The sequence below is a fragment of the Salmonella sp. 741265073_HBA genome (assembly GCF_046569105.1).
Classification (GTDB): Bacteria; Pseudomonadota; Gammaproteobacteria; order Enterobacterales; family Enterobacteriaceae; genus Salmonella; species Salmonella enterica.
The window spans coordinates 56,358-112,491 of sequence record NZ_JBKFRY010000006.1 but is presented as its reverse complement, the minus strand read 5'-3'; the positions used below and the strand labels follow the sequence as shown (position 1 = coordinate 112,491).

58 protein-coding genes, 1 tRNA gene and 1 pseudogene (2 of these 60 only partly in view) are annotated in these 56,134 nt (G+C 53.4%); 44 read left to right on the top strand and 16 right to left on the bottom strand.

The genetic code is table 11. From position 1 onward, the window contains the following. Positions 1-126, bottom strand: partial view of a small ribosomal subunit biogenesis GTPase RsgA gene (gene rsgA, locus ACLD3P_RS10790; protein WP_000041945.1) — the 5' portion only. 927 nt of this gene lie to the left of the window's left edge; 126 of the gene's 1,053 nt are visible here — the first part of the coding sequence; its start codon is at positions 124-126; the stop codon falls past the left edge of the window. Between the two features lie 106 nt (positions 127-232). Here rsgA and orn point away from each other — a divergent pair, with 106 nt between their 5' ends. Next, positions 233-778, top strand: coding sequence for an oligoribonuclease (orn, locus tag ACLD3P_RS10785; protein ID WP_023207253.1), 546 nt, complete (start codon positions 233-235; stop codon positions 776-778). A 61-nt stretch (positions 779-839) separates the two neighbouring features. Here orn and ACLD3P_RS10780 read toward each other — a convergent pair whose 3' ends face one another. Further along, positions 840-1,580 carry an arginine ABC transporter substrate-binding protein gene (locus ACLD3P_RS10780; RefSeq protein ID WP_000727892.1) on the bottom strand — a complete coding sequence of 247 codons (741 nt, stop codon included), beginning with the start codon at positions 1,578-1,580 and terminating at the stop codon, positions 840-842. A 275-nt stretch (positions 1,581-1,855) separates the two neighbouring features. Here ACLD3P_RS10780 and ACLD3P_RS10775 point away from each other — a divergent pair. Further along, positions 1,856-1,931 (top strand) — tRNA-Gly (locus ACLD3P_RS10775). A gap of 269 nt (positions 1,932-2,200) precedes the next feature. On the opposite strand, the gene queG is transcribed toward ACLD3P_RS10775, so the two are convergent. After that, positions 2,201-3,340, bottom strand: coding sequence for a tRNA epoxyqueuosine(34) reductase QueG (queG, locus tag ACLD3P_RS10770; RefSeq protein ID WP_001615111.1), 1,140 nt, complete (start codon positions 3,338-3,340; stop codon positions 2,201-2,203). Here queG and nnr point away from each other — a divergent pair. The 22 genes and pseudogenes from nnr to ACLD3P_RS10660 all read left to right on the top strand — a co-directional run bounded on the left by nnr (position 3,339) and on the right by ACLD3P_RS10660 (position 25,390). Beyond that, on the top strand, positions 3,339-4,886 hold the full coding sequence (gene nnr / locus ACLD3P_RS10765; RefSeq protein WP_000968675.1) for a bifunctional ADP-dependent NAD(P)H-hydrate dehydratase/NAD(P)H-hydrate epimerase: 1,548 nt from the start codon (positions 3,339-3,341) through the stop codon (positions 4,884-4,886). The genes queG and nnr overlap by 2 nt on opposite strands. After that, on the top strand, positions 4,858-5,319 hold the full coding sequence (tsaE, locus tag ACLD3P_RS10760; protein WP_024797373.1) for a tRNA (adenosine(37)-N6)-threonylcarbamoyltransferase complex ATPase subunit type 1 TsaE: 462 nt from the start codon (positions 4,858-4,860) through the stop codon (positions 5,317-5,319). Before nnr ends, tsaE begins: the two co-directional genes overlap by 29 nt. Before the next feature lie 16 nt (positions 5,320-5,335). Beyond that, positions 5,336-6,658 carry an N-acetylmuramoyl-L-alanine amidase AmiB gene (gene amiB / locus ACLD3P_RS10755; protein ID WP_000640354.1) on the top strand — a complete coding sequence of 441 codons (1,323 nt, stop codon included), beginning with the start codon at positions 5,336-5,338 and terminating at the stop codon, positions 6,656-6,658. Positions 6,659-6,667: 9 nt separating this feature from the next. Beyond that, on the top strand, positions 6,668-8,524 hold the full coding sequence (gene mutL, locus ACLD3P_RS10750) for a DNA mismatch repair endonuclease MutL (protein ID WP_001647235.1): 1,857 nt from the start codon (positions 6,668-6,670) through the stop codon (positions 8,522-8,524). Next, entirely contained in the window at positions 8,517-9,467 is a 951-nt protein-coding gene (gene miaA / locus ACLD3P_RS10745; RefSeq protein WP_001000734.1) for a tRNA (adenosine(37)-N6)-dimethylallyltransferase MiaA, read from the top strand. The genes mutL and miaA overlap by 8 nt, the downstream gene beginning before the upstream one ends. An 82-nt stretch (positions 9,468-9,549) precedes the next feature. Beyond that, positions 9,550-9,858 carry an RNA chaperone Hfq gene (hfq, locus tag ACLD3P_RS10740; protein ID WP_001051875.1) on the top strand — a complete coding sequence of 103 codons (309 nt, stop codon included), beginning with the start codon at positions 9,550-9,552 and terminating at the stop codon, positions 9,856-9,858. A gap of 71 nt (positions 9,859-9,929) precedes the next feature. Then, the gene (gene hflX, locus ACLD3P_RS10735) at positions 9,930-11,210 is read left to right on the top strand and encodes a ribosome rescue GTPase HflX (protein ID WP_131046681.1); all 1,281 of its coding nucleotides are present in this window, start codon (positions 9,930-9,932) and stop codon (positions 11,208-11,210) included. 214 nt (positions 11,211-11,424) lie between these two features. Beyond that, on the top strand, positions 11,425-12,684 hold the full coding sequence (gene hflK, locus ACLD3P_RS10730) for an FtsH protease activity modulator HflK (protein ID WP_000312505.1): 1,260 nt from the start codon (positions 11,425-11,427) through the stop codon (positions 12,682-12,684). A 2-nt stretch (positions 12,685-12,686) separates the two neighbouring features. Further along, positions 12,687-13,691 (top strand): protease modulator HflC, encoded by a 1,005-nt coding sequence (gene hflC / locus ACLD3P_RS10725; protein WP_001232417.1) that lies wholly within the window; start codon positions 12,687-12,689, stop codon positions 13,689-13,691. 78 nt (positions 13,692-13,769) lie between these two features. Beyond that, positions 13,770-13,967, top strand: a complete 198-nt coding sequence (locus ACLD3P_RS10720) for a DUF2065 domain-containing protein (RefSeq protein ID WP_001089290.1) — start codon at positions 13,770-13,772, stop codon at positions 13,965-13,967. A gap of 102 nt (positions 13,968-14,069) precedes the next feature. Then, positions 14,070-15,368: an adenylosuccinate synthase gene (purA, locus tag ACLD3P_RS10715; RefSeq protein WP_000527976.1), complete on the top strand. Its 1,299-nt coding sequence runs from the start codon at positions 14,070-14,072 to the stop codon at positions 15,366-15,368. Positions 15,369-15,588: 220 nt separating this feature from the next. Further along, the gene (nsrR, locus tag ACLD3P_RS10710; protein WP_001177632.1) at positions 15,589-16,014 is read left to right on the top strand and encodes a nitric oxide-sensing transcriptional repressor NsrR; all 426 of its coding nucleotides are present in this window, start codon (positions 15,589-15,591) and stop codon (positions 16,012-16,014) included. A 37-nt stretch (positions 16,015-16,051) separates the two neighbouring features. After that, positions 16,052-18,490, top strand: a complete 2,439-nt coding sequence (gene rnr / locus ACLD3P_RS10705; RefSeq protein ID WP_131046680.1) for a ribonuclease R — start codon at positions 16,052-16,054, stop codon at positions 18,488-18,490. 90 nt (positions 18,491-18,580) lie between these two features. After that, positions 18,581-19,312: a 23S rRNA (guanosine(2251)-2'-O)-methyltransferase RlmB gene (gene rlmB / locus ACLD3P_RS10700; RefSeq protein WP_001293274.1), complete on the top strand. Its 732-nt coding sequence runs from the start codon at positions 18,581-18,583 to the stop codon at positions 19,310-19,312. A 131-nt stretch (positions 19,313-19,443) separates the two neighbouring features. After that, positions 19,444-19,848 (top strand): YjfI family protein, encoded by a 405-nt coding sequence (locus ACLD3P_RS10695; RefSeq protein ID WP_131046679.1) that lies wholly within the window; start codon positions 19,444-19,446, stop codon positions 19,846-19,848. A gap of 14 nt (positions 19,849-19,862) precedes the next feature. Further along, the gene (locus tag ACLD3P_RS10690; RefSeq protein WP_076727905.1) at positions 19,863-20,561 is read left to right on the top strand and encodes a PspA/IM30 family protein; all 699 of its coding nucleotides are present in this window, start codon (positions 19,863-19,865) and stop codon (positions 20,559-20,561) included. Next, positions 20,561-20,648, top strand: a pseudogene (locus ACLD3P_RS10685) (hypothetical protein); the annotation flags it as partial. The gene ACLD3P_RS10690 and the pseudogene ACLD3P_RS10685, both read left to right, overlap by 1 nt. 121 nt (positions 20,649-20,769) lie before the next feature. After that, positions 20,770-21,453 carry a YjfK family protein gene (locus ACLD3P_RS10680; protein WP_131046678.1) on the top strand — a complete coding sequence of 228 codons (684 nt, stop codon included), beginning with the start codon at positions 20,770-20,772 and terminating at the stop codon, positions 21,451-21,453. 17 nt (positions 21,454-21,470) lie between these two features. Then, positions 21,471-21,869: a DUF350 domain-containing protein gene (locus ACLD3P_RS10675; RefSeq protein ID WP_000547736.1), complete on the top strand. Its 399-nt coding sequence runs from the start codon at positions 21,471-21,473 to the stop codon at positions 21,867-21,869. Between the two features lie 9 nt (positions 21,870-21,878). Continuing rightward, a complete protein-coding gene (locus ACLD3P_RS10670; protein ID WP_024797780.1) occupies positions 21,879-22,517 on the top strand; it encodes a DUF1190 domain-containing protein in 639 nt (212 codons plus the stop codon). Between the two features lie 2 nt (positions 22,518-22,519). Further along, entirely contained in the window at positions 22,520-23,683 is a 1,164-nt protein-coding gene (locus ACLD3P_RS10665) for a glutathionylspermidine synthase family protein (protein WP_131046677.1), read from the top strand. A gap of 84 nt (positions 23,684-23,767) precedes the next feature. Continuing rightward, positions 23,768-25,390, top strand: a complete 1,623-nt coding sequence (locus ACLD3P_RS10660) for an isovaleryl-CoA dehydrogenase (RefSeq protein ID WP_411006521.1) — start codon at positions 23,768-23,770, stop codon at positions 25,388-25,390. Positions 25,391-25,434: 44 nt separating this feature from the next. On the opposite strand, the gene yjfN is transcribed toward ACLD3P_RS10660, so the two are convergent. Both yjfN and bsmA read right to left on the bottom strand, forming a co-directional pair. Next, positions 25,435-25,710 (bottom strand): DUF1471 family protease activator YjfN, encoded by a 276-nt coding sequence (gene yjfN, locus ACLD3P_RS10655; RefSeq protein WP_001518964.1) that lies wholly within the window; start codon positions 25,708-25,710, stop codon positions 25,435-25,437. Positions 25,711-25,840: 130 nt separating this feature from the next. Beyond that, positions 25,841-26,170: a biofilm peroxide resistance protein BsmA gene (gene bsmA, locus ACLD3P_RS10650; RefSeq protein WP_000586836.1), complete on the bottom strand. Its 330-nt coding sequence runs from the start codon at positions 26,168-26,170 to the stop codon at positions 25,841-25,843. A 183-nt stretch (positions 26,171-26,353) separates the two neighbouring features. On the opposite strand from bsmA, the gene yjfP reads away from it, so the two are divergent. Continuing rightward, positions 26,354-27,103, top strand: coding sequence for an esterase (gene yjfP, locus ACLD3P_RS10645; protein ID WP_411006520.1), 750 nt, complete (start codon positions 26,354-26,356; stop codon positions 27,101-27,103). Here yjfP and ulaR read toward each other — a convergent pair. Next, positions 27,100-27,855, bottom strand: a complete 756-nt coding sequence (gene ulaR / locus ACLD3P_RS10640) for an HTH-type transcriptional regulator UlaR (protein WP_000133618.1) — start codon at positions 27,853-27,855, stop codon at positions 27,100-27,102. The two genes, yjfP and ulaR, sit on opposite strands and share 4 nt — an antisense overlap. Positions 27,856-27,959: 104 nt before the next feature. Next, positions 27,960-29,024, bottom strand: coding sequence for an L-ascorbate 6-phosphate lactonase (ulaG, locus tag ACLD3P_RS10635; RefSeq protein WP_000049161.1), 1,065 nt, complete (start codon positions 29,022-29,024; stop codon positions 27,960-27,962). Between the two features lie 362 nt (positions 29,025-29,386). Between ulaG and ulaA the strand changes: the two genes are divergently transcribed. The 7 genes from ulaA to ACLD3P_RS10600 all read left to right on the top strand — a co-directional run bounded on the left by ulaA (position 29,387) and on the right by ACLD3P_RS10600 (position 34,438). Next, positions 29,387-30,784, top strand: coding sequence for a PTS ascorbate transporter subunit IIC (gene ulaA, locus ACLD3P_RS10630; RefSeq protein WP_000404876.1), 1,398 nt, complete (start codon positions 29,387-29,389; stop codon positions 30,782-30,784). A 15-nt stretch (positions 30,785-30,799) separates the two neighbouring features. Then, entirely contained in the window at positions 30,800-31,105 is a 306-nt protein-coding gene (gene ulaB, locus ACLD3P_RS10625; protein WP_000218358.1) for a PTS ascorbate transporter subunit IIB, read from the top strand. A gap of 9 nt (positions 31,106-31,114) precedes the next feature. Beyond that, the gene (gene ulaC, locus ACLD3P_RS10620) at positions 31,115-31,579 is read left to right on the top strand and encodes a PTS ascorbate transporter subunit IIA (RefSeq protein ID WP_411006519.1); all 465 of its coding nucleotides are present in this window, start codon (positions 31,115-31,117) and stop codon (positions 31,577-31,579) included. Positions 31,580-31,592: 13 nt separating this feature from the next. Beyond that, a complete protein-coding gene (gene ulaD / locus ACLD3P_RS10615) occupies positions 31,593-32,243 on the top strand; it encodes a 3-keto-L-gulonate-6-phosphate decarboxylase UlaD (protein WP_023216462.1) in 651 nt (216 codons plus the stop codon). A gap of 9 nt (positions 32,244-32,252) precedes the next feature. Beyond that, positions 32,253-33,107, top strand: a complete 855-nt coding sequence (gene ulaE / locus ACLD3P_RS10610) for an L-ribulose-5-phosphate 3-epimerase UlaE (protein ID WP_000949550.1) — start codon at positions 32,253-32,255, stop codon at positions 33,105-33,107. Continuing rightward, positions 33,107-33,793 carry an L-ribulose-5-phosphate 4-epimerase gene (locus ACLD3P_RS10605; protein ID WP_001170769.1) on the top strand — a complete coding sequence of 229 codons (687 nt, stop codon included), beginning with the start codon at positions 33,107-33,109 and terminating at the stop codon, positions 33,791-33,793. Before ulaE ends, ACLD3P_RS10605 begins: the two co-directional genes overlap by 1 nt. A gap of 87 nt (positions 33,794-33,880) precedes the next feature. Then, positions 33,881-34,438 (top strand): YagU family protein, encoded by a 558-nt coding sequence (locus tag ACLD3P_RS10600; protein ID WP_108638564.1) that lies wholly within the window; start codon positions 33,881-33,883, stop codon positions 34,436-34,438. 52 nt (positions 34,439-34,490) lie between these two features. Here the strand turns inward: ACLD3P_RS10600 and yjfY are convergent, their stop codons facing one another. Then, a complete protein-coding gene (gene yjfY / locus ACLD3P_RS10595) occupies positions 34,491-34,766 on the bottom strand; it encodes a DUF1471 family protein YjfY (RefSeq protein ID WP_000466074.1) in 276 nt (91 codons plus the stop codon). Between the two features lie 386 nt (positions 34,767-35,152). On the opposite strand from yjfY, the gene rpsF reads away from it, so the two are divergent. The 5 genes from rpsF to ACLD3P_RS10570 all read left to right on the top strand — a co-directional run bounded on the left by rpsF (position 35,153) and on the right by ACLD3P_RS10570 (position 37,666). Beyond that, entirely contained in the window at positions 35,153-35,548 is a 396-nt protein-coding gene (rpsF, locus tag ACLD3P_RS10590) for a 30S ribosomal protein S6 (protein ID WP_001216673.1), read from the top strand. Between the two features lie 6 nt (positions 35,549-35,554). Further along, complete coding sequence (priB, locus tag ACLD3P_RS10585; protein WP_411006518.1) at positions 35,555-35,869, top strand: primosomal replication protein N; 315 nt, start codon at positions 35,555-35,557, stop codon at positions 35,867-35,869. 4 nt (positions 35,870-35,873) lie between these two features. Then, on the top strand, positions 35,874-36,101 hold the full coding sequence (gene rpsR / locus ACLD3P_RS10580; RefSeq protein ID WP_000135199.1) for a 30S ribosomal protein S18: 228 nt from the start codon (positions 35,874-35,876) through the stop codon (positions 36,099-36,101). A 41-nt stretch (positions 36,102-36,142) separates the two neighbouring features. Continuing rightward, positions 36,143-36,592, top strand: a complete 450-nt coding sequence (gene rplI, locus ACLD3P_RS10575) for a 50S ribosomal protein L9 (RefSeq protein ID WP_001196065.1) — start codon at positions 36,143-36,145, stop codon at positions 36,590-36,592. Positions 36,593-36,739: 147 nt separating this feature from the next. Further along, positions 36,740-37,666, top strand: a complete 927-nt coding sequence (locus ACLD3P_RS10570) for a DMT family transporter (RefSeq protein WP_024797775.1) — start codon at positions 36,740-36,742, stop codon at positions 37,664-37,666. Between the two features lie 49 nt (positions 37,667-37,715). Here the strand turns inward: ACLD3P_RS10570 and ACLD3P_RS10565 are convergent, their stop codons facing one another. Beyond that, complete coding sequence (locus ACLD3P_RS10565; RefSeq protein ID WP_001119446.1) at positions 37,716-38,351, bottom strand: OapA family protein; 636 nt, start codon at positions 38,349-38,351, stop codon at positions 37,716-37,718. Between the two features lie 219 nt (positions 38,352-38,570). On the opposite strand from ACLD3P_RS10565, the gene fklB reads away from it, so the two are divergent. Both fklB and cycA read left to right on the top strand, forming a co-directional pair. Further along, on the top strand, positions 38,571-39,191 hold the full coding sequence (gene fklB, locus ACLD3P_RS10560; protein ID WP_411006517.1) for an FKBP-type peptidyl-prolyl cis-trans isomerase: 621 nt from the start codon (positions 38,571-38,573) through the stop codon (positions 39,189-39,191). 295 nt (positions 39,192-39,486) lie between these two features. Next, complete coding sequence (gene cycA, locus ACLD3P_RS10555; RefSeq protein WP_000228323.1) at positions 39,487-40,896, top strand: D-serine/D-alanine/glycine transporter; 1,410 nt, start codon at positions 39,487-39,489, stop codon at positions 40,894-40,896. Between the two features lie 111 nt (positions 40,897-41,007). Here cycA and ytfE read toward each other — a convergent pair whose 3' ends face one another. The 3 genes from ytfE to ACLD3P_RS10540 form a co-directional block, all read right to left on the bottom strand. Next, entirely contained in the window at positions 41,008-41,670 is a 663-nt protein-coding gene (gene ytfE, locus ACLD3P_RS10550) for an iron-sulfur cluster repair protein YtfE (protein ID WP_000331471.1), read from the bottom strand. 102 nt (positions 41,671-41,772) lie between these two features. Beyond that, positions 41,773-42,738, bottom strand: a complete 966-nt coding sequence (locus ACLD3P_RS10545; RefSeq protein ID WP_080094982.1) for a DMT family transporter — start codon at positions 42,736-42,738, stop codon at positions 41,773-41,775. 80 nt (positions 42,739-42,818) lie between these two features. Next, positions 42,819-43,667, bottom strand: a complete 849-nt coding sequence (locus ACLD3P_RS10540) for an SDR family oxidoreductase (RefSeq protein ID WP_411006516.1) — start codon at positions 43,665-43,667, stop codon at positions 42,819-42,821. Positions 43,668-43,754: 87 nt separating this feature from the next. Between ACLD3P_RS10540 and ACLD3P_RS10535 the strand changes: the two genes are divergently transcribed. Further along, a complete protein-coding gene (locus tag ACLD3P_RS10535) occupies positions 43,755-44,141 on the top strand; it encodes a winged helix-turn-helix transcriptional regulator (protein ID WP_001201295.1) in 387 nt (128 codons plus the stop codon). Positions 44,142-44,198: 57 nt separating this feature from the next. On the opposite strand, the gene ACLD3P_RS10530 is transcribed toward ACLD3P_RS10535, so the two are convergent. Then, positions 44,199-46,142, bottom strand: coding sequence for a 2',3'-cyclic-nucleotide 2'-phosphodiesterase/3'-nucleotidase (locus ACLD3P_RS10530; RefSeq protein WP_411006515.1), 1,944 nt, complete (start codon positions 46,140-46,142; stop codon positions 44,199-44,201). 267 nt (positions 46,143-46,409) lie between these two features. Here ACLD3P_RS10530 and cysQ point away from each other — a divergent pair, with 267 nt between their 5' ends. Then, positions 46,410-47,150 carry a 3'(2'),5'-bisphosphate nucleotidase CysQ gene (gene cysQ, locus ACLD3P_RS10525; RefSeq protein ID WP_000893398.1) on the top strand — a complete coding sequence of 247 codons (741 nt, stop codon included), beginning with the start codon at positions 46,410-46,412 and terminating at the stop codon, positions 47,148-47,150. Here the strand turns inward: cysQ and ACLD3P_RS10520 are convergent. Beyond that, positions 47,140-47,697, bottom strand: a complete 558-nt coding sequence (locus ACLD3P_RS10520; RefSeq protein ID WP_411006514.1) for a YtfJ family protein — start codon at positions 47,695-47,697, stop codon at positions 47,140-47,142. The two genes, cysQ and ACLD3P_RS10520, sit on opposite strands and share 11 nt — an antisense overlap. 326 nt (positions 47,698-48,023) lie before the next feature. Here ACLD3P_RS10520 and ACLD3P_RS10515 point away from each other — a divergent pair, with 326 nt between their 5' ends. Further along, entirely contained in the window at positions 48,024-48,230 is a 207-nt protein-coding gene (locus ACLD3P_RS10515; protein WP_000689229.1) for a DUF1107 domain-containing protein, read from the top strand. A gap of 84 nt (positions 48,231-48,314) precedes the next feature. Here ACLD3P_RS10515 and ACLD3P_RS10510 read toward each other — a convergent pair whose 3' ends face one another. Both ACLD3P_RS10510 and msrA read right to left on the bottom strand, forming a co-directional pair. Further along, positions 48,315-49,658, bottom strand: a complete 1,344-nt coding sequence (locus ACLD3P_RS10510; RefSeq protein WP_000934970.1) for a hemolysin family protein — start codon at positions 49,656-49,658, stop codon at positions 48,315-48,317. 182 nt (positions 49,659-49,840) lie between these two features. Continuing rightward, complete coding sequence (msrA, locus tag ACLD3P_RS10505; protein WP_058214793.1) at positions 49,841-50,479, bottom strand: peptide-methionine (S)-S-oxide reductase MsrA; 639 nt, start codon at positions 50,477-50,479, stop codon at positions 49,841-49,843. A 212-nt stretch (positions 50,480-50,691) separates the two neighbouring features. Between msrA and tamA the strand changes: the two genes are divergently transcribed. Beyond that, entirely contained in the window at positions 50,692-52,425 is a 1,734-nt protein-coding gene (gene tamA / locus ACLD3P_RS10500; RefSeq protein WP_001120237.1) for an autotransporter assembly complex protein TamA, read from the top strand. After that, positions 52,422-56,134 carry the 5' portion of an autotransporter assembly complex protein TamB gene (gene tamB, locus ACLD3P_RS10495; RefSeq protein ID WP_411006513.1) on the top strand. It continues 67 nt past the right edge of the window, so only the first 3,713 of its 3,780 coding nucleotides appear in the window; its start codon is at positions 52,422-52,424; its stop codon lies off the right edge, out of view. Before tamA ends, tamB begins: the two co-directional genes overlap by 4 nt.

Sequence of the window (56,134 nt, the reverse complement as noted above, 5' to 3'; positions counted from 1 at the left end):
ACCTTCTGCAGGCTCGCCAAACAGGTTGTCATCGTAGTCGGCTTTCTCCGCGGACGTTTTTAAACGACGCTGGTGATTGGCGTTCACACGGCGCTGCTGGCCTTTGGAGAGTTTATTTTTGCTCAATCGTACTGGCTCCTGGTCGCCCATAGTGGGCAAAACATCTATGATACACGCAATTGTAGATGAATATAGTCACAGTGAATGTGACCTCTGAAGGGTGGAAAATAGCATGAGTGCCGATGAAAACAACCTGATTTGGATCGATCTGGAGATGACAGGTCTGGACCCCGAGCGCGATCGCATTATTGAGATAGCCACGCTGGTGACGGATGCCAGCCTGAACATTCTGGCGGAAGGGCCGACGATTGCGGTACATCAATCCGATGCGCAACTGGCGTTAATGGATGACTGGAACGTGCGCACCCATACCGGCAGCGGTCTGGTGGATCGCGTTAAGGCAAGTACGATGGGCGAACGAGACGCTGAACTGGCGACGATTGAATTTCTGAAAACGTGGGTGCCTGCGGGTAAGTCGCCGATTTGCGGTAACAGCATCGGTCAGGATCGTCGTTTTCTGTTTAAATATATGCCGGAACTGGAGGCCTACTTCCACTATCGCTATCTGGATGTCAGTACGCTCAAGGAACTGGCGCGCCGCTGGAAGCCGGAGATTCTAACCGGCTTTACCAAGCAGGGCACGCACCAGGCGATGGATGATATTCGCGAGTCGGTGGCGGAGCTGGCTTACTACCGCGAGCATTTCATTAAGCTGTGAGGCGTAACATGCCGGATGGCAACGCCACAGCGTCTCATCCGGCAGCTCTCCCGCCATTGAATTACTGCGTAAACCATTTCTCCTGCATTTGCGCATATTCCGGCGATGCTTTCACCTTGTCGAGCGCGGCATTAATTTCTTGCAATAGCGCGTCGTTGCCTTTGCGTACCGCAATGCCTAACCCTTTTCCGTAGTAGTCAGGATCGCTGGCGCGTTCATCCATGATGGCGTAATCCGGATTGTTTTTTAGCCACTTACCAATCGCGGCGACATCGCCAAACACGCCCTCAAGACGGTTATTTTTCAGATCGGTAAAGGCGTTTAGATAGCTGTCATAGGCGACAGGCGTGATGGCTTGTTGTTTATCCTGCAAATAGCGCTGATGCGTTGTACCGTTTTCCAGACCGACTTTTTTGCCTTTCAGATCGGCAAAAGTGTGATAAGCCCCTTTACGCGTGACGACTACCGCCGACAAACCTTCGTAATAGGGTTGGCTAAAGGAGACCTGCTGTTCACGTTTGGGCGTCATATCCATACCGGCGATCACCGCATCAAACTTTTTGAAGCGTAGGCCGGGGATCAGACTATCAAAGCTCTGGTTAGTGAATGAGCACTCCGCTTGCATCTCTTTGCAGACCGCGTTGGCGACATCAATATCGAAACCAACAATTTTATTATCGGCATCGACAAACTCATAGGGCGCATAGGTGGCGGAGGTGCCAAAATGTAATGTTCTGGCGGAAACGGAAGCGGCGTGAACGGAGAGGCTGGCTAACAGCATGACAATAAGTTTTTTTTTCATCTTGATCCCTGATATCAATTGGATGTTGTGGTCACCGTGCTGTTCTTTTTTTGGCGCAGGGTGCTATTCTGATTCTGTGCCTTTAGGCGTGGCGTGAAAAGTTTTTTGTTGCATAGCGCACGCTTTGCTCGTTTTTTGTCTTGTTTGGTGATTTAATCAGCATTCAAACAAAAATCGCGAAAAAATGCGTTCAGGGGCTTGCAGCTAAATGGATTTCTCGTATAATGCGCCTCCCGTAACGACGCAGAAATGCGAATTACGACAGCAACAAATTTGCGGGAATAGCTCAGTTGGTAGAGCACGACCTTGCCAAGGTCGGGGTCGCGAGTTCGAGTCTCGTTTCCCGCTCCAATTCTTATCTACAGTAAAATTATCCACAACGAATATCGCGTTGGGGCACGTTTTGTTTCGCTTTCTTCGGATCCTTGTAAACAGACTTATCCACAGGGCGGTCCATTACTCCTGGAATGCAAAAAATTATACCTGACGCGTAGAATTTCTATAATCTACTGAAAAATATAGAAAAAATAAGATTTCAAAACGTTAGCGTTATTGACTGTTCCTTTTTTCCCTCTTGAATCGCAATGTGTTTTTATTTTTATACACAGCCTGTGAATAATTCAGGCATCGCGCACCAGCCCTTTTTCAATCACCCTGACCAGACGCTGTTTTTTCGGTAGCTGCACTTCAATGATGCAGGCGTTGCGCTTTTCAATTTGTTGCGCAATCGCCCATTCGATATGCTCATCGAGAAGTGGATGCTCACCCTTGCGGCTTTCCAGCGCCGTAATGACGGCATTACTCCACGGCGCATTCCCCAGCGCGACGGCAACATTGCGCAGCCAGCGTAAATGACCAATGCGCCGAATCGCAGAACCTTCAGTGACTTTCAGAAACTGCGCTTCGCTCCAGCTAAACAACTCAACCAAATCTGGGTTATGCAGCGCCTTGCGTGGGCTAAAATCTGCTTCGTCGGTCAACTGAGAGTAACGATTCCACGGACAGATAAGCTGGCAGTCATCGCAGCCGTAAATACGGTTGCCTATCAGTGGGCGAAATGCTTCCGGAATAGCGCCTTCCAGCTCAATGGTGAGATAAGAAATACAGCGCCGCGCGTCCACCGTATACGGTTCGACAATCGCCCCGGTCGGGCAAATGGTCATACAGGCGACGCATTTGCCGCAACCTTCCTCGACCGGCTGGTCGACTGGCAGCGGTAAATCAATCAACAATTCCCCCAGGAAAAAGAATGAGCCTGCCTCCCGATTAAGGATAAGTGAGTGCTTACCCGTCCAGCCAAGTCCGGCTTTTTCCGCTAATGGGCGTTCAAGAATAGGCGCAGAGTCGACAAACGGTCTAAAATTCAGCGAACCGCAGTACTGCTGGATCTGCTCGCCCAGTTTTTTAAGGCGGCTGCGTAATAGCTTGTGATAATCACGCCCCAGCGCATATCGGCTAACGTAGCCCAGCGTGGGATCCTTCAACGTACTGGCAAACGCGGCGTTGGCGGGCAGATAGTTCATGCGCACGCTGATGACACGTAGCGTACCGGGTAAGAGTTCATGAGGCCGGGCGCGCATCATACCGTGGCGCGCCATCCATGCCATCTCGCCGTGGTATTGTTTGTCCAGCCACGCCTGCAGCGCAGGTTCGGATGCGCGCAGATCGGTATCAGTAATACCGACCTGCTGAAAGCCCAGCTCCAGCCCCCACTGCTTAATATTTTGCGCTAACTGATTGAGATCGAGGGGCTTTGACATGATGGACCATAACATGAAGAAAAACCCTGTAAGTATACCACACTCCATTTGGCCCGCCGATGACATCAAACGGCTGGAACGCGATGCGGCGGATGCCTTCGGACTCACACTCTATGAATTGATGCTGCGCGCTGGCGACGCGGCATTTCGGGTAGCCCGTGACAGTTATCCTGACACCCGACACTGGCTGGTGTTGTGTGGTCATGGCAACAACGGCGGCGATGGTTACGTCGTGGCGCGACTAGCGCAAGCGGCGGGCATTAGCGTAACGTTGCTGGCGCAGGAGAGCGACAAACCGTTGCCTGAAGAAGCGGCGCAGGCGCGCGATGCCTGGCTGAATGCCGGCGGCATTATCCATGCTGCCGATATTATCTGGCCGGAAGCGACGGATCTAATTATCGACGCGCTGCTTGGCACCGGTATAGCCCAGGCGCCGCGCGACCCGGTAGCCGGTCTGATTGAACAGGCGAACGCCCATCCTGCGCCGGTTGTCGCCGTCGATATCCCGTCAGGCCTGCTGGCGCAAACGGGCGCCACGCCTGGCGCGGTGATAAGCGCCGCGCATACGGTCACGTTTATCGCCCTGAAACCAGGCCTGCTGACCGGCAAAGCGCGTGACGTTACTGGCATACTGCATTATGACGCGTTGGGACTGGAAGGCTGGCTGGCAAGCCAGACGCCGCCGCTCCGGCGTTTTGACGCGACGCAGTTGGGGCAATGGCTAACGCCGCGTCGACCGACCTCGCATAAGGGCGATCATGGTCGTCTGGCGATTATCGGCGGCGACCAGGGAACAGCGGGCGCGATTCGGATGGCTGGCGAGGCGGCGCTGCGTACGGGGGCTGGGTTGGTCAGAGTACTGACCCGCGGTGAAAACATCGCGCCGTTGCTGACGGCCCGCCCGGAACTGATGGTACATGAACTCACGCCTCAGTCGCTGGAAGAGAGCCTGACCTGGGCTGACGTTGTGGTGATCGGCCCGGGGCTTGGGCAGCAGGAATGGGGCAAAAAAGCCTTACAGAAAGTAGAAAACGTCCGTAAACCTATGCTGTGGGATGCGGATGCGTTGAACCTACTGGCAATCAATCCTGATAAACGTCACAATCGCGTGATTACGCCGCATCCGGGAGAGGCGGCCCGCCTGTTAGGATGTTCTGTGGCAGAAATTGAAAGTGATCGCTTACTTTCAGCACAGCGTCTGGTAAAACGGTACGGAGGCGTGGTCGTGTTAAAAGGCGCAGGAACGATTATCGCCGCTGAACACCACCCTCTGGCTATCATTGACGCTGGTAATGCGGGGATGGCGAGCGGCGGGATGGGCGATGTCCTGTCCGGCATCATCGGCGCATTGCTCGGACAGAAGTTTACCCCGTATGATGCGGCATGTGTGGGATGTGTGGCTCACGGCGCGGCGGCGGACTTACTGGCAGCGCGTTATGGCGCTCGCGGCATGTTGGCGACCGATCTTTTTACTACGCTGCGGCGTATTGTTAACCCTGATGTGATTGACGTAAACCATGATGAATCGAGTAATTCCGCTACCTGACGAACAGGCGACGCTAGACCTGGGGCAACGGGTAGCCAACGCCTGCGATGGCGCGACCGTTATTTATCTGTATGGCGATTTAGGTGCCGGTAAAACGACGTTTAGCCGGGGATTTTTACAGGCGTTAGGCCATAACGGTAATGTAAAAAGCCCCACCTATACGCTGGTAGAGCCTTATGCGCTTGATAACATGATGGTATATCACTTCGACTTATACCGTCTTGCGGACCCGGAGGAGCTGGAGTTTATGGGCATTCGCGATTATTTCGCCAACGACGCCATTTGTCTGGTGGAGTGGCCGCAACAAGGTAAAGGCGTTCTCCCCGACCCGGACGTCGAAATCCATATTGATTACCAGGTGCAGGGGCGTGAGGCTCGCGTAAGCGCGGTATCCTCATCGGGTCATTCGTTACTGGCGCGTTTAGCCGATTAGCTATAAAGGTGGCGGGATGATTTATCGCATCAAAAATGCCGTAATAGCAGCCTTAATCCTGCTGTGCGCGCAGGCGGGCGCCGCCAGTCTCTCTGATATTCAGGTGTCCAACGGCGAGCAGCAGGCGCGCATTACGCTGAGTTTTATCGGCGAGCCGGAATATGCTTACTCACAGGACGGTAAACGTACCGTGGCGCTGGATATCAGGCAGACCGGCGTGATTCAGGGGCTGCCGCTTCAGTTTAGCGGTAACAATCTGGTGAAAACGATCCGTGCCGGAACGCCGAAAGATGCGCAATCTTTACGGTTGCTTGTCGATCTGACGGAAAATGGTAAAACCGAGGCGGTGAAGCGGCAAAACGGCGGCAACTATACGGTCATTTTCACCATTAATGCCGATGTTCCGCCACCACCACCACCGCCTGTCGTCGCGAAACGGGTTGAAAGCGCGCCCCGTCCGACGGAGCCTGCCCGTAATCCGTTTAAATCTTCTGATGATCGCCTGACCGGCGTAACCAGCAGCAATACCGTTACGCGGCCTGCGGCGCGCGCGTCGGCAGGCGCTGGCGATAAAGTGGTGATTGCTATTGATGCCGGACATGGAGGCCAGGACCCCGGTGCGATAGGCCCGGGCGGTACGCGCGAGAAAAATGTCACCATCGCTATCGCGCGTAAGTTACGCACATTACTGAATAACGATCCGATGTTTAAAGGCGTGCTGACGCGTGACGGCGACTATTTTATTTCGGTGATGGGGCGGTCCGACGTGGCGCGTAAGCAAAACGCCAACTTCCTTGTCTCTATTCATGCGGATGCCGCGCCAAATCGCGACGCCACCGGCGCCTCCGTCTGGGTATTGTCCAATCGTCGCGCGAACAGCGAAATGGCAAACTGGCTTGAGCAGCATGAGAAGCAATCCGAACTGTTAGGCGGCGCTGGCGATGTGCTGGCGAACAGTCAGTCAGACCCTTACCTGAGCCAGGCGGTACTGGATTTGCAATTCGGTCATTCGCAGCGGGTAGGGTATGATGTGGCGACGAACGTGCTAAGCCAACTGGATGGTGTGGGGTCGCTGCATAAACGTCGCCCGGAACACGCGAGCCTGGGCGTGTTGCGTTCGCCGGATATCCCGTCCATTTTGGTGGAGACGGGCTTTATCAGTAATCACGGCGAAGAGCGATTGCTGGCGAGCGACCGCTATCAGCAGCAGATTGCTGACGCTATATACCGGGGGTTGCGTAAGTACTTTGCAGCGCATCCGATCCAGTCTGCGCCGCAGGGCGGCCCAGGCCAGACGGCCAGTACCAACCAGCCTGGCGCCATAACCGCCGCGAATTAAGGAGATTTCATGCCGATTCAGGTTCTGCCGCCGCAGCTTGCGAACCAAATCGCCGCTGGCGAAGTGGTGGAACGCCCTGCGTCGGTTGTTAAAGAGCTGGTAGAGAATAGTCTGGATGCAGGTGCCACCCGCGTTGATATCGACATCGAGCGTGGCGGCGCGAAGCTTATTCGTATTCGCGACAATGGCTGCGGCATTAAAAAAGAGGAACTGGCGCTGGCGCTGGCCCGTCATGCCACCAGTAAGATCGCCTCGCTTGACGATCTGGAAGCGATTATCAGTCTGGGATTTCGCGGCGAAGCGCTGGCCAGTATCAGTTCGGTCTCGCGTTTGACGCTAACGTCGCGCACGGCGGAGCAGGCGGAAGCCTGGCAGGCGTATGCGGAAGGGCGCGACATGGACGTGACGGTAAAACCCGCCGCGCACCCGGTCGGCACCACCCTGGAAGTTCTGGATCTCTTTTATAATACGCCCGCCCGGCGCAAATTCATGCGTACCGAAAAAACGGAATTTAATCACATCGATGAGATCATCCGTCGTATTGCATTGGCCCGTTTTGACGTCACGCTTAACCTGTCGCACAACGGCAAATTGGTACGGCAGTATCGCGCTGTCGCAAAGGACGGGCAAAAAGAGCGCCGGTTAGGCGCCATCTGCGGGACGCCGTTTCTCGAACAGGCACTGGCGATCGAGTGGCAGCATGGCGATCTGACCCTGCGCGGCTGGGTCGCCGATCCGAATCACACCACCACGGCGTTAACGGAGATCCAGTACTGCTATGTGAATGGCCGCATGATGCGCGACCGCTTGATCAACCATGCCATTCGCCAGGCCTGTGAAGATAAACTGGGCGCGGACCAACAGCCTGCGTTTGTGTTGTATCTGGAGATTGACCCGCATCAGGTGGATGTCAATGTTCATCCCGCCAAGCACGAAGTGCGTTTTCATCAATCCCGGCTGGTGCACGACTTCATCTATCAAGGGGTGCTGAGCGTTCTGCAACAGCAGACGGAAACGACGCTGCCGCTGGAGGAGATTGCGCCAGCGCCGCGGCATGTCCCGGAAAACCGTATCGCCGCCGGGCGCAACCATTTTGCTGTACCCGCCGAGCCAACTGCGGCGCGCGAGCCCGCGACACCGCGTTATTCCGGCGGCGCATCGGGCGGTAACGGCGGGCGTCAGTCCGCAGGTGGTTGGCCGCACGCGCAGCCAGGTTATCAGAAGCAGCAGGGCGAGGTTTATCGCGCGCTTTTACAGACGCCGACGACGAGCCCCGCGCCGGAGCCGGTTGCGCCTGCGCTTGACGGACATAGCCAGAGTTTTGGTCGCGTACTGACGATAGTCGGCGGTGACTGCGCGTTGCTGGAACACGCGGGGACTATCCAGCTCTTGTCGCTGCCGGTTGCGGAGCGTTGGCTGCGTCAGGCGCAGCTTACACCGGGTCAAAGTCCGGTTTGCGCGCAGCCGTTGCTGATTCCGCTGCGTTTAAAAGTGAGCGCCGATGAAAAAGCCGCGCTGCAACAAGCCCAATCTTTGTTGGGAGAATTGGGTATTGAATTTCAGTCAGATGCGCAGCATGTGACCATTCGGGCGGTGCCTTTACCCTTACGACAACAAAATTTACAAATCTTGATTCCTGAACTGATAGGCTACCTGGCGCAACAGACCACATTTGCAACGGTCAATATTGCACAATGGATAGCGCGTAATGTGCAGAGCGAACATCCGCAGTGGTCGATGGCGCAGGCCATATCGCTGCTGGCGGATGTTGAGCGGCTATGTCCGCAGCTGGTAAAAGCGCCGCCGGGTGGCCTGTTACAACCTGTTGATTTACATTCGGCGATGAACGCCCTGAAGCATGAATGATGTAAGCAAGGCGAGCCTGCCTAAGGCGATATTTTTGATGGGGCCGACGGCCTCCGGCAAAACGGCGCTGGCGATAGAACTGCGTAAAGTTTTGCCAGTAGAGTTGATAAGCGTTGATTCCGCCCTCATTTATCGGGGAATGGATATTGGCACGGCTAAGCCGAATGCCGATGAGCTGAAAGCGGCGCCGCATCGACTGCTGGATATACGCGACCCGTCGCAGGCGTATTCGGCGGCGGATTTTCGCCGCGACGCGTTAGCGCAAATGGCGGAGATCACCGCTGCGGGGCGTATCCCGCTGTTAGTGGGCGGTACCATGCTGTATTTTAAGGCATTGCTGGAAGGGTTATCGCCGTTGCCTTCAGCAGATCCGGAAGTCAGATCCCGGATAGAGCAGCAAGCAGCGGAGCTTGGATGGGAGGCGTTGCATCAGCAACTTCAGGAGATAGATCCGGTTGCCGCCGCGCGAATTCATCCAAATGATCCGCAAAGACTTTCCCGGGCACTGGAAGTTTTTTTCATTTCGGGTAAAACTTTAACGGAGCTAACGCAAACGTCAGGAGACGCGCTACCGTACCAGGTGCATCAGTTCGCTATCGCCCCGGCGAGCCGTGAACTGCTCCATCAGCGCATTGAACTGCGTTTTCATCAGATGTTGGCTTCAGGTTTTGAAGCAGAAGTCCGGGCGCTTTTTGCCCGAGGAGATTTGCATACGGACTTGCCTTCCATCCGTTGTGTGGGATACCGCCAGATGTGGTCATACATTGAGGGCGAAATCTCATATGATGAAATGGTTTATAGAGGTGTTTGCGCCACGAGACAGTTGGCGAAGCGCCAGATGACCTGGTTGCGCGGTTGGGAAGGGGTGCGCTGGCTTGACAGTGAGAATCCCGATCGGGCGCGAAAAGAAGTATTACAGGTTGTTGGTGCTATCGCAGACTGAATGTGTACAATTGAGACGTATCGTGCGCAATTTTTCAGAATCGAAAGGTTCAAAGTACAAATAAGCATATAAGGAAAAGAGAATGGCTAAGGGGCAATCTTTACAAGATCCGTTCCTGAACGCATTGCGTCGGGAACGTGTTCCAGTTTCTATTTATTTGGTGAATGGTATTAAGCTGCAAGGTCAAATCGAGTCCTTTGATCAGTTCGTGATCCTGTTGAAGAACACGGTCAGCCAGATGGTTTATAAGCACGCGATTTCTACTGTTGTCCCGTCTCGCCCGGTTTCCCATCACAGCAACAATGCCGGTGGCGGCGCCAGCAATAACTACCATCACGGTAGCAACGCGCAGGGTTCTACTGCGCAACAGGACAGCGAAGAGACTGAATAAGTTCACGCGCTGTTTATCCATGTCGGGGGCGTCGGATAATCGCCCCCGCTGGTTATTAAGAGGGTTTACGCTTGTTTGACCGTTATGATGCCGGTGAGCAGGCGGTACTGGTACACATCTATTTTTCGCAAGACAAAGATATGGAAGACCTCCAGGAGTTTGAATCTCTGGTCTCTTCCGCCGGTGTCGAAGCAATGCAGGTGATTACCGGTAGCCGTAAAGCACCGCACCCGAAGTACTTTGTAGGTGAAGGTAAGGCAGATGAAATTGCGGAAGCCGTGAAAGCGACTGGCGCAGCGGTCGTATTGTTTGATCATGCATTGAGTCCAGCCCAGGAGCGAAACCTGGAGCGTTTGTGCGAGTGCCGGGTTATCGATCGCACCGGTCTTATCTTAGATATTTTTGCCCAACGTGCGCGTACCCATGAAGGTAAGTTGCAGGTTGAGCTGGCGCAGCTACGCCATCTGGCTACGCGTCTGGTGCGTGGCTGGACCCACCTTGAACGTCAGAAAGGCGGGATTGGTTTGCGCGGTCCGGGTGAAACCCAGCTCGAAACCGACCGTCGTTTACTGCGTAATCGCATTGTGCAGATTCAGTCGCGCCTGGAGAAAGTTGAGAAGCAACGTGAGCAGGGGCGGCAGTCGCGCATCAAGGCCGACGTTCCGACGGTATCGCTGGTGGGCTATACCAACGCCGGAAAATCCACCCTTTTTAATCAGATCACTGAAGCGCGGGTCTATGCGGCAGATCAGCTATTTGCGACGCTGGACCCCACATTACGTCGTATTGATGTAGCGGATGTCGGTGAAACCGTTCTGGCGGATACGGTAGGCTTTATCCGCCATTTACCGCACGATCTGGTGGCTGCCTTTAAAGCTACCCTGCAGGAGACGCGTCAGGCGACGCTGCTGCTGCATGTGGTCGATGCGGCGGATGTTCGCGTGCAGGAAAACATCGAGGCGGTAAACACCGTTCTTGAAGAGATTGACGCTCACGAAATCCCCACCTTAATGGTGATGAACAAAATCGATATGCTGGACGACTTTGAACCGCGTATCGACAGAGATGAAGAGAATAAACCCATCCGCGTTTGGCTTTCAGCGCAAAGCGGCGTGGGGATACCACAGCTTTTTCAGGCTTTGACGGAGCGTCTTTCCGGCGAGGTGGCGCAGCATACGCTGCGTTTGCCGCCGCAGGAAGGGCGTCTGAGAAGCCGGTTTTATCAGCTTCAGGCAATAGAAAAAGAGTGGATGGAGGAAGACGGTAGCGTCAGTCTGCAGGTACGAATGCCGATTGTCGACTGGCGTCGCCTCTGTAAACAAGAACCGGCGTTGATCGAATACGTGATCTAGACGCGAAGTCATTCAGGTCGTATTGAAGCGGTAGCTGAGAGAATTTCAGGGGCTCACAACGAAGTGACCTGGGGTAAAAAAGCCGCCACTCAGGACGTAGCCTGAAAGATGATGTCTGTAACGGCGGTTCGTCTGAAGCATGGAGTAATTTCGCCTTATCCTCTGAGGTCGAAAGACAACGGGGATCACCGCATAACAAATATGGAGCACAAACATGGCGTGGAATCAGCCCGGTAATAACGGACAGGACCGCGACCCGTGGGGAAGCAGCAAACCTGGCAGCAACTCTGGGGGAAATGGAAACAAAGGTGGCCGCGATCAGGGACCTCCCGATCTGGATGATATCTTCCGTAAGCTGAGTAAAAAACTCGGTGGTTTTGGGGGCGGTAAAGGCACCGGTTCCGGCGGCGGTAGCTCATCGCAAGGCCCGCGTCCGCAACTGGGAGGCCGTATTGTCGCCATCGCCGCGGCGGCAGTAGTCATTATCTGGGCGGCCAGCGGTTTTTATACCATTAAAGAAGCCGAGCGCGGCGTTGTCACGCGTTTTGGTAAATTCAGCCATCTGGTAGAGCCAGGTCTGAACTGGAAGCCGACATTTATTGACGACGTTACGCCGGTGAACGTCGAAGCGGTGCGCGAACTGGCGGCGTCAGGCGTGATGCTGACGTCTGATGAAAACGTCGTGCGCGTTGAAATGAACGTGCAATACCGCGTCACCGATCCGCAGAAATATCTGTTTAGCGTGACCAGCCCGGACGATAGCCTGCGTCAGGCCACCGACAGCGCGCTGCGTGGCGTCATTGGCAAATACACGATGGATCGCATCCTGACCGAAGGCCGTACCGTTATTCGTAGCGATACCCAACGCGAGCTGGAAGAGACTATCAAACCGTACAACATGGGGATTACCCTGCTGGACGTGAACTTCCAGGCTGCGCGCCCGCCGGAAGAGGTGAAAGCCGCCTTTGACGACGCGATTGCCGCACGTGAAAACGAGCAGCAGTACATTCGTGAAGCGGAAGCGTATACCAACGAAGTTCAGCCGCGCGCCAACGGTCAGGCGCAGCGTATTCTGGAAGAGGCACGCGCCTATAAAACCCAGACTATCCTGGAAGCGCAGGGTGAAGTCGCCCGGTTTGCGAAGATTTTGCCGGAATATAAAGCCGCGCCGCAGATTACACGCGAGCGTCTGTATATTGAAACGATGGAAAAAGTGCTGAGCCATACCCGTAAAGTACTGGTTAACGACAAGAGCGGTAATTTAATGGTGCTGCCGTTAGATCAGATGCTGAAAGGCGGGAATGCGCCGGCGGCAAAGAGCGACAATAGCGCCAGCAACCTGCTGCGCCTGCCGCCGTCCACAAAGTCTAACGCCAGCGGAGCAAGCAACACGTCGTCCTCAAATCAGGGCGATATTATGGACCAACGCCGCGCGAATGCGCAGCGTAACGACTACCAGCGTCAGGGGGAATAACGATGCGTAAGTCAGTTATTGCGATTATCATCATCGTGCTGGTAGTGCTCTACATGTCCGTCTTTGTGGTCAAAGAGGGCGAGCGCGGCATTACGCTGCGTTTTGGTAAAGTTCTGCGTGACGATGAGAACAAACCGCTGGTTTACGCGCCGGGTCTGCACTTTAAGATCCCGTTTATTGAATCAGTGAAAATGCTTGATGCGCGTATCCAGACGATGGATAACCAGGCCGATCGCTTTGTGACTAAAGAGAAGAAAGACCTGATTGTCGACTCCTACATCAAATGGCGTATCAGCGACTTTAGCCGTTACTATCTGGCGACCGGCGGCGGCGATATTTCGCAAGCCGAAGTGCTGTTAAAACGTAAATTCTCGGACCGTTTGCGTTCTGAGATTGGTCGCCTGGACGTAAAAGACATTGTGACCGATTCTCGTGGTCGTCTGACTCTGGAAGTGCGCGACGCGCTGAACTCCGGTTCAGCCGGTACCGATGATGAAGTAGCGACCCCGGCGGCGGATGACGCGATTGCCGAAGCGGCGGAACGCGTCACGGCGGAAACCAAAGGTAAAGTACCGGTCATCAACCCGAACAGTATGGCGGCGTTGGGTATCGAAGTGGTCGATGTGCGTATTAAGCAGATCAACCTGCCGACCGAGGTTTCTGAGGCGATTTACAACCGTATGCGCGCCGAGCGTGAAGCGGTCGCGCGTCGTCATCGTTCACAAGGTCAGGAAGAAGCGGAAAAACTGCGTGCGGCTGCTGACTATGAGGTGACGAAAACTCTGGCGGAAGCCGAGCGTCAGGGGCGTATCATGCGTGGTGAAGGTGATGCTGAAGCCGCGAAGCTGTTTGCCGACGCGTTCAGCCAGGACCCTGATTTCTACGCGTTCATTCGTAGTCTGCGCGCTTACGAGAAGAGCTTCGAAGGTAATCAGGACGTGATGGTACTGAGCCCGGACAGCGATTTCTTCCGCTACATGAAGACACCGAGTTCGACGACACGCTAAAATAGCGTCAGCGGTTTTAGACCAGCAAAACCACCGCATCCAAAGGATGCCGGTGGTTTTCTTTTATAAGGGCGATAAATGAATTCAACAATTTGGCTGGCGCTTGCTCTGGTATTAGTCCTCGAAGGGCTGGGACCGATGCTGTATCCCGGCGCATGGAAAAAAATGGTTTCGGCACTGGCGCAACTGCCGGAAAATGTTTTACGACGTTTTGGCGGCGGACTTGTGGTTGCGGGAGTTGTGGTCTACTACATGTTGAGGAAAACGATTGGCTGAGCAAAAAGTGGTCGGATTTGCCGCAGATTGAGTGCAAAAAGTGCTGTATATCTGAAAAAGCGATGGTAGAATCCATTTTTAAGCAAACGGTGATTTTGAAAAATGGGTAACAACGTCGTCGTACTGGGCACCCAATGGGGTGACGAAGGTAAAGGAAAGATCGTCGATCTTCTGACTGAACGGGCTAAATATGTTGTACGCTACCAGGGCGGTCACAACGCAGGCCATACTCTCGTAATCAACGGTGAAAAAACCGTTCTCCATCTTATTCCATCAGGTATTCTTCGCGAGAATGTAACCAGCATCATCGGTAACGGTGTCGTGCTGTCTCCGAGCGCGCTGATGAAAGAGATGAAAGAACTGGAAGACCGTGGCATCCCCGTTCGTGAGCGTCTGCTGCTGTCTGAAGCCTGTCCGCTGATCCTTGATTATCACGTTGCGCTGGATAACGCGCGTGAGAAAGCGCGTGGCGCGAAAGCGATCGGCACCACCGGTCGTGGAATCGGGCCTGCTTATGAAGATAAAGTGGCACGTCGCGGTCTGCGTGTTGGTGACCTTTTCGACAAAGAAACCTTCGCTGAAAAACTGAAAGAAGTGATGGAATATCACAACTTCCAGTTGGTTAACTACTACAAAGTTGAAGCGGTTGATTACCAGAAAGTTCTGGATGATACGATGGCTGTTGCCGACATCCTGACTTCTATGGTTGTTGACGTTTCGGACCTGCTCGACCAGGCGCGTCAGCGTGGCGATTTCGTCATGTTTGAAGGTGCGCAGGGTACCCTGCTGGATATCGACCACGGTACTTATCCGTATGTAACTTCTTCTAACACCACTGCAGGTGGCGTGGCGACCGGTTCCGGCCTGGGCCCGCGTTATGTTGATTACGTTCTGGGTATCCTCAAAGCTTACTCCACTCGTGTAGGTGCAGGTCCGTTCCCGACTGAGCTGTTTGATGAAACCGGCGAGTTCCTCTGCAAGCAGGGTAACGAATACGGCGCTACTACCGGCCGTCGTCGTCGTACCGGCTGGCTGGACACCGTTGCCGTTCGTCGTGCGGTACAGCTGAACTCCCTGTCTGGCTTCTGCCTGACCAAACTGGACGTGTTGGATGGCCTGAAAGAGGTGAAACTCTGCGTGGCTTACCGTATGCCGGATGGTCGGGAAGTGACTACCACTCCGCTGGCAGCTGACGACTGGAAAGGTGTAGAGCCGATTTACGAAACCATGCCGGGCTGGTCTGAATCCACCTTCGGCGTGAAAGATCGTAGCGGTCTGCCGCAGGCGGCGCTGAACTACATCAAGCGTATTGAAGAACTGACCGGCGTGCCGATTGATATTATTTCTACCGGCCCCGATCGTACTGAGACGATGATTCTGCGCGATCCGTTCGACGCGTAATTGATGGATGATGCCCGGTAACGCTACGCTTACCGGGTACTATGATGAGTACGCATTTGTTGGCCGGATAAGATGCTTTGCATCACCCTTCGGCTCAAATGCGTCATTGTTCCCCGCTTTTTTCCTTCCTGAACCGAAATAAATTAGCAGCCTGACAGGTGGCTGGTTTATCATCAATACAGATAAGTTATATCCCGTTTTCCCTTTTCCTGAGGTTGATGTGCAGTTAACGAGTTTCACCGATTACGGCTTACGTGCGCTAATCTATATGGCGTCGTTACCAGATGGACGAATGACCAGCATTTCTGAGGTGACAGAAGTCTACGGCGTGTCCCGTAATCATATGGTCAAAATTATCAATCAGCTTAGCCGGGCGGGCTTTGTCACCGCCGTTCGGGGAAAAAATGGCGGTATCCGCCTGGGTAAACCGGCTAATACTATTTGTATTGGCGATGTGGTGCGTGAGCTGGAACCCTTATCACTGGTCAACTGTAGCAGCGAATTTTGCCACATCACCCCTGCCTGTCGTCTGAAACAGGCGCTTTCTAAGGCCGTGCAGAGTTTTCTCAAGGAGCTGGATAACTACACGCTTGCCGATTTGGTTGAAGAGAATCAACCGCTTTATAAATTATTACTGGTGGAGTGAAGTAAACTTCATTAGAGATGACAATGGAGGAACCTCAATGTCACAAGATCCTTTCCAGGAACGCGAAGCAGAAAAATACGCGAATCCTATCCCGAGCCGGGAATTTATCCTCGAACATTTAACGAAACGTGAAAAACCGGCCAGTCGCGAAGAACTGGCCGTAGAACTGAATATTGAAGGCGAAGAGCAGCTTGAAGCCTTGCGTCGCCGCCTGCGCGCGATGGAGCGCGACGGACAACTGGTCTTTACCCGCCGCCAGTGCTATGCGCTGCCGGAACGCCTCGACCTGCTGAAAGGCACCGTGATCGGTCATCGTGATGGTTACGGTTTCTTACGTGTCGAAGGCCGCAAAGACGATCTGTATCTTTCCAGCGAGCAGATGAAAACCTGTATTCATGGCGATCAGGTGCTGGCGCAGCCGCTGGGCGCCGATCGTAAAGGTCGCCGCGAAGCGCGTATCGTCCGTGTACTGGTACCGAAAACCAGTCAGATAGTCGGACGTTATTTCACCGATGCGGGCGTCGGCTTTGTAGTGCCGGACGACAGCCGTCTCAGCTTCGACATTCTTATCCCGCCAGAAGACGTCATGGGCGCGCGGATGGGGTTCGTGGTCGTGGTTGAACTGACCCAACGTCCAACTCGCCGTACTAAAGCGGTAGGGAAAATCGTCGAAGTGCTGGGCGACAATATGGGCACCGGTATGGCGGTTGATATGGCGCTGCGTACCCATGAAATACCTTACATCTGGCCGCAGGCGGTAGAGCAGCAGGTCGCCGGGCTGAAAGAAGAGGTGCCGGAAGAGGCGAAAGTCGGTCGTGTTGATCTGCGTGATTTGCCACTGGTCACTATTGATGGCGAAGATGCCCGTGACTTTGACGACGCGGTTTACTGTGAGAAAAAACGCGGCGGCGGCTGGCGTTTGTGGGTCGCTATTGCTGACGTGAGCTATTATGTACGGCCGCCAACGCCGCTGGATCGCGAGGCGCGCAATCGCGGCACGTCGGTTTACTTCCCGTCACAGGTTGTCCCAATGTTGCCGGAGGTGCTCTCCAACGGCCTGTGTTCGCTAAACCCGCAGGTTGACAGGCTGTGTATGGTCTGTGAAATGACCATCTCGGCGAAAGGTCGGCTGACCGGCTACAAATTCTATGAAGCGGTGATGAGCTCCCATGCGCGTCTGACCTATACCAAAGTCTGGCATATGCTGCAGGGCGATCAGGATCTGCGTGAACAATATGCGCCGTTGGTGAAGCATATTGAAGAGCTGCACAACCTCTACAAAGTGCTGGATAAAGCGCGTGAAGAGCGCGGGGGGATCTCGTTTGAGAGCGAAGAGGCGAAGTTTATCTTTAACGCCGAACGTCGCATTGAGCGTATCGAACAGACCCAGCGTAATGACGCGCATAAGCTTATCGAAGAGTGCATGATCATGGCGAATATCTCGGCGGCGCGCTTTGTCGAAAAAGCTAAAGAGCCGGCGTTATTCCGTATTCATGATAAGCCCACCACCGAAGCGATCACCTCATTCCGCTCCGTACTGGCGGAGCTGGGGTTGGAGCTGCCGGGCGGAAACAAACCGGAACCGCGCGATTATGCCGAACTGCTTGAATCGATTGCCGACCGGCCGGACGCCGAAATGCTGCAAACTATGCTGCTGCGTTCAATGAAGCAGGCGATTTACGATCCGGAAAACCGCGGGCACTTTGGCCTGGCGTTGCAGTCTTATGCGCACTTTACCTCGCCGATTCGCCGCTATCCGGATCTTTCTTTGCACCGCGCCATTAAGTACCTGTTGGCGAAAGAGCAAGGGAACAAGGGCAACACCACAGAAACGGGCGGTTATCACTACTCGATGGAAGAGATGTTGCAGCTCGGCCAACACTGTTCGATGGCGGAACGCCGCGCTGATGAAGCGACGCGTGATGTCTCCGACTGGCTGAAATGTGATTTTATGCTGGATCAGGTAGGCAACGTCTTTAAGGGCGTGATTGCCAGCGTCACCGGTTTCGGCTTCTTTGTCCGTCTTGATGAACTGTTTATCGATGGGCTGGTACACGTTTCCTCACTGGATAACGATTACTATCGTTTCGATCAGGTAGGGCAACGCCTGATTGGCGAGTCCGGCGGCCAGACATATCGCCTGGGCGACCGGGTCGAGGTACGCGTCGAAGCGGTGAATATGGACGAACGGAAAATTGACTTTAGCCTGATCTCCAGCGAGCGCGCACCGCGTAACGTCGGCAAAACGGTGCGTGAAAAAGCGAAAAAAGGTGAAAGTAAAAACGCCGGTAAACGTCGTCAGGTAGGTAAAAAAGTTAACTTCGAGCCTGATAGCGCCTTCCGCGGCGAGAAAAAAGCGAAGCCGAAAGCAGCGAAAAAAGACGCGCGAAAAGCAAAAAAGCCATCGGCTAAAACGCAGAAAATAGCCGCAGCGACCAAAGCGAAGCGTGCGGCGAAGAAAAAAGCGGCAGAGTGAGCAATACCCTCTTCAAACAGAAGAGGGTGAATTATCTGTAGGCCGGGCAAGCGTAGCGCCCCCGGCAAAACGTAAACAATGAGTACATTAATGAGCGAAATGATTTACGGCATCCACGCAGTGCAGGCCCTGCTGGAGCGCGCCCCTGAACGTTTTCAGGAAGTCTTTATTTTAAAAGGCCGTGAAGATAAACGTCTGTTGCCGCTGATTCACGCCCTTGAGTCCCAGGGCGTGGTTATCCAACTGGCAAACCGCCAATATCTCGACGAGAAAAGCGACGGTGCCGTGCATCAGGGTATTATCGCTCGCGTGAAACCAGGCCGGCAGTATCAGGAAAACGATCTGCCGGATCTGATCGCATTACACGATCGCCCCTTTTTGTTGATCCTTGATGGCGTCACCGATCCGCATAATCTTGGCGCCTGTCTGCGCAGCGCCGATGCCGCTGGCGTACATGCGGTAATCGTGCCGAAAGACCGCTCCGCGCAACTTAACGCGACGGCGAAGAAAGTCGCCTGCGGCGCAGCGGAAAGCGTGCCGTTGATCCGCGTCACCAACCTGGCGCGCACGATGCGCATGTTGCAGGAAGAGAATATCTGGATTGTCGGGACGGCGGGCGAGGCTGACCATACGCTGTATCAGAGCAAAATGCCTGGCCGCATGGCGCTGGTCATGGGCGCAGAAGGTGAAGGTATGCGTCGTCTGACCCGTGAGCACTGCGATGAGCTGATCAGCATTCCTATGGCTGGTAGCGTGTCGTCGCTGAATGTCTCTGTGGCGACCGGGATTTGTCTGTTTGAAGCCGTTCGCCAGCGAACCTGACGCTAATAGTATTTTTTAAGAAAAAACCATCCATAATCGGATGGTTTTTTTTTATCTCTGGCTGGTAATATAAAAAGAAAAACCTACCCTGTAATTTCTTTTATTTATAAAAATGAGATAGAGATAAAAATATGGCATGGACTCCACGGACGCTGGCGGATGCATTAAACAACATCGCCGAATTAGATATTGATATAGAAAATAATGAATCTTCATTAATAATAAAAATGAATGATTATGGCGATTTATCACTGGCGGTTTTATTTACCTCGCAACAAATAGTTATCGAGACTTATATCTGTCCGGTAAATACGATTAGAGATACCGCGGAATTTAATCTTTTCTTGCTGAGAAATCAGAAGGTTTTACCGCTGTCTTCGGTCGGTATTACCCAGGTAAAACAGGAGGAATATTATGTCGCTTTTGGCGCGTTGTCGTTAAATTCGTCGCTTGCCGACGTGACGCTGGAAATCACCACGCTTGTAGAAAATGCGTTGGATATCGCTGAAATAACACAAGTCTATTCACAGGAATAATACAGGCGGCTTACATGGGAATTTTAAAAAGTTTGTTCACGTTAGGTAAATCATTCGTTGCTCAGGCAGAAGACGCCATTGATGAAGCGCAGGGTGTACGTATGCTGGAGCAGCATATTCGCGACGCAAAAGCCGAGCTGGATAAAGCGGGTAAATCCAGAGTGGATTTATTGGCGCGGGTGAAGCTAAGCCATGACAAGCTGAATGATTTACGTGAGCGTAAAGCCAGCCTTGAAACACGGGCGTTGGCGGCAATGAGTAAGAATGTCGACGCCGCTTTACTCAACGAAGTGGCGGAAGAGATAGCCCGTCTGGAAAATGCCATTCTTGCCGAAGAACAGGTGCTGACTAATCTGGAAGCCTCTCGCGATGCGGTGGAGAAGGCAGTAACGGCGACAGGCCAGCGGATTGCGCAGTTTGAGCAGCAACTTGAAGTGGTTAAGGCGACAGAAGCCATGCAGCGCGCCCAGCAGGCGGTGACGACTTCGACCGTCGGAGCCGCGTCGAATGTGTCTACGGCGGCGGAGTCGCTTAAACGTTTACAAACGCGTCAGGCTGAACGCCAGGCCCGGCTGGATGCCGCCGCGCAGCTGGAAAAAGTCGCCGATGGACGCGACCTGGACGAAAAACTGGCGCAGGCCGGTATTGGCGCAACCAACAAAAGCTGCGCCCAGGATGTGCTGGCGCGCTTGCAGCGTCAACAAGGCGAGTAATGCTCTTTACATGGATGGTCAAAACCTGCCAGCGGCATTTGTCCAGACTGACCTGGCCTGTTTATCGGGCAGTATCTGCTTTGTTATCGGTAGCGCGAAAGCGCGCTACCGTGCTGAGCTCGTCGCTTTCATACGAGACGGCACATGAATGCGCGATCTCAAATGGCATTATGCCTAACGACAATCGCATTCTGGCTGAAGAGGTCGCATGGCAAGAGATAGAGGTTCCCCTATGATGCAATTTTTTCAGCGTTTGCTCGGTAAAACAAGCGCGCCAGCGCCGATTCGCGGACCATTAGGATTACATCTTAACGCCGGTTTCACGCTGGATACGCTGGCATTCCGGCTACTGGAGTCGTCGTTGCTGGTGGCGCTACCGGGTGAAAAATACACTGTCGCGGCAGTTAGTCGCATAGATTTAGGCGGCGGCAGTCAGATTTTTCGCTACTACACCTCTGGCGATGAGTTTTTGCAAATTAACACCACTGGCGGCACAGATGTTGACGACATTGATGACATCAAACTTTTTGTATATGAGGAAAGTTTCGGTATTAACGAGGAACGTCACTGGCGTTCAGCCATTGCGCCAGCGGCAATAGGGCCGATGACGCTCAACTGGCAAGAACGGCGCTGGCAGCGCTTTTTTAACCATGAAGAGCCGGGCAATATTGAACCTGTCTATATGCTGGAAAAGGTTGAAAATCAGCAGTCAGAGAAATGGGACGTTCACAATTTTACGATGGGCTTCCAGCGCCAGGTGATGGACGACGCCTGGGAGTATCTTCTATTGAACGGGGAAGAATCATTTAACGAGCGCGGTGAGCCTGAATGGGTGTTTTCACGCGCCCTCGGCGTGGATATCCCGCTCACCTCACTGACGGTTATTGGTTAAGCACATACAGGGAAATTATGCATATACTGGACGCATTACTGGCTTTCTGCGCCTATTTTTTTATTGGCGCGGCAATGGTCATCGCATTTCTTTTTATTTACTCAAAGATAACACCGCATAATGAATGGCAGTTGATAAAAAATAACAATACTGCGGCATCGCTGGCCTTTAGCGGTACGTTGCTGGGCTATGTCATCCCCTTATCCAGCGCGGCGATAAACTCGGTCAGCATCCCGGACTATTTTGCCTGGGGCGGCATTGCGCTGGTGATTCAGCTGCTGATTTATGGCTGCGTAAGGTTATACATGCCTACGCTGAGCGAAAAAATTATTCATCACAACGTGGCGGCGGGGCTATTTATGGGAACCGCAGCGCTGGCTGGCGGTATTTTTAACGCTGCCTGTATGACATGGTAACGGAAGATCATGGCAAAAAAACGAAAATCCAGAAGCACATCCGGCGTAGGCCATTCGGCAATAAGACGGATAGCCGAACCGGTTAATCCCTTTGAGCGGCAACGAAATCGCTACACGCCAAAATGCCTGACGCTGGCGATTATGGGCGGAGCGGCCTTTTTTCTCCTGAAAGGGTGCGGTGATGGCGGCAATACTGACAACGACGGCGATGGGACGTTTTACGCCACGGTGAACGACTGTATTGACGATGGCAATAGCGCCAGCGTTTGCGCTGACGGCTGGAATAATGCGAAAACAGAATTTTACGCGAATGTGCCTAAGCAATTGACGCAGGAGAGCTGTCAGTCGCAGTTTGGCGATTGCTACTTTGATAGCACCGATCGGAGTTGGGTTCCGGTATTAAGCGGCTTTTTGCTCAGCCGCGCGATTCGTCAAAACCGTGACGAACAATACATCTATAGCAGCGGCGGTTCATCCTACGCCTCCCGTCCCGTCTGGCGCACCACGTCCGGCGATTATGCGTGGCGCAGCGGTACAGGGAAAAGCGATACCGCGACCAGCCCTGGTTATACGACACGGAAAGCGTCCACCGTCTCCCGCGGCGGCTATGGCCGTTCTTCCAGCGCCCGCGGGCACTGGGGAGGCTAACCATGCTACGACATAACGTACCGGTACGCCGGGATCTGGATAAGATCGCCTGCGATCACGGTTTTGACTTTCATGTTATCGATAACGAAATTTACTGGGATGAAAGCCGGGCCTACCGTTTTACATTACGGCAAATTGAAGAACAGATCGAAAAACCGACCGCAGAGCTTCATCAGATGTGTCTGGAGGTTGTCGAGCGGACCGTCCGGGATGAGCAGATCATGCAGCAGTTGGCGATCCCGCCATTGTACTGGGATGTCATCGCCGAAAGTTGGCGCAGCCGCGATCCTTCGCTTTACGGGCGGATGGATTTCGTCTGGTGCGGCAAAGATCCGGTTAAATTGCTGGAATACAACGCGGATACGCCGACATCGCTCTATGAGTCCTCCTACTTTCAATGGCTATGGCTGGAGGATGCCCGTCGTAGCGGCGCCATTCCGCGTGATGCCGATCAATACAACGCGATACAGGAGCGGCTGATCGCCCGCTTCAGCGAGCTGTACAGTCGGGAACCGCTCTACTTTTGCTGTTGTGAAGATACCGACGAAGATCGCACGACGGTGCTGTACCTTCAGGATTGTGCGCAGCAGGCGGGCCAGGAAACGCGATTTATCTATATTGAAGAACTGGGGCTTGGCGTAGGCGGCGTGCTGACCGATCTGGACGATAACGTGATTCGCCGCGCCTTTAAGCTCTACCCGCTGGAATGGATGATGCGCGATGACAACGGCCCGCTACTGCGAAAACGGCGTGAGCAATGGATTGAGCCATTGTGGAAAAGTATTCTGAGTAACAAAGGGCTGTTGCCGTTATTGTGGCGCTTTTTCCCTGGCCATCCGAATCTGCTACCGGCCTGGTTTGAGGGCGAAAAATCGCTCGCAGCGCCAGGCGAAAGCAGCGTACGGAAGCCGATTTATTCACGTGAAGGCGGCAACGTCACGATTTTCGACGAGCGGCAAAATGTTATCGATCATGCCGACGGCGACTACGCTGACGAGCCGATGATTTACCAGGCGTTTCAGCCTTTGCCGCGCTTTGGCGATAGCTATACGCTGATTGGCAGTTGGATCATTGACGATGAAGCCGCCGGGATGGGGATTCGCGAGGACAATACGCTAATTACCAAAGACACTTCCCGTTTCGTCCCACATTATATTGCCGGTTAATCATACTTTTGTGATCTTGCTCCGGCGTCAATGGCGCAGTCATGACCATACTTGACTTCAGCGCCATTGAAGGAGGGAGACACCATGTCCTGGCAAACACATACCGTCTTTAATCAACCTGCTCCGCTCAATAACAGTAACTTATTCCTGTCTGATGGCGCGCTGTGTGAAGCGGTTTCCCGGGAAGGCGCGGGATGGGATAGCGATCTTCTCGCCAGTATTGGCCAACAACTGGGAACGGCGGAATCACTGGAACTGGGGCGTCTGGCGAACGCGCATCCTCCTGAGTTGCTGCGTTACGATCCCCAGGGACAGCGTCTGGATGACGTTCGCTTTCACCCCGCCTGGCACCTGTTGATGCAGGGGCTTTGCGCTAATCGGGTACATAACCTGGCCTGGGAGGAAGAGGCAAGGGCGGGAAGTTTTGTCGCCCGGGCGGCGCGTTTTGTATTACATGCTCAGGTAGAAGCGGGAACACTCTGTCCTGTCACGATGACCTTTGCCGCGACACCGTTGCTATTGCAGATGCTTCCCGCCACTTTCCATGACTGGCTGGTGCCGCTGCGCAGCGATCGCTACGATTCGCATTTGCTGCCGGGCGGGCAAAAACGGGGCCTGCTTATCGGCATGGGAATGACGGAAAAGCAGGGCGGATCGGACGTACTCAGTAATACGACCCACGCGGAGCGGCTGGCGGATGATTCATATCGGCTGGTGGGACATAAATGGTTTTTCTCTGTGCCGCAAAGTGATGCGCACCTCGTGCTGGCGCAGGCAAAAGGAGGACTATCCTGTTTCTTTGTGCCGCGTTTCCTGCCAGACGGGCAACGGAACTCTGTTCGTCTTGAACGCCTGAAAGATAAACTCGGTAATCGATCTAATGCCAGCGCCGAAGTCGAGTTTCAGGATGCCGTCGGCTGGCGGCTGGGAGAAGAGGGCGAAGGGATTCGGCATATCTTAAAGATGGGCGGTATGACGCGTCTTGACTGCGCGCTCGGGAGTCATGGCTTAATGCGGCGCGCATTTTCAGTCGCGATTTACCACGCTCATCAGCGTCAGGCTTTTGGTAAGCCGCTGATCGAACAACCGTTGATGCGACAAACCTTAAGTCGTATGGCGTTATGCCTGGAGGGGCAGACGGTGCTTTTGTTTCGGCTGGCGCGCGCCTGGGAGCAACGTCGCGAGGCGAAAGAGGCATTATGGGCGCGATTATTCACGCCAGCGGCGAAATTCGCCATCTGTAAGCAGGGAATCCCTTTTGTGGCTGAGGCGATGGAGGTTCTCGGCGGGATGGGGTATTGTGAAGAGAGCGAACTCCCGCGCCTGTACCGTGAAATGCCGGTGAACAGTATCTGGGAAGGTTCCGGCAATATCATGTGTCTGGATGTACTGCGGGTGCTGACAAAACAACACGGCGTCTATGACGTATTGAGTGAAGCTTTTGCGGAAGTCAAAGGTCAGGATCGCCATTACGACCGCGCGGTACGTCAGCTACAGCAACGTTTACGCAAACCGGACGAAGCAATGGGCAGAGAGATTACGCAGCAGCTTTTCTTGCTGGGATGCGGAGCGGAAATGCTGCGTCATGCCTCGCCGCCGCTGGCGCAAGCGTGGTGTCAGATGATGCTGGATACACGCGGCGAAATGCCGCTGCCTGCCCAGGTGCAAAATGATTTACTGTTAAGGGCGACCGGGGGACTGCGGTAACGTTTGACCTGTAGTACATGCCATCCGGCACGAGCCACGCGGCATCAGGCATAGAGTATCGCCTGTACGCGCCAGTTATCCGACTGTTGTTCTTCATACATTTGAATAATTCTGTACCAGGACGCACCCTGTTCATCGGCTTTCAGGGCGATAATCCGCTCCACATCCTGTGGGTTTCCTGCAACATTACTGACCGAGATCAGGCCGATTTCATTCAGACCCGTTACGCAGTCAGCACTGGCGAATTCGGCAGACTGTGCCGTCGTACTCACCAGTCCGGCAGAAAGCAGCAGTGAGGATAAGGCAAGTTCTTGTTTCATCGTCAGCTCCTTATTACATACCCCGCATTTAACAGGACGCTCCATCACGGTAAACCTGTTTGTGTATTGTGCACAGGTAAACGCATAGGGGCGCAAAGCAATGTAAAACTGACTAAAAATCAATCTACTGTTATTGACGATACAAAATGGCTTGTGAATACCACTGGCCGGTTACAACCGTTTCATCAACCATTAAGATAACGTAATAATCGGCTTTCGCAGCGACGGCTTTCGCTCTGATTTCATCTATAGCATCATCCGGGGAGCCCCGAACCAGCGCGCTTACGGTCCCCATCCGCTGTAGTCCTTGCGTTTGATCGCGACGGATTTCCTGCGGGTGATCGGCGACAGGCGGCGCAGGTTGCGGCGTACCCTGCAGCACGCTACACGCGCTTAATAACAGCGCTGCTATCAATGAAGCAAACCGACGCATAACTCTATCTCGTTTCCTGATAATCATAGTGTAATGCCTTATTGATTTCCCTTTAGGGGGAATGTTCCCGAAGTGTTATCTGTCACGCGATTTTCGAATGAAAACGTTGCGAAAGCGTAACCCAGTTCTCAAACATTATGAATTATTGCGCTATCCATAAACTTGCGTTAAGTATTTTTCCGTGGCATACCGGATAAAAAGGAGAGAATAATGATAGCGATTGAAACACGACAATTAGCCGGAGGCGTCGTACTACATGCCTTCCCGGAAGGGAAACGCGCCGTGCCGCTTCCCTGTGTGGTGTTCTATCATGGCTTCACCTCCTCCAGCCTGGTTTATAGTTATTTTGCCGTTGCCCTGGCACAGGCAGGATTCCGGGTAGTCATGCCGGATGCGCCGGAGCATGGCGCTCGCTTCGGCGGCGACTCACAGGGACGGATACACCGATTCTGGCAGATTCTGCACCAAAACATGCAGGAATTTACGACGTTACGTGTGGCGATTCAGGCGGAAAATTGGCTACTTGACGGGCGGTTAGCGGTGGGCGGCGCATCCATGGGCGGTATGACGGCGCTGGGCATTATGACACGTCACCAAGAGGTAAAATGCGGGGCCAGTTTAATGGGGTCGGGCTATTTTACCGGGCTCGCCCGGACGCTTTTCCCGCCGTTATCCCCGCAGAACCCGGTACAGCAGGCGGAATTCGACAATATCATCGCGCCGCTACGTGAATGGGAAGTCACACACCAGTTAGAGCGACTGGCCGACAGGCCGCTTCTGTTGTGGCATGGTCAGGAGGATGACGTGGTGCCTGCTATCGAAACCTTCCGGCTCCAGCAGGCACTCGCCGGGGCGAAGCTGGATAAGCATGTGACCTGTTTATGGGCCGCAGGCGTGCGGCATCGCATTACGCCAGAAGCGTTGTCGGCGACGGTAGCGTTTTTCCGACAGCATCTTTAAACGCGGAGTATGCTTACACCCTGGGCTTCAAGCTGTTGCAAAACTTGCGGATTGGCATTTTTGCCGGTAATCAGCATAGCGATCTGATCGGCGCGGCTGAACAGCATTCCCGCGCGCTCGCCAATTTTACTGCTATCGACCAGCGCGACCAGTTTCCCGACGACGCTGAGCATTTTTTGTTCCGCCATGGCGGTTAGCATATCGGTTTTGTACAGGCCATCCGCAGTTAAGCCCTTTCCGCTGGTAAACATCCAGTGGCCAGCATAGAGACTGTTTTCGCTTCCCTGCGGGCTCAGGGTAATCGACTGGCTTTTGTTGTACTGACCCCCCATGATAATCACGCTGTCATGCTCTTGATCGATCAGATAATTCGCCAACGGCAGATAGTTGGTAATGATTTGTACCGGCTTCCCGCACATTTCGCGCCCCAGCAGGAAAGCGGTGGAGCCGCAGTTAATCACTACGCTTTCACCCGGGTTTACCAGCTGCGACGCCGCTTTCGCGATGCGTACTTTTTCATCGTGGTTTTGCGCCTGGTGCAGATTCATCGGCGTCCAGCGGGGCCGTTGTTGGGTAATGGCCTCTGCACCGTTGCGCACTTTTTTAAGTTTCCCGCTTTCGTCGAGCTTGTTGATGTCGCGGCGCGCTGTCGCCGGGGAGATCCCCAGACGCTCAATCACGTTTTCGACGGTAACAAAGCCCAACTGTGCCAGCATATCCAGCAGTATTTGATGTCTTTGTGCTTCAGTCATGAGCTATTCCGATACAAATTGATTTGAAAAGATGATATTTGAAATAGCCTGGAAATACTAAAGTAAATGGAAAAAATGCCGGGTAATCCCGGCATGATATCGACTCACAGGAAGGATTTGAACGGTAGATCGGGTTCAATGGTAAAGCAATCGTCAAACCCACGCGGATAGTGGTATTCGAAATTGTCTTTATCCAGCGGCCAGGTAAACTTGCCGCCAACCTGCCAGATAAACGGTTTAAAACCATACTTCAGGCGATCTTTCTTCATTTCCCATAGCACGCGGATCTCTTGCGGATCGGCCTGGAAGTTCGACCAGATATCGTGATGGAACGGGATCACCACTTTGGTATTCAGCGATTCCGCCATGCGTAAAATATCCGCGCTGGTCATTTTGTCCGTAATACCGCGCGGGTTTTCACCGTAAGAACCGAGCGCGACATCAATTTGATGTTCGTTGCCGTGTTTCGCGTAGTAGTTGGAATAGTGAGAATCGCCGCTGTGATAGAGATTGCCGCCCGGCGTTTTAAACAGATAGTTAACCGCGCGTACATCCATGCCGTCCGGCAGTACGCCAGCGGCTTTCTGATCGGCGGGCAGGGTGATTAATGCGGTGCGGTCAAAGGCATCAAGCGCATGAATTTCAATATCTTTCACTTTCACGACATCGCCCGGTTTTACCACGATGCAGCGTTCTTTCGGCACGCCCCAGCCAACCCATAAATCCACGCAGGTCTGCGGGCCGATAAACGGAACATCATCGGCGCAATTCTGCATTACGGCAGCCGCGACATTGACGTCAATGTGATCGTTATGGTCGTGGGTCGCTAGTACGGCGTCAATCTGACGGATAGCGAAAGGATCGAGAACAAACGGCGTGGTGCGCAGGTTAGGCTGTAATTTTTTGACGCCAGCCATACGCTGCATCTGATGGCCGGTTTTCATCAACGGATTACCGTGGCTCTGTTTACCGGTACCGCACCAGAAATCGACGCATACGTTAGTGCCGCCTTCAGATTTTAGCCAGATACCGGTACAGCCCAGCCACCACATAGCGAACGTACCCGGCGCGACCTGCTCTTGCTCAATCTCTTCGTTCAGCCAGCTTCCCCACTCCGGAAACGTGCTCAGAATCCATGATTCACGCGTGATGCTTTGTACTTTACTCATCGCATTTACCTTCATGTTTGTTCAAAATGGTTCAAAACGTGATTTGTTTTGATTAATCCTGACACTATTTTCTCAAGAAGGCAATGGGCTATTTTTTGACTTTTGGGTAGGGGAGAACGCAGCCAGAAGAAAACTTAATCTTTTCTGGCGTCATGAGGATGTATTCATCTTTATGATTTTACTTATTTTAATGAAGAAATGAGTTATTTATAAGTAAACCATGTATTAAGTGTGCTAATTATTTGCGCGCTACGTCACATTTAATCAAATTCAATCTTGTTGTGATTACTTTTGAAAATTACAGTGGAGGGACATTATTCTGAGCGCCTGCGACTCAGCAACCTTGTCTACCGGAGATCGTTATGGAGATCCTCTACAACATCTTTACCATTTTTTTTAATCAGGTAATGACCAATGCCCCGCTATTACTGGGTATTGTGACCTGCCTGGGCTATATCCTGCTGCGTAAAAGCGTCAGCGTGATCATCAAAGGGACGATCAAAACCATCATTGGCTTCATGCTGCTACAGGCCGGGTCCGGCATTCTGACCAGCACCTTTAAACCGGTGGTGGCGAAAATGTCTGAGGTTTACGGCATCAACGGCGCGATTTCCGATACCTATGCTTCGATGATGGCAACGATCGAGCGGATGGGTGATGCGTATAGTTGGGTAGGCTACGCGGTGTTGCTCGCGCTGGCGCTGAATATTTGTTACGTCTTGTTGCGACGCATTACCGGTATTCGCACCATCATGTTGACCGGGCACATCATGTTCCAGCAGGCGGGGCTGATTGCGGTCTCTTTCTATATCTTCGGCTATTCCATGTGGACCACCATTATCTGCACGGCGATACTGGTTTCCCTGTACTGGGGTATTACCTCCAACATGATGTATAAGCCGACTCAGGAAGTGACCGATGGCTGTGGTTTCTCCATCGGTCACCAGCAGCAGTTTGCTTCCTGGATTGCCTATAAAGTCGCGCCGTTCCTGGGCAAAAAAGAGGAGAGCGTTGAAGATCTCAAACTGCCGGGCTGGCTGAACATTTTCCACGACAACATCGTCTCCACGGCGATTGTAATGACCATCTTCTTTGGTGCCATTCTGCTCTCCTTCGGTATCGACACTGTGCAGGCGATGGCGGGCAAAGTGCACTGGACGGTCTACATCCTGCAAACCGGTTTCTCCTTTGCGGTGGCGATTTTCATTATTACTCAGGGCGTGCGTATGTTTGTCGCCGAGCTCTCTGAGGCCTTTAACGGTATCTCCCAGCGTCTGATTCCGGGCGCAGTACTGGCGATTGACTGTGCGGCTATTTATAGCTTCGCGCCTAACGCGGTGGTCTGGGGCTTTATGTGGGGCACCATCGGCCAGCTGATTGCGGTTGGCATCCTGGTTGCCTGCGGCTCCTCGATCCTGATTATTCCTGGCTTTATCCCGATGTTCTTCTCTAACGCCACTATCGGCGTGTTCGCTAACCACTTCGGCGGCTGGCGTGCGGCGCTGAAGATTTGTCTGGTGATGGGGATGATCGAAATCTTTGGTTGCGTCTGGGCGGTGAAACTCACCGGTATGAGTGCCTGGATGGGCATGGCGGACTGGTCGATTCTGGCACCGCCGATGATGCAGGGCTTCTTCTCCCTCGGTATCGCCTTTATGGCCGTCATCATTGTAATTGCACTGGCTTATATGTTCTTCGCTGGCCGCGCACTGCGCGCAGAAGAAGATGCAGAAAAACAACTGGCAGAACAGTCTGCTTAATAAGGAGTTTTGATTATGACCGTACGTATTCTGGCTGTGTGTGGCAACGGACAAGGCAGTTCCATGATCATGAAAATGAAAGTGGACCAGTTTTTAACCCAATCAAACATTGACCACACGGTAAACAGCTGCGCGGTTGGCGAGTACAAAAGCGAGTTGAGCGGCGCGGATATCATCATCGCTTCTACCCATATTGCAGGCGAAATCAGCGTGACCGGCAACAAATATGTGGTTGGCGTGCGCAACATGCTCTCTCCAGCTGACTTCGGCCCGAAACTGCTGGAAGTGATCAAAGAACATTTCCCGCAAGATGTGAAGTAAGGATGCAACATGAAATTACGTGATTCACTGGCGGAGAATAATTCTATCCACCTGCAGGCTGAAGCGAATACCTGGCAGGAAGCCGTAAAAATTGGCGTCGATTTACTGGTGGCTGCCGACGTGGTGGAGCCGCGCTATTACCAGGCCATTCTCGATGGCGTTGAGCAGTTTGGCCCCTATTTTGTGATTGCCCCCGGCCTGGCGATGCCGCATGGCCGCCCGGAAGAAGGGGTCAAGAAAACCGGTTTTTCTCTGGTGACGCTGAAAAAGCCGCTGGAGTTCAACCACGAAGATAACGACCCGGTCGATATTCTCATCACCATGGCGGCGGTCGATGCCAACACTCACCAGGAAGTGGGCATCATGCAGATCGTTAATCTGTTTGAAGACGAAGCCAATTTCGACCGTTTACGCGCCTGCCGTACCGCGCAGGAAGTCCTGGATCTCATTGACCGCACCAACGCGGCAGCTTAAGAAGGAATTGAACATGTCATTACCAATGTTGCAGGTCGCGCTGGACAACCAGACTATGGATAGCGCCTATGAAACCACCCGCCTGATTGCCGAAGAAGTCGACATTATCGAAGTGGGCACCATTCTGTGCGTGGGCGAAGGCGTGCGCGCCGTTCGCGACCTGAAAGCGCTCTATCCGCACAAAATCGTGCTGGCGGACGCCAAAATTGCCGATGCCGGTAAAATCCTCTCCCGTATGTGTTTCGAAGCCAACGCGGACTGGGTGACCGTGATTTGCTGTGCGGATATCAACACCGCAAAAGGCGCGCTGGATGTGGCGAAAGAGTTCAACGGCGACGTGCAGATCGAGCTGACCGGTTACTGGACCTGGGAACAGGCGCAGCAGTGGCGTGATGCAGGCATTCAGCAAGTGGTTTATCACCGCAGCCGTGACGCGCAGGCCGCAGGCGTGGCGTGGGGCGAGGCGGATATTACCGCGATTAAGCGGCTGTCCGATATGGGCTTTAAAGTGACCGTGACCGGCGGACTGGCGCTGGAAGACCTGCCGCTGTTCAAAGGCATTCCGATCCATGTCTTTATCGCGGGCCGCAGCATCCGTGATGCCGCTTCTCCGGTAGAAGCCGCGCGTCAGTTTAAACGTTCCATCGCTCAACTGTGGGGCTAAGGAGCGGATATGTTGTCGAAACAAATCCCGCTTGGCATCTATGAAAAAGCGCTCCCCGCCGGGGAGTGCTGGCTGGAGCGCCTGACGCTGGCAAAAGAACTGGGTTTCGATTTCGTCGAGATGTCGGTCGATGAAACCGATGAGCGTCTTTCGCGGCTTGACTGGAGCCGCGAGCAGCGTCTGGCGCTGGTGAGCGCGGTTGCTGAAACCGGCGTGCGCGTGCCGTCCATGTGTTTGAGCGCGCATCGTCGTTTTCCGCTCGGTAGCGAAGATGACGCGGTACGGGCGCAGGGGCTGGAGATTATGCGTAAAGCGATTCAGTTTGCGCAGGACGTCGGGATTCGCGTCATTCAACTGGCGGGGTACGACGTTTACTATCAGCAGGCCAACGACGAAACGCGTTGCCGCTTCCGCGATGGGTTAAAAGAGAGCGTTGATATGGCCAGCCGCGCCCAGGTGACGCTGGCGATGGAGATCATGGACTACCCGCTGATGAATTCCATCAGTAAAGCGCTGGGCTATGCTCACTACCTCAATAACCCGTGGTTCCAGCTCTATCCGGATATCGGCAATCTGTCTGCCTGGGATAACGACGTACAGATGGAGCTACAGGCGGGAATCGGGCATATCGTCGCGGTACACGTCAAAGATACTAAACCCGGCGTGTTCAAAAATGTGCCGTTTGGCGAAGGCGTTGTCGATTTCGAGCGCTGCTTCGAAACGCTCAAACAGAGTGGCTATTGCGGGCCCTATCTGATTGAGATGTGGAGCGAAACAGCAGAGAACCCGGCGGCAGAGGTAGCGAAAGCGCGTGACTGGGTGAAAGCGCGCATGGCCAGCGCCGGTCTGGTGGAGGCAGCCTAATGCAAAAACTCAAGCAGCAGGTATTTGACGCTAACATGGATTTGCCCCGTTATGGACTGGTGACGTTTACCTGGGGCAACGTCAGCGCTATCGATCGCGAACGCGGGCTGGTGGTAATTAAGCCAAGCGGTGTCGCCTATGAAACCATGAAGGTAGATGACATGGTGGTGGTGGATATGGATGGCAAAGTGGTGGAGGGAGGTTATCGTCCTTCTTCCGATACCGCTACCCATCTGGCGCTGTATCAACGCTATCCGTCGCTTGGTGGCGTCGTTCATACCCACTCCACCCACGCCACGGCATGGGCGCAGGCGGGGATGGCTATTCCAGCGCTCGGCACCACGCACGCGGACTATTTCTTTGGCGATATTCCTTGTACCAGAGCGTTAAGCGAAGAAGAAGTGCAGGGCGAGTACGAGCTGAACACCGGTAAGGTGATCATCGAAACGCTGGGCGAGGTGGAACCGCTGCATACGCCAGGCATTGTCGTGTATCAACACGGGCCGTTCGCCTGGGGGAAAGATGCGCACGATGCGGTACATAACGCGGTCGTCATGGAGGAAGTGGCGCGAATGGCGTGGATTGCGCGCGGTATTAACCCTGGCCTCAACCCCATCGACGATTATCTGATGAATAAACACTTCATGCGTAAGCATGGCCCGAATGCGTATTACGGGCAGAAGTAAAACAACGCTCCGGGATCCTATCCCTCAGGGATGTAATTGGTCAGATTCCGGAGCTTCTTTCATAACACTCTATAGAATCATACTACTGTGTCTATCAACGGATTGTTTGTTAAAACTGACCCACAGCGGCGTCGGTATGGAGTAGCTGCGTTAATTGGTTTTGCAGCGGGTATTATTTCAGCATTTGTAAAATGGGGCGCGGAAGTTCCTTTACCGCCGCGAACGTTTTCCGGCGGGCGCGATGAGTTTAATCCACCGTATATTTTTTTGCGGGATTATTTAGGCATTGACCCAACACAAACGGTTTATACCTTTTCTGAGCATATTATTAACCCTGTGATGGTAACTCACATTATCTTTTCGCTGGTATTCGCAATAGGTTACTGCGTCGTCGCGGAAATTTTCCCGAAAGTTAAATTATGGCAGGGGATACTGGCGGGGCTGATTGTTACGGTTGTCGTGCATGGCATATTCTGCCCGGCGCTGAACTTAACGCCTCCGCTTACACAACTTCCTTTTGACGAGTACGCTTCTGAAATTCTGGGACATGTATTTTGGTTTTGGGTGATTGAATTAATGCGCCGCGATCTGCGAAACCGCATAACGCATGAGCCGGATGCCGAAGTGCCATTAACAACCCGATAAGCGAAAAAAATGCCCCCTGACCAGGGGGCAAAACTATGGCATTTTCCTGATACTAGCGATAAATCTCCGCGCTGGCATGCATGTTGCCGTTACTACCGGGCTCCCGTAACAAAATCGGGTGGTAGTACATTGCGCCTCGCGCATCAGTTTCTTCTTTCAGCGCCTGGCGGGCCTCGCTTTCAGTCGCGAAATTATGGTTTATGTAAATCACGCCTAAGCTCTGTATATCGTCCATATTTCTGGCCTGACGATTATCAATTTCAATGGCTGCCATTGTATTTACGCTGAGCAAAAATCCAGCCAGAAGGGGGAAAATACGGAAGAACATAGTGACCTCCTCGGCGGCGGTTGCTGACCTGGCCCTGCCTCCTTTTTTGTGAACCTCTGATGTTATTTTAATCGCTACCAGCAGGAGCGATAGCGACCATTTCTGATGCAGTTGTTCAAAAAATTACCGCATTTCCCGCTGATGCCTGATAAATCGTCAACTCGCTAGCTGTTATGGTGGTTAACAGGTCGGTATCTCATCCTTAATCTTTTACATTTCAGAACTGATCGGCAGGCACATAAATAATCGAACTATTGCCTTGAGTTTCGCCGGGCGTGTCAGTATTATAACGCGTCATTTTTCAGCCGACCTTTAACACGTTCCTTGCCTCCATGGGCCGCGGCTGACCCAGACAGGAGGCTGAATAATCCGTAAGGAGCAATTCGATGCGTCATTACGAAATCGTTTTTATGGTCCATCCTGACCAGAGCGAACAGGTTCCGGGCATGATCGAGCGTTACTCTGCCGCCATCACTGGCGCAGAAGGCAAGATCCACCGTCTGGAAGACTGGGGCCGCCGTCAGCTGGCTTACCCGATCAACAAACTGCACAAAGCGCACTATGTTCTGATGAACGTTGAAGCGCCGCAGGAAGTGATCGATGAGCTGGAAACTACCTTCCGCTTCAACGATGCCGTTATCCGCAGCATGGTTATGCGTACTAAGCACGCTGTTACCGAAGCTTCTCCGATGGTTAAAGCGAAAGACGAGCGCCGTGAGCGTCGCGATGATTTCGCTAACGAAACCGCAGATGATGCTGAAGCTGGGGATTCTGAAGAGTAATTTCTGATGACCAACCGTCTGGCGTTGTCCGGCACCGTGTGCAGGGCCCTCCTTCGAAAGGTCAGTCCATCAGGAATTCCGCATTGCCAGTTCGTGCTTGAGCATCGTTCTGTGCAAGAGGAAGCCGGCTTTCACCGGCAGGCGTGGTGCCAAATGCCCGTTATTGTTAGCGGACACGAAAACCAGGCCATTACTCACAGTATAACGGTCGGCAGCCGCATAACCGTTCAGGGGTTTATCTCTTGCCACAAGGCAAAGAACGGTCTGAGCAAAATGGTTCTGCATGCCGAGCAGATTGAATTGATAGATTCTGGAGACTAGCCATATGGCACGTTATTTCCGTCGTCGCAAGTTCTGCCGTTTCACCGCGGAAGGCGTTCAAGAGATCGACTATAAAGATATCGCTACGCTGAAAAACTACATCACCGAAAGCGGTAAGATTGTCCCAAGCCGTATCACCGGTACCCGTGCAAAATACCAGCGTCAGCTGGCTCGCGCTATCAAACGCGCTCGCTACCTGTCTCTGCTGCCGTACACTGATCGCCATCAGTAATCGGTCACGGTCCATTAATACGACTTTGAGAGGATAAGGTAATGCAAGTTATTCTGCTTGATAAAGTAGCAAACCTGGGTAGCCTGGGTGATCAGGTTAACGTTAAAGCGGGCTATGCTCGTAACTTCCTGGTACCACAGGGTAAAGCTGTTCCGGCTACCAAGAAAAACGTTGAATACTTCGAAGCACGTCGCGCTGAACTGGAAGCTAAACTGGCTGACGTTCTGGCTGCTGCAAATGCACGCGCAGAGAAAATCAACGCCCTGGAAACCGTTACTATCGCGTCTAAAGCAGGCGACGAAGGTAAACTGTTCGGTTCCATCGGTACTCGCGACATCGCTGACGCTGTGACTGCAGCTGGCGTTGACGTGGCTAAGAGCGAAGTTCGTCTGCCGAACGGCGTTCTGCGTACCACTGGCGAACACGAAGTGAACTTCCAGGTTCACAGCGAAGTATTCGCAAAAGTTATCATCAACGTGGTTGCTGAGTAATCAGGCATTCTCGTTTTTGCTAGCAACGAAACGTCGGCCCAGCGCCGACGTTTTGCTTTTTTAACCCCATCGCTTTTCGACTGGCTATCTCCCCCTCTTTTCGCGATAATCAAAAATAAAACATTATTTTAATTTCTTGGTGAAAGAATGGATACCCAACGCCAGGCCTCCCCGTTTGCCCGCAAAAACGTCGTTTATGTGTGTGCCGCATTTTGTTGCCTGCTATGGGGCAGCGCTTATCCAGCCATCAAAAGCGGTTATGACCTCTTTCAGATAGCCACCGACGATATCCCTTCTAAAATTGTTTTTGCTGGTTATCGTTTTTTGTTTGCGGGTGTGTTGCTGCTACTGTTCGCGCTGCTTCAGCGTAAACCGATTGGTCGGTTTCGTCCGCGCCAGTTTGCTCAGTTAACGTTACTGGGGCTGACTCAGACGTCGCTGCAATATCTCTTTTTCTATATCGGCCTTGCGTTCACCTCCGGCGTGAAAGGCTCAATCATGAACGCGACAGGCACATTCTTCAGCGTATTGCTGGCGCACTTTATTTATCAGAACGACCGATTGAGCTACAACAAAACGCTCGGCTGTATTCTGGGCTTTGCGGGCGTCATGGTGGTGAACGTCAGCAACGGCCTGGATTTCAGCTTTAATCTGCCGGGAGAAGGCTCCGTGGTGCTGGCGGCGTTTATTCTTTCTGCGGCCACGTTGTATGGCAAACGTCTCTCGCAGACGGTCGATCCGATGGTCATGACTGGCTATCAATTGGGGATTGGCGGTCTGGTACTGGTCATTGGCGGTTACGTTTTTGGCGGTACGCTGACGATACATGGCTTCTCGTCGGTGGCGATTTTAGTCTACCTGACGCTGCTCTCGTCGGTCGCTTTTGCGCTATGGAGCATTTTACTCAAATATAATCGCGTGGGGATGATTGCGCCGTTTAACTTTCTGATCCCGGTTTCTGGCGCGGCTCTTTCGGCTATTTTTCTCGGCGAGAATATTCTGGAGTGGAAATACATGATTGCGCTGGTGCTGGTGTGTTCGGGGATTTGGTGGGTGAATAAGGTGAAGCGGTAATGCTTCACCTGAACGAATAGGGTATAGACGGGGTAAGGCGCAGCCGGCGTTACTGTGCGCGAATAAAACTGCCGTCAGGCTGACGCGTAAACAGCACCTGTTGGCCGTTATCGCCATCTATCGTTAAACCTGTCACCACCCCGCTGGCATTCTGGCGAATTTTAATCATTTGACCATTTTTGAGATTACTCAGCGGCTTGCCAGCGCCTTCTACCTGCGCCATTGCATAAACGTCTGTTGGGGGCAGTCCGTGGTCACGGAACAGTTGCGCCAGAGTTTTACCAGGCTCTACCCGGTACGAGCGCCACTGTTGACCGATGCCGCTATCCTGCTGGAAAGGCTGCGTCTGCGGCTGGTTTTGTTCTTCCGGCTGGCCTTCCTGGATAGGTTCCGGCGCAACGGGCGCCACCTGATCCGGATCGTTTTGCGGCGCGACCAGTTGCGCCTGAAGCTGGGCCTCCGTCGGCGGCTGTGATTGCGATTGCAGATCCAATTGCGCTTCCCGCGTGACGACAGGCGAGTCGCTGGTCTCGCTGGCGGGCAGCAGGAAACCAATCACCAGCACGATAGCGGCAATGATAATGCCACGACGATGCATAGGCGGCAGCGGTTCCATGATGCGAAAATTATCCGGCGCGTGCCAGATTTTCGCCAGGGTTGGTTTTAATTCAAAGCGCCCGGGCATGGTTTACCTCCTGCTCCGCATCTCGTTCCTTAATCATAGAGTATAGATGGCTAACGCTATGATACTGGTAGTGCTATCCGCTTTCGTGACATCAATACGGATAATCTATTGTTTCTTTTTCCCTGCGATTTGTCATCCTCCCTGAGACAAAGTTTTACCAGAAGAAGCGTGGCTGTTATGCTGCCCGCTACTTTTTTGATATCCGATGAAGGAAAAATAATGTCCACCCCGACTTTTGACACTATTGAAGCGCAAGCGAGCTACGGCATTGGTTTGCAGGTAGGGCAGCAGCTCAGCGAATCCGGTCTTGAAGGGCTGTTGCCTGAAGCGCTGGTTGCTGGCATTGCTGATGCGCTGGAAGGTAAACACCCGGCGGTTCCTGTTGATGTGGTGCATCGTGCGCTGCGTGAAATTCATGAGCGTGCGGACACGGTGCGTCGTGAGCGTTTCAAAGCGATGGCGGCCGAAGGCGTGAAATATCTGGAAGAAAACCGCGGAAAAGACGGTGTGAACAGTACTGAATCTGGTTTACAGTTCCGCGTTCTGACGCAGGGCGAAGGCGCGATTCCGGCGCGTACCGACCGCGTACGCGTGCATTACACCGGTAAGCTTATTGATGGCACCGTATTTGACAGCTCCGTCGCGCGCGGCGAACCGGCTGAATTCCCGGTAAATGGCGTGATCGCCGGCTGGATTGAAGCGCTGACTCTGATGCCGGTAGGTTCCAAATGGGAACTGACTATCCCACAGGAGCTGGCCTATGGCGAGCGTGGGGCCGGGGCATCTATTCCGCCATTCAGCACCCTGGTGTTTGAGGTGGAACTGCTGGAAATTCTCTAAGCGCTCCGGGTTTGCCGGATGACGGCGTAAACGCCTTATCCGGCAACCCTGACTTCAGCAGATGCCAATATTTTATTTTGCAAATGGCGTCGTTACGTGTATTTTTGTGAGCTAATTCGCATTATCAAAGTGATATAACACTCATTTTAAACATAAAATTAACATTGTATTTGAATCTTAGTATTCATCCCGCCGATTCTTACCTAATATCGATGAGTCCTGATAACAGGATCGTCGTATCATAGACCAAAGGCCGTAGAGCCCGCACAACACAGACAGGTACAGGAAGAAAAACATGGTAGATCAGGTAAAAGTCGCAGCCGACGAACAGGCTCCGGCTGAACAGTCGCTACGGCGCAATCTTACAAACCGTCATATACAGCTTATCGCTATTGGCGGCGCTATTGGTACCGGTCTGTTTATGGGATCGGGTAAAACGATCAGTCTCGCCGGACCGTCGATCATTTTTGTGTATATGATCATCGGTTTTATGCTTTTTTTCGTGATGCGCGCCATGGGGGAATTGCTGCTCTCGAATCTGGAATATAAATCGTTTAGCGATTTTGCTTCCGACCTGCTTGGCCCCTGGGCGGGATATTTCACCGGCTGGACGTACTGGTTTTGCTGGGTAGTGACCGGTATGGCTGACGTGGTGGCGATTACCGCCTACGCGCAGTTCTGGTTTCCCGGCCTTTCCGATTGGGTCGCCTCGCTGGCGGTAGTGATCCTGCTGCTAAGCCTCAACCTCGCCACCGTTAAAATGTTTGGTGAAATGGAATTTTGGTTTGCTATGGTCAAAATCGTCGCCATTGTGGCGTTGATTGTGGTCGGGCTGGTCATGATTGCGATGCACTTTAAATCGCCGACCGGCGTTGAAGCGTCTTTCGCGCATCTGTGGAATGACGGCGGCTGGTTCCCGAAAGGTATTAGCGGGTTCTTTGCCGGTTTCCAGATTGCGGTATTCGCCTTCGTGGGCATTGAGCTGGTCGGTACTACCGCCGCAGAAACTAAAGATCCGGAAAAATCGCTGCCGCGCGCGATTAACTCAATACCGATCCGTATCATCATGTTCTACGTCTTTGCGCTGATTGTCATTATGTCGGTGACGCCGTGGAGTTCCGTGGTGCCGGATAAGAGCCCGTTTGTTGAGCTGTTTGTACTGGTGGGTCTGCCTGCCGCCGCGAGCGTGATCAACTTTGTCGTGCTGACCTCGGCGGCGTCTTCCGCCAACAGCGGCGTCTTCTCGACCAGCCGTATGCTGTTTGGCCTGGCGCAAGAAGGCGTGGCGCCAAAAGCGTTCGCTAAGCTATCGAAACGCGCGGTACCGGCGAAAGGCCTGACCTTCTCCTGTATCTGCCTGCTGGGCGGCGTGGTTATGCTGATGGTCAACCCGAGCGTGATTGGCGCATTCACCATGATCACTACGGTTTCGGCCATCCTGTTTATGTTTGTCTGGACCATCATTCTGTGTTCATACCTGGTGTACCGCAAAAAGCGTCCCCATCTGCATGAAAAATCCATCTATAAGATGCCGCTCGGTAAGCTGATGTGCTGGGTCTGCATGGCGTTCTTTGCATTCGTACTGGTATTGCTGACGCTGGAAGACGATACGCGCCAGGCGCTGATCGTGACGCCGCTGTGGTTTATCACGTTGGGTCTGGGCTGGCTGTTGATAGGTAAGAAACGGATGGCGGGAATGCGTTAATTGTTTTGCCCGGTGGCGCTGGCGCTTACCGGGCTTACAGCGTAGCGTTGATTTGTAGGCCGGATAAGGCGCCGTTTACAGCCGCCATCCGGCAAAATGCCTGGCTGGCGATTATTCCCCGGCCAGCGCGCGTGGGAACAGCACGTTATTCTCCAGGCTGATGTGCTCCATCAGATCATCAATCATCTCATTAATGCCGTTATACATCGCTTTCCAGGTGGTGCAGGCTTCTGGCGGCGGCGTTACATTTTGGGTGACGTGTTTGATGACGTCTACCAGCTCTCCCGCCTCGTCATGCTCGCTTTCCATTACGCTTATCGGGCCCGTTGCCTGGCGACCCATACCCTGTTTAATCATTGGGAACAGGATCTGTTCTTCTTTCATCATATGGCTGGAAAGCTCTTCATGCAGCGCGGTGAGATATTTTGTCAGGCCGCGTGGGACGTTTGGCTTATCCGCGTGGACGCGTTCCACTTTGGTTGCCTGCAGGATAAGCTCCGGCAGTTGTTCGCGGTGTCGGTCATGATAGCGCACAACGATATGGTCAATAATGTCCGCCAGCGGAACGGCGCGCCAGTCTTTTTCGATGGGCTGTTCAGCCAATTGCGCCAGTTGCGCTTCTATGATGTCAATATCGACGTCGTGACGCGCGGCGGCGCGCGCCAGCGTCTGTTTTCCGCCGCAGCAGTAATCCATATCGTACTGGCGAAACAGCGCCGATGCGCGGGGAATAGAGAGCGCCAGTTCGCCTAAAGGTTGATCGCGATAAGCCATAGCCGTTACCTCATTTGCAATAATATAAGTTGTATTTTAAATGCATCTTTAAGGCGAGGCTATAACTCTTTCGGGGTGCGTATAATTTAAGCCAGTATGAAATTAGCGTTCCGTGACCGGAACGACGGTCGCTTTTTCCGGTTTCGCTCTCACGGCAATGACCACGCCCGCCACCAGGAGCGCAATGCCGCTTAACGTCAGGAATGGCGGGATTTCCTGGCGCAGAATGAAGGTATAGAGCAGTCCCGCCAACGTCTCAAAAACAATCAGCGGCCCTAAAATAACGGTTGGCAATTTTTGGCTGGCGATATTCCAGCACAGCGCGCCCACCCAGGAACACAGCACCGCGATGGCGATCATCAGACCGATAAACAGCGCGGGATGCGGGCCAAAGGGCAGGGTAAACAACGGTTTCTGGATACTCAGCCACAGACAGACCGCCGCATAGCCGATTAACGAGACCGGCAGCGTAACCAGCGCCTGCGCCGTTGCCCACATCATGGGATGTTTGTCGGGATTTTCCCGCAGCCAGCGGGCGTTGCGCAGCGCATACCATGCCCAGCACGCTACGGAAATCAGCGCCAGCACAACGCCTGAACCATAGCGCCAGCCGCTAACATCGGACAATCCCTGGCTAAGTTCAGCAATATTGACGCACAGCAGGCCAAAACCGATAAGCGCCAGCGCGGGCGCTAAACGCCGCCAGGATAATCTGCCGTCTCGTTGGCTATAGAGAACGTTAGCGAAAAGCGGAATGACGACCGGCAATGTCCCGATGATCATCGTCGACACCGGCGCGCCGGTTCGCTGAATGGCGCTGGCGAGGCAGGCGTAATAGATTACATTGCCCATCAGAGTCAGCGACAGGGCGGTGGACCAGTCTTTGCGCGTCAACTGGCGTAACCGCGTGCGGCCTAACCAGGCAATCGGCAGGGCAATCAGCCCCAGCGCCAGATAGCGTCCCATTGACTGTAAGAGGGCCGGGTAATCCGGTACGATTAACGGGCCGACGAAAATCAATCCCCACATTAGCCCTGCCAGCAGGGCATATAGCACGCCGCTAATCATCAGATTCTCCTCATAAACCGTTCCGTCATTATCAGAGAAGGTCTATGAGGATGCCACATAAATTAACTAAATTTTAACACTTACAGTACGGAGCGAAGGCTTTCTGTGAGCGTCGTCGTCGGGCGACCGATGAGTTTACGCAGCGTATGGCTGTCATCAAACAGGCCGCCTTTCGCCGCGCCAGCGTCAGAATTGGCCAACATATCCGCCAGTCCGTCAGGCAGGCCTGCGCCTTTCAGCGCGGCGGCAAAATCGACTTCGCTCAGGTTCTGGTAGACGATTTTTTTTCCGCTCTGATGAGTAAGTTCATCCGCCAACTGGCTTAATGTCCAGGCGTCATCACCCGCCAGCTCGTAGACATTCCCGGCGTGACCCTCTTCACGGATGACGCGCGCGGCGGCGGCGGCATAGTCAGCGCGCATTGCGGAGGCGATTTTCCCTTCTCCCGCTGCGCCAATAAAGACGCCATGCTTCAGCGCGGCAGGGACGCTCGCCAGGTAGTTTTCCGTATACCAGCCGTTACGTAATAGCGTGTGAGGAATACCTGACTCAGCCAGCATTTTTTCCGTTTCAATATGTTCATCGGCGAGCGCCAGCGGCGATTTATCTGCATGTAGCAGGCTGGTATAGGCGATGAATTTCACCTTCGCGGCAATGGCGGCCTGAATGACGTTGCGGTGCTGCGCGGTGCGTTGTCCCACTTCGCTGGATGAAATGAGCAGCAGTTTATCAACGCCCTGTAAGGCGGTGGTCAGCGCGGCTTCGTTAGCGTAATCCGCCTGGCGAACGGTAATCCCGCGCTGACTGAGCGGGGCGGCTTTTTTCGGGTTACGGACGATCGCGATGAGGTGACTGGCGGGCGTCGTTTTTAGCAGGTTTTCAATAACGTGTTGGCCCAGTTGGCCTGTTGCGCCAGTGATAGCAATCATGGTGAACTCCTCAGTGTTGGTCTTGTGTTTTATTACGCTACCACCTAAACTTACTTTTAGTAAGTACGTACAAAAAGGTAAGTATCAATGCGCGCTCATACTCTTTCCCGGCAGTTGCGTGAAGGCAATCTCTTTGCTGAACAGTGCCCGTCCCGTGAGGTGTTAAAACATGTCACCAGTCGCTGGGGCGTACTGATTCTGGTCGCGTTACGCGACGGTACACACCGTTTTAGCGACCTGCGCCGCAAGATGGGAGGCGTGAGTGAAAAGATGCTGGCGCAGTCGTTACAGGCGCTTGAACAGGACGGATTTCTTAACCGGGTGTCATATCCAGTTGTTCCGCCGCATGTGGAGTACAGCCTGACGCCGCTTGGCGAGCAGGTGAGCGATAAAGTCGCCGCGCTGGCGGACTGGATAGAACTGAATTTGCCGCAGGTATTGGCGCAGCGGGACCGTTTATCAGATGGCGGCTAGCGCTTTATTCGGCCTGCCAGTCAGGCCGAATAAACGCAGCGCCATACGGGACTCACGTTACTTGCTCAAATCCACCTGATAAATGGCAAAACCAATATCATCGACGGCAACCTTCTTCATCGGATACTGCCCTTTCGCTTTAATGAAGGCAGCGGCTTTATCGCCTGGCGATGTTTCAAAGCGGATATCCAGCGCCGTATCGCTGTGGATTGGCGCCAGACGCCAGTTATTATCCGCCGCCGGATGGATTTCGCCCGCGCGTTTTGACTCTGCGCCAATCCATGCCGCCAGCACGGCGCGATTTTCATCCGGAGACGCAAAGGCGATATGGCTGTCGCCCGTGCCGGCAAACTTGCCGCCGTAAGCGCGATAGTTATTCGTGGCGACCAGGAACGTAGCGTTCGGGTCGACAGGCTTACCGTTAAAGGTCAGGTTTTTAATACGTTCCGCCTGCGGATTCACCATCTGACATTCGCCATCATAGCGGGCGGGCTGTGACACATCGATTTGATAATTCACGCCGTCAATGACATCGAAATTATAGGTGCGAAAGCCATCCCAATTGATCAACGATTGCGGTTTGTTGCTGTGAATATCAATCTGATTAAATTGTCCGGCAGAACATTCCAGCCACTCTTTTACCTCCTTACCGCTGGCTTTCACCACCACCAGCGTATTCGGATAGAGATAAAGATCGGCGGCGTTACGGAAGGTCAACAGGCCTTTTTCCACTTCGACAAAGCTGGCAGGATCGTTCTTACGCCCGCCAACTTTAAACGGCGCGGCGGCGGACAGCACCGGCAGTTTCGCCAGATCCGGATCGCCCTGAATAAAGTGTTCCACATACGCTTTTTGCGCGTTATTCACCACCTGTACGGTAGGATCGTCCTGCACCAGAGCAAGATAACTGTACATGTTATCGGCAGACTTGCCGATGGGCTTGCTGACAAACTCGCGGGTGGCATCGTGATCGGCTTTCAGAATATCGACCAGCTTACTGTCTTCCGCTGCCAGCGACTTTTTAGCGGCGGCGTCATAGATAGGCCGCGCTTGTGCTTTCGCCTGCGTAACCTGCCATTTGCCGCTGTCGTTATTGAGCACCAGATCGACCACTCCCAGATGGTCGCCCCACATGCCAGGCATTACCGCAGGAATGCCGTTAAGCTTACCTTTGGCGATATCCGCGCCTTTGATGTCGGCAAAATCTTTACCGGGGAAGACGGCGTGGGCGTGGCCAAACATAATCGCGTCGACGCCGGGAACTTCGCTGAGGTAATAAACCGAGTTTTCCGCCATGCTGTGGTACGGATCGGCAGAAAGGCCTGAATGAGCAATGACTACCACGATATCTGCGCCTTTCTCGCGCATTTCGGGCACATATTTCCGGGCGGTTTCCGTGATGTCATTGACGGTAACTTTGCCGCTCAGATTCGCTTTATCCCAAATCATGATTTGCGGCGGAACAAAGCCGATATAGCCGATTTTCAGGTTTTGCGGGTTGCCGTCTTTATCAATAACGTTCGTCTCTTTAATCAGATAAGGCGTAAAGAGCGGCTTTTGGGTTTTAACGTCGATAATATTGGCGTTAACATAAGGGAATTTCGCGCCGGCCAGCGCGTTATGCAGATAGTCCAGACCATAATTAAACTCATGGTTGCCGAGGTTTCCAACCGCGTAATCCAGAGTGTTGAGCGCTTTATAGACCGGGTGAACGTCACCGTCTTTGAGCCCTTTTGCCGCCATATAATCGCCCAGAGGGCTCCCCTGAATCAGGTCGCCGTTATCCACCAGCACGCTGTTTTTGACTTCATTTCGGGCGGCATGAATCAAACTTGCGGTACGTACCAATCCGAATTTTTCGGTTGCGGTATCCTTGTAATAATCGAAATCCATCATGTTGCTATGTAAATCAGTAGTTTCCATGATACGGAGATCGACGGTGGCCGCATTCACGCTGGCGGCGATCAGCGTAGCCAGAAGCGTTGCACTAAACTTAATCATCAGAGGCACCTTTTAAGAACGCAATAGAAAAGCCGGATAGTGAAAAATAGCGATGATAAACAGTGAAACCCGATATCGTTCCGACCGTCGCCAGAAGAAGGCGAAACCGCCCCATCCGGCCGATTTTTTGCGAGTGTTCACAGAAGGGTGAATCATGCCATGAAAGGTATTATCAAAACCGCAGACGGTATCACAGTTGGCGGAACCCTTAACGATCGGGTATAAGTAAAACAACGAGTTAACGCCCCCGTCATAAAGAGGTGGAGAATGTTAGAACAAGTATGCCAGCTTGCACGGAACGCGGGCGATGCCATTATGCAGGTTTATGATGGAGCCAAACCGATGGAGTACGCCCGCAAGCAGGACGATTCTCCAGTCACTGCGGCGGATATCGCCGCACATACCGTGATTCTCGAAGGGTTACGCACGCTCACGCCGGATATTCCGGTGCTTTCAGAAGAAGATCCGCCTGCCTGGGAAGTGCGCCAGCACTGGCAGCGCTACTGGCTGGTCGATCCGCTCGACGGCACCAAAGAGTTCATCAAGCGCAATGGCGAATTCACGGTCAATATCGCGCTGATTGAGCAGGGCAAACCGGTGTTGGGCGTGGTCTATGCGCCGGTGCTGAAAGTGATGTACTACGCGGCGGAAGGTAAGGCCTGGAAAGAGGAGTGCGGAGTGCGTAAGCAGATTCAGGTCCGGGATGCCCGCCCGCCGCTGGTGGTGATTAGCCGTTCGCATACGGATGATGAACTCACCGAATATCTCCAACAGCTTGGCGAACATCAGACAACTTCTATTGGTTCCTCGCTGAAATTCTGTCTTGTGGCGGAAGGCCAGGCGCAGCTTTACCCCAGATTTGGGCCGACCAGCGTCTGGGACACTGCCGCAGGTCATGCCATTGCCGTTGCAGCCGGGGCGCACGTTCACGACTGGCAGGGAAAAACGCTGGACTATACCCCTCGTGAATCGTTCCTTAACCCCGGCTTCCGGGTGACTATTTACTGAGGAGCTTATGCAGCAGGCCGACCACCTGCTGTACCTCTTGCTGGGTTAACGCGCCATCTTTCACCCATTGAACCCGACCGTCTTTGTCAAGCACAATGACGGCGGACCCCTCTTCTTTTAATTGCCAGGCGTTACGCGCCACGCCATTGCTGTCGACAATAAATTGCGACCACGGATAGAGCTTTTTATTACTTTCTATACTGCTACGCACGAACATACCGGAGCCGGGGATCGCATCATCGGTGTTCACAATTGTGGTCGTCTGGTATCTGTCATGCGGGAGCTTGGCTGATTTAATCGCTTCAATCAGCGTGGCGTTTTTTTCCTTCGCTGACGTTCGACCCGCAATGTGCAGCAGGACGCGCACTTTTCCCGCCAGCTGCGCGCTATTCCAGTTTTTATAACTAAACTCATCTTTATTCAACGTCAGTTCGCCACGGTCGGCAATGCCTACCGGCGGCACCCGTTGGTTAACTTCAAGTTTATGCGCACAAGCCATTATGGGGAGTAGCAGACACGACATCGCCAGAATTTTACGTAGGGTCATGGTCATTCCTTCTTTATTTTTTTGCAGGTGATCCGACCACTTTGGGCCGATAGTTAATCATATGTGCGATTGATGCTTTTTCCCGCAAAGGGGATGCCAGTTTGCGGGCGGGCGCACACTTCCTGTGAAAAATGAAGGCATATACTGAGAAAAATGAGCTGATGTTTAGATAATTCTGAATAACTGTAATCAAAAGGTAAATATACTTATGCACACTGGAAACGACGTAGATATGGTCTATAGTCATATGGCATTAAAATTTGCGCCTTAAAACTGTTGGGCCGATTGTGGCACCGCAAGGGCGTAATACTCTGCAGGAGACAACAATGAAAATTTTCCAACGCTACAACCCGCTACAGGTGGCGAAGTACGTGAAGATCCTGTTCCGTGGACGGTTATATATCAAGGATGTTGGCGCTTTTGAGTTCGATAAGGGTAAGATTCTTATCCCAAAAGTGAGAGACAAGCAGCACTTGTCTGTGATGTCTGAAGTTAACCGTCAGGTTATGCGTCTGCAAACTGAGATGGCGTAACCAAAAGTGCTATGCAGTAGGTTAAAAAAGTAAAAAAAAACGGCTCCTGAATCAGGAGCCGTTGATGTTTCTGGCAAACGGATTTCAGGCCGCGCTGTCTTCTTTACCTTGCGCATCGGGCAGTTTCGGTGCCGGTACGTTGCTTTTATTGTCGAGACGCGTCACCAGCAACTGATCGATACGGTAGTTGTCGATATCCACCACTTCAAACTTGTAGCCGGAAAACTTCACCGAATCAGTACGTTTTGGAATCTTGCGCAGCATAAACATCATAAAGCCGCCAATGGTTTCATAGTTGCCGGATTGCGGAAACTCATCGATATCCAGCACGCGCATGACGTCGTCAATCGGCGTGCCGCCGTCAACCAGCCAGGAATTTTCATCGCGTGCCACAATTTGCTCTTCCAGTCCCTGGCCGACCAGGTCACCCATTAGCGTGGTCATCACATCGTTCAGCGTAATGATACCGACGACCAGTGCGTATTCATTCATAATGACCGCGAAATCCTCGCCCGCCGTTTTGAAACTTTCCAGCGCCTCAGAAAGGGTCAGCGTATCCGGCACAATCAAGGTATTGCGAATTTGCACGCCGCCATTCAGCGCCATACTTTGGTTCGCCAGCACGCGGTTCAGCAGATCTTTGGAGTCTACATAGCCGATGATGTGGTCGATATCTTCATTACACACCAAAAATTTTGAGTGCGGATGTTCGGCGACCTTTTTCTTCAGGCTTTGCTCGTCTTCGTGCAGATCAAACCAGATGATACTTTCGCGCGGCGTCATGGAAGACGGTACGGTGCGGGATTCAAGTTCAAACACATTTTCAATCAGTTCGTGCTCTTGCTTGCGCAAGACGCCCGCCAGCGCGCCGGCTTCCACCACTGCGTAAATATCATCAGAAGTAATGTCGTCTTTCCGCACCATTGGAATTTTGAACAGGCGGAAGATGTTGTTTGCCATGCCGTTAAACAGCCACACCAGCGGGCGAAAAACGAACAGGCAGAAGCGCATCGGGTTGATGATACGCAAAGCCACAGCTTCTGGCGCAATCATACCGATGCGTTTCGGGGTTAAATCCGCGAACAGGATAAACAGCCCCGTCACCAGCGAGAAAGAGAGAATAAAGCTCAGCTGCTCGGAGAGTTCTGGCGACATATAGTGCGAGAAAAGGGCGGAAAAGGCGGGCGAAAATGCCGCATCGCCGACGATACCGCCAAGAATAGCGACGGCGTTCAGGCCAATTTGCACAACGGTGAAAAACATGCCGGGATTTTCCTGCATTTTCAATACGCGTTGTGCGTTGATACTGCCTTCATCAGCTAATAACTTAAGTTTAATCTTACGTGATGCGGCAAGCGAGATCTCGGAGATGGAGAAGAACGCACTTACAGCGATCAGGCAGAATATAATGAATATACTGTTTAACATATCTTATCCGGCGAAACGCCAGATCCTCGGAAGGGAAGTTTATAAATCCGTGTGGTAACGTTTAATGAAAACCGGCTCGTAGCAGTGAGCCGATAAGTTCAGGGCTAGTATAGCGTAAGCTACTGTAAAGTCGCCAGAGGGTTCATTTTCAACTCCGACAAGTTCCCCCTACGCCAGCGTCGTCACGCGTCAGGCGGCAGGCAAACGCCGATCCCGCCAATCCCGCAGTAACCGTATGGATTTTTGTGCAGATACTGTTGGTGTTCATCTTCGGCGTAGTAAAACGGCGTCGCATGGGCGATTTCCGTGGTAATAGGGCGATGGTCTCCGGCGGCGGCCATTGCCGACTGAAAGCGCTCGCGACTGGCGTGAGCAGCGGCACTCTGTTCCGGCGTTAAGGGATAAATCGCAGAACGGTATTGCGTACCGTGATCGTTACCCTGTTGCATCCCCTGCGTTGGATCGTGATTTTCCCAGAAAATCTGTAAAAGCTGCTCATAACGGATAACGGCAGGATCGTACACTATCCGTACCGCTTCGGCATGACCGGTCTGCCCGGAGCAGACTTCCCGGTAAGTTGGATTAGGCGTGTAACCGCCCGCATACCCTGCCGCGGTGCTATATACGCCGGGTAATTGCCAGAATAAACGTTCTACGCCCCAGAAACAGCCCATAGCGAAGTAGGCGATCTCCATTCCGGCAGGGACATTGGTCATAGAGTGTTCATTTACCGCATGCAGAGTGGCGATCGGCATCGGGGTGTTGCGTCCTGGTAACGCATCTGCTTGAGTAACCAGATGTTTTTTATCAAATAAACTCATGAGCTATTCTCCCGAAAGCGTTAATTGGCGTTAAGGTTGTAACGAGACGCATCTTTGCACACAATAACAACATTAATGTATCTGGATTTAACCATAAGAAATATTTGGGCAGTCGTCTGCTTTTCAATCGAAATTGTTGATTTTATGTTAAGCCGCGGAGCGGTAGTGTGATTTTTTCCAGGGGTGGGAATAGGGGATATTCAGGAGAAAATGTGCCACATATCCGTCAGTTATGTTGGGTTAGCTTACTGTGCCTGAGCAGTTCTGCGGTAGCCGCAAATGTTCGTCTGAAAGTCGAAGGGCTATCCGGAGAGCTGGAAAAAAACGTTCGCGCACAGCTCTCTACGATTCAGAGCGATGAGGTGACGCCGGATCGGCGCTTTCGCGCCCGAGTTGATGATGCGATTCGCGAAGGGCTTAAAGCGTTAGGCTATTACGAACCCACTATCAAATTCGACTTGCTTCCACCGCCTGCGAAAGGACGGCAGGTATTAATCGCCAGGGTTACGCCCGGCCAGCCGGTGTTGATTGGCGGTACAGAAGTCATTTTACGCGGCGGCGCGCGTACGGACAAAGATTATCTGGCCTTACTGAAAACGCGTCCGGCAATCGGCACGGTGCTGAACCAGGGAGACTATGACAATTTTAAGAAATCGTTAACCAGCGTGTCGCTACGTAAAGGCTATTTCGACAGCGAATTCGTTAAAAGTCAGTTGGGAATTGCTCTGGGCCGCCATCAGGCGTTTTGGGATATTGATTATGATAGCGGTGAGCGCTATCGCTTCGGACCTGTCACCTTCGAAGGTTCGCAGATTCGTGATGAATATTTACAAAATCTGTTGCCGTTTAAAGAGGGCGATGAGTACGAATCGAAAGATTTGGCGGAACTAAACCGCCGACTTTCCGCTACCGGATGGTTTAATTCTGTCGTGGTGGCGCCGGAATTTGAGAAATCGCGTAAAACAAAAATTCTGCCGTTAAAAGGCGTGGTATCGCCGCGAACCGAAAATACGATTGAAACCGGGGTGGGGTACTCCACCGACGTCGGGCCGCGCGTGAAAGCGTCGTGGAAAAAACCGTGGATGAACTCCTACGGTCATAGCCTGACCACCAGCACCAGTATTTCTGCGCCGGAACAGGTGCTGGATTTTAGTTATAAAATGCCGCTGCTGAAAAACCCGCTGGAGCAATACTATCTGGTACAGGGCGGTTTTAAACGTACCGATTTGAATGATACGGAGCAGGACTCGACCACGCTTGCCGTGTCGCGTTACTGGGACCTTTCCAGCGGTTGGCAGCGGGCGATTAACCTGCGCTGGAGTTTCGACCACTTTACCCAGGGGAACGTCACCAATACCACCATGCTGTTCTACCCGGGCGTGATGATCAGCCGAACCCGCTCGCGAGGGGGGCTGATGCCAACCTGGGGCGATTCGCAGCGCTACTCGGTAGACTATTCGAATACGGCCTGGGGCTCCGACGTGGATTTCTCCGTACTGCAGGCGCAAAACGTCTGGATTCGGACTTTGTACGATCGCCACCGTTTTGTGATGCGCGCCAATTTGGGCTGGATAGAAACCGGTGATTTCGACAAAGTTCCGCCGGATTTACGTTTCTTCGCCGGGGGCGACCGCAGTATTCGCGGCTATAAATACAAATCTATTTCGCCTAAAGACAGCGACGGCAATCTTAAAGGCGCCTCAAAACTGGCAACCGGATCGCTGGAGTACCAGTATAACGTCACCGGCAAATGGTGGGGGGCAGTGTTTGTCGATAGCGGCGAGGCGGTGAGTGATATTCGCCGTAGCGATTTTAAAACCGGGACCGGGGTCGGCGTGCGCTGGGCGTCGCCGGTTGGGCCTGTCAAACTCGATTTTGCCGTACCGGTCGGCGACAAAGACGAACACGGTTTACAGTTTTATATCGGTCTGGGGCCTGAATTATGAGTTTATGGAAGAAAATAAGCCTCGGCGTGTTGATTTTCATTGTGGTGTTACTGGCGAGCGTTGCGTTTCTGGTCGGGACGACGACGGGGCTGCATCTGGTATTCAGTGCGGCGAACCGCTGGGTGCCGGGGCTGGAGATTGGGCAGGTCACCGGCGGCTGGCGGGACTTATCGTTAAAAAATATCCGCTATGAGCAGCCGGGCGTTGCGGTGAATGCGGGCGAAATTCATCTGGCCGTCGGGCTTGATTGCCTGTGGCGCAGTAGCCTGTGCGTCAATGATCTGGCGTTAAAAGACATTAATGTCGCTATCGACAGCAAAAAAATGCCGCCTTCCGAACCGGCGCAAGAAGAGGAAGAAAGCGGACCGCTGAACCTCTCCACCCCCTGGCCCATCACGCTGTCGCGCGTGGCGCTGAATAACATCAATATCAAGATTGATGACACTACCGTTTCGGTGCTGGATTTTACCTCCGGGCTGGCATGGCAGGAGAAAAACCTGACCCTGAAACCGACGCGGCTTCAGGGATTGCTGATTGCGCTGCCGAAGGTCGCTGACGTGGCGCAGGAAGAGGTGGTTGAACCCAAAATCGAGAAACCTCAACCGGATGAAAAGCCGCTTGGCGAAACGCTAAAAGATCTGTTTGCAAAACCGGTAATGCCGGAGATGACCGATGTTCACCTGCCGCTCAATCTGAATATCGAGTCATTTCGCGGCGAGCAGCTACGTATCACCGGCGATACCGATCTGACGGTGCGCACGATGCTGCTTAAAGTCAGCAGTATCGACGGTAATATGAAGCTGGATACTCTGGATATCGACGCCAACCAGGGCACGGTGAAAGCCTCCGGTACGGCGCAGCTCGCCAATAACTGGCCGGTCGATATTACGCTCAACAGTACGCTGAATATCGATCCGCTAAAGGGTGAAAAGATAAAACTCAAGGTCGGCGGCGCGTTACGCGAACAACTGGAGGTCGGGGTGAACCTTTCCGGGCCGATGGATGTCGCGCTTCGCGCCCAGACGCGGCTGGCGGAGGCCGGTTTACCGCTCAATCTTGAAGTCGTCAGCCAACGCATTGCCTGGCCATTGACGGGTGATACCCAGTTTCAGGCTGACGATCTGAAGCTCAAACTGAGCGGTAAGATGACCGACTATACGTTGTCGATGCGAACCGCCGTGAAAGGACAAGATATTCCGCCGGCGACCATCACGCTGGATGCCAAAGGGAATGAGCGGCAGATTAATCTCGATAAACTCACCGTCGCCGCTCTGGAGGGAAAAACCGAACTGAAAGCGCTGGTGGACTGGCAGCAGGCGATTAGCTGGCGTGGCGAACTGACGCTGAATGGCATCAATACCGCTAAAGAGATCCCGGACTGGCCCGCGAAGCTTAACGGCGTCATGAAAACCAAAGGCAGCCTCTACGGCGGCACCTGGCAGATGGATGTCCCGGAGCTCAAGCTGACCGGCAATGTGAAGCAGAACAGCGTTAACGTCAACGGGACGCTAAAGGGCAACAGCTACATGCAGTGGACGATCCCGGGGCTGCACCTTGCGCTGGGCCCAAACAGCGCCGATATAAAAGGCGAGCTTGGCGTTAAGGAGCTGAATCTTGACGCCGCCATCGATGCGCCAGGGCTGGATAATGCGCTGCCAGGGCTGGGCGGCATGGCAAAAGGAATCGTTAAAGTCCGCGGTACGGTAGAAGCGCCGCAGCTGTTGGCGGATATCACCGCCCGCGGCTTGCGCTGGCAGGAGCTGTCTGTCGCCCAGGCGCGCATTGAGGGCGATATTAAATCCACCGATCAGATAGCGGGCCATCTCAACGTTCGCGTAGAGCGGATTTCGCAGCCCGACGTTAACATCAATCTGGTGACGCTTGACGCCAAAGGCAGCGAGAAGCAGCATCAGCTACAGCTCCGTGTTCAGGGAGAACCGGTATCCGGTCAACTCTCCCTGACAGGCAGTTTTGATCGCGAGGCGGCGCGCTGGAAAGGGACGTTAAGCGACACCCGTTTCCAGACGCCAGTGGGGCCATGGTCGTTGACCCGCGCGATTGCGCTGGACTACCGTAATAAAGAACAGAAAATCAGTATCGGGCCGCATTGTTGGCTGAACCCGAACGCCGAGCTGTGCGTACCGCAAACCATTGATGCGGGCGCCGCAGGACGGGCGGTGGTCAATCTCAACCGCTTTGATCTGGCGATGCTGAAGCCATTTATGCCTGATACCACTCAGGCCAGAGGGGTCTTTAGCGGGAAAGCGGACGTGTCGTGGGATACCACCCAGGAGGGATTGCCGCAGGGGAAGGTCACGCTTTCCGGTCGTAACGTGAAGGTCACGCAGACCGTCAATGACGCGCCGTTACCGGTCGCGTTTGAGACGCTGAACCTCAGCGCCGAACTGCATAATAATCGCGCCGAGCTGGGATGGCTGATTCGCCTGACGAACAATGGTCAATTCGATGGCCAGGTGCAGGTAACCGATCCTCAGGGGCGGCGCAATCTCGGCGGTAACGTCAACATGCGCAATCTCAATCTGGCGATGGTCAACCCTGTCTTTTCGCGCGGCGAAAAAGCGGCGGGAATGTTAAACGCCAGGCTACGTCTGGGCGGCGATGTGCAAAGCCCGCAGTTGTTTGGTCAGTTGCAGCTTAGCGCGCTGGATATTGACGGTAATTTTATGCCGTTTGAGATGCAGCCGAGCCAGCTCACCATGAACTTTAGCGGTACGCGTTCGACGCTCGCCGGTATCGTGCGAACACAACAAGGGCAAATTAACCTGAACGGTAACGCCGACTGGAGCCAGATTGACAACTGGCGCGCGCGGGTGACGGCGAAAGGCAGCCGGGTGCGGATTACCGTTCCGCCGATGGTGCGCCTGGATGTCTCGCCGGATGTGGTCTTTGACGCGACGCCTTCGCTGTTCACGTTGGATGGGCGTGTGGACGTTCCGTGGGCGCGAATTGTGGTGCACGACCTGCCGGAGAGCGCGGTTGGCGTCTCCAGCGATGTGGTTATGCTCAATAATGACCTGCAACCAGAAACGCCGCAGACAGCGTCTATTCCCATCAACAGTAATCTGACGGTCCACGTCGGCAACAACGTGCGCATCGACGCCTTCGGGCTTAAAGCGCGTTTGACCGGCGATTTGAAAGTCGCGCAGGATAAGCAGGGGCTGGGGCTGAATGGTCAAATCAATATTCCTGACGGCCGATTCCGCGCCTACGGCCAGGACCTGCTTGTCCGTAAAGGCGAGCTGCTGTTCTCCGGCCCGCCGGATCAGCCGCTGCTCAATATCGAAGCGATCCGTAACCCTGACGCCACCGAAGACGATGTCATTGCGGGCGTGCGTGTCACAGGCACTGCTGATGAACCCAAAGCGGAAATCTTCTCCGATCCGGCGATGCCGCAGGCTGAAGCGCTTTCTTATCTGCTGCGTGGGCAGGGGTTGGACAGCAATCAGAGTGATAGCGCAGCAATGACTTCCATGCTTATTGGCCTGGGGGTTGCGCAAAGTGGTCAGGTTGTGGGTAAAATCGGAGAGACATTCGGTGTAAGTAATCTGGCGCTGGACACGCAAGGGGTGGGCGATTCGTCCCAGGTTGTGGTCAGCGGCTATGTACTGCCGGGTCTACAGGTGAAGTATGGTGTAGGGATATTTGACTCTCTGGCGACGCTCACGTTACGTTATCGCCTGATGCCTAA

Excerpts from the sequence above, each read along its gene's own strand:
- cysQ (WP_000893398.1), top strand. The coding sequence starts at position 46,410 with ATGTTAGAACAAGTATGCCAGCTTGCACGGAACGCGGGCGATGCCATT.
- ACLD3P_RS10570 (WP_024797775.1), top strand. The coding sequence starts at position 36,740 with ATGGATACCCAACGCCAGGCCTCCCCGTTTGCCCGCAAAAACGTCGTT.
- purA (WP_000527976.1), top strand. The coding sequence starts at position 14,070 with ATGGGTAACAACGTCGTCGTACTGGGCACCCAATGGGGTGACGAAGGT.
- ACLD3P_RS10675 (WP_000547736.1), top strand. The coding sequence starts at position 21,471 with ATGCATATACTGGACGCATTACTGGCTTTCTGCGCCTATTTTTTTATT.
- nnr (WP_000968675.1), top strand. The coding sequence starts at position 3,339 with ATGATGGACCATAACATGAAGAAAAACCCTGTAAGTATACCACACTCC.
- amiB (WP_000640354.1), top strand. The coding sequence starts at position 5,336 with ATGATTTATCGCATCAAAAATGCCGTAATAGCAGCCTTAATCCTGCTG.
- ACLD3P_RS10540 (WP_411006516.1), bottom strand. The coding sequence starts at position 43,667 with ATGATTGCTATCACTGGCGCAACAGGCCAACTGGGCCAACACGTTATT.
- ACLD3P_RS10670 (WP_024797780.1), top strand. The coding sequence starts at position 21,879 with ATGGCAAAAAAACGAAAATCCAGAAGCACATCCGGCGTAGGCCATTCG.
- hflK (WP_000312505.1), top strand. The coding sequence starts at position 11,425 with ATGGCGTGGAATCAGCCCGGTAATAACGGACAGGACCGCGACCCGTGG.
- yjfN (WP_001518964.1), bottom strand. The coding sequence starts at position 25,710 with ATGAAACAAGAACTTGCCTTATCCTCACTGCTGCTTTCTGCCGGACTG.
- yjfY (WP_000466074.1), bottom strand. The coding sequence starts at position 34,766 with ATGTTCTTCCGTATTTTCCCCCTTCTGGCTGGATTTTTGCTCAGCGTA.
- ACLD3P_RS10545 (WP_080094982.1), bottom strand. The coding sequence starts at position 42,738 with ATGATTAGCGGCGTGCTATATGCCCTGCTGGCAGGGCTAATGTGGGGA.
- ulaC (WP_411006519.1), top strand. The coding sequence starts at position 31,115 with ATGAAATTACGTGATTCACTGGCGGAGAATAATTCTATCCACCTGCAG.
- tsaE (WP_024797373.1), top strand. The coding sequence starts at position 4,858 with ATGATGAATCGAGTAATTCCGCTACCTGACGAACAGGCGACGCTAGAC.
- ACLD3P_RS10720 (WP_001089290.1), top strand. The coding sequence starts at position 13,770 with ATGAATTCAACAATTTGGCTGGCGCTTGCTCTGGTATTAGTCCTCGAA.
- orn (WP_023207253.1), top strand. The coding sequence starts at position 233 with ATGAGTGCCGATGAAAACAACCTGATTTGGATCGATCTGGAGATGACA.
- priB (WP_411006518.1), top strand. The coding sequence starts at position 35,555 with ATGACCAACCGTCTGGCGTTGTCCGGCACCGTGTGCAGGGCCCTCCTT.
- ulaB (WP_000218358.1), top strand. The coding sequence starts at position 30,800 with ATGACCGTACGTATTCTGGCTGTGTGTGGCAACGGACAAGGCAGTTCC.
- bsmA (WP_000586836.1), bottom strand. The coding sequence starts at position 26,170 with ATGATTATCAGGAAACGAGATAGAGTTATGCGTCGGTTTGCTTCATTG.
- ACLD3P_RS10515 (WP_000689229.1), top strand. The coding sequence starts at position 48,024 with ATGAAAATTTTCCAACGCTACAACCCGCTACAGGTGGCGAAGTACGTG.
- rnr (WP_131046680.1), top strand. The coding sequence starts at position 16,052 with ATGTCACAAGATCCTTTCCAGGAACGCGAAGCAGAAAAATACGCGAAT.
- ACLD3P_RS10780 (WP_000727892.1), bottom strand. The coding sequence starts at position 1,580 with ATGAAAAAAAAACTTATTGTCATGCTGTTAGCCAGCCTCTCCGTTCAC.
- cycA (WP_000228323.1), top strand. The coding sequence starts at position 39,487 with ATGGTAGATCAGGTAAAAGTCGCAGCCGACGAACAGGCTCCGGCTGAA.
- ACLD3P_RS10695 (WP_131046679.1), top strand. The coding sequence starts at position 19,444 with ATGGCATGGACTCCACGGACGCTGGCGGATGCATTAAACAACATCGCC.
- queG (WP_001615111.1), bottom strand. The coding sequence starts at position 3,340 with ATGTCAAAGCCCCTCGATCTCAATCAGTTAGCGCAAAATATTAAGCAG.
- msrA (WP_058214793.1), bottom strand. The coding sequence starts at position 50,479 with ATGAGTTTATTTGATAAAAAACATCTGGTTACTCAAGCAGATGCGTTA.
- ulaA (WP_000404876.1), top strand. The coding sequence starts at position 29,387 with ATGGAGATCCTCTACAACATCTTTACCATTTTTTTTAATCAGGTAATG.
- ACLD3P_RS10520 (WP_411006514.1), bottom strand. The coding sequence starts at position 47,697 with ATGACCCTACGTAAAATTCTGGCGATGTCGTGTCTGCTACTCCCCATA.
- hfq (WP_001051875.1), top strand. The coding sequence starts at position 9,550 with ATGGCTAAGGGGCAATCTTTACAAGATCCGTTCCTGAACGCATTGCGT.
- rlmB (WP_001293274.1), top strand. The coding sequence starts at position 18,581 with ATGAGCGAAATGATTTACGGCATCCACGCAGTGCAGGCCCTGCTGGAG.
- ulaE (WP_000949550.1), top strand. The coding sequence starts at position 32,253 with ATGTTGTCGAAACAAATCCCGCTTGGCATCTATGAAAAAGCGCTCCCC.
- ytfE (WP_000331471.1), bottom strand. The coding sequence starts at position 41,670 with ATGGCTTATCGCGATCAACCTTTAGGCGAACTGGCGCTCTCTATTCCC.
- ACLD3P_RS10690 (WP_076727905.1), top strand. The coding sequence starts at position 19,863 with ATGGGAATTTTAAAAAGTTTGTTCACGTTAGGTAAATCATTCGTTGCT.
- mutL (WP_001647235.1), top strand. The coding sequence starts at position 6,668 with ATGCCGATTCAGGTTCTGCCGCCGCAGCTTGCGAACCAAATCGCCGCT.
- ACLD3P_RS10530 (WP_411006515.1), bottom strand. The coding sequence starts at position 46,142 with ATGATTAAGTTTAGTGCAACGCTTCTGGCTACGCTGATCGCCGCCAGC.
- ACLD3P_RS10565 (WP_001119446.1), bottom strand. The coding sequence starts at position 38,351 with ATGCCCGGGCGCTTTGAATTAAAACCAACCCTGGCGAAAATCTGGCAC.
- ulaD (WP_023216462.1), top strand. The coding sequence starts at position 31,593 with ATGTCATTACCAATGTTGCAGGTCGCGCTGGACAACCAGACTATGGAT.
- ulaG (WP_000049161.1), bottom strand. The coding sequence starts at position 29,024 with ATGAGTAAAGTACAAAGCATCACGCGTGAATCATGGATTCTGAGCACG.
- miaA (WP_001000734.1), top strand. The coding sequence starts at position 8,517 with ATGAATGATGTAAGCAAGGCGAGCCTGCCTAAGGCGATATTTTTGATG.
- ACLD3P_RS10660 (WP_411006521.1), top strand. The coding sequence starts at position 23,768 with ATGTCCTGGCAAACACATACCGTCTTTAATCAACCTGCTCCGCTCAAT.
- ACLD3P_RS10680 (WP_131046678.1), top strand. The coding sequence starts at position 20,770 with ATGGCAAGAGATAGAGGTTCCCCTATGATGCAATTTTTTCAGCGTTTG.
- rpsR (WP_000135199.1), top strand. The coding sequence starts at position 35,874 with ATGGCACGTTATTTCCGTCGTCGCAAGTTCTGCCGTTTCACCGCGGAA.
- ACLD3P_RS10665 (WP_131046677.1), top strand. The coding sequence starts at position 22,520 with ATGCTACGACATAACGTACCGGTACGCCGGGATCTGGATAAGATCGCC.
- ACLD3P_RS10510 (WP_000934970.1), bottom strand. The coding sequence starts at position 49,658 with ATGTTAAACAGTATATTCATTATATTCTGCCTGATCGCTGTAAGTGCG.
- yjfP (WP_411006520.1), top strand. The coding sequence starts at position 26,354 with ATGATAGCGATTGAAACACGACAATTAGCCGGAGGCGTCGTACTACAT.
- rplI (WP_001196065.1), top strand. The coding sequence starts at position 36,143 with ATGCAAGTTATTCTGCTTGATAAAGTAGCAAACCTGGGTAGCCTGGGT.
- ACLD3P_RS10605 (WP_001170769.1), top strand. The coding sequence starts at position 33,107 with ATGCAAAAACTCAAGCAGCAGGTATTTGACGCTAACATGGATTTGCCC.
- rpsF (WP_001216673.1), top strand. The coding sequence starts at position 35,153 with ATGCGTCATTACGAAATCGTTTTTATGGTCCATCCTGACCAGAGCGAA.
- fklB (WP_411006517.1), top strand. The coding sequence starts at position 38,571 with ATGTCCACCCCGACTTTTGACACTATTGAAGCGCAAGCGAGCTACGGC.
- hflC (WP_001232417.1), top strand. The coding sequence starts at position 12,687 with ATGCGTAAGTCAGTTATTGCGATTATCATCATCGTGCTGGTAGTGCTC.
- ACLD3P_RS10535 (WP_001201295.1), top strand. The coding sequence starts at position 43,755 with ATGCGCGCTCATACTCTTTCCCGGCAGTTGCGTGAAGGCAATCTCTTT.
- ulaR (WP_000133618.1), bottom strand. The coding sequence starts at position 27,855 with ATGACTGAAGCACAAAGACATCAAATACTGCTGGATATGCTGGCACAG.